We start from the raw sequence: 42,012 nt of genomic DNA, 5'->3' as shown, positions 1-42,012 counted from the left end.
GATCCGGCACGCCTCCTTCGTCGACCCGTTCGCCGGGCTGCGCCGCGGCGACCTCGACGCCCTGATCTGCTGGCTGCCGGTCGAAGAACCCGACCCGACGATGGAAATTCTGTGTCAGTCGAGCCGCGTGCAGCTGGCCGGGCTCAGCGTGTTCCTCTCAACGAGCGGGACAGCTACTCCGGTATCGGCCTCCGGGCTCAGGCCGGCGACCGGAGCCCGGCGGGGCGACGACGGAGAGCGGGGTCGAGCAATGCCGGGGGCTTGTACTCCTGGTCGAGCGCGCTGACCTCGGTGCCCGGCGGGACGATCTTGTCGATCCGGTCGAGGATGTCGTCGGACAGCTCGGCGTCGGCTCCGGCCAGAAGGTCGTCGAGGTGTTCCATGGTGCGCGGGCCGAGGAGCGCGGCGGTGACGCCCGGGTGGGCGATGGCGAACGCCATGGCCAGGTGGGTCATGGGCAGGCCGGCCTCCTCGGCGAGCGGGATGAGTTGTTCGACGACGTCGATGCGGCGCTCGTCGGTGAGGTGGCGGGAGAACCGGACGCGTTTGAGGTCGTTCTCACCGCCCTTGCGCACCCGGCCGGTCAGCAGGCCCTGGCCGAATGGACCCCACACCATGACGCCCATGCCGTACTCCTGCGCCAGCGGCAGGACCTCCCGTTCGATGCCGCGGTTCAGGATCGAGTACGGCGGCTGCTCGGTGCGGAACCGCTGCAGCCCGGCGCGTTCGGCGGCCCACCGGGCCTGGACGATCATCGAGGCGGGCGTCGTCGAGGAACCGATCACGCGCACCTTGCCGGTCCTGACGAGGTCGGTCAGAACCGAAAGGGTCTCCTCCAGGTCGGTGTCCGGGTCGGGCCGCTGGAGCTGATAGATGTCGATGTAGTCGGTGCCGAGCCGGCGCAGGGAGTTCTCGACAGCGGTGGTGATCCAGCGGCGGGAGGCACCCTGCTGGTTGACGCCCTCGCCCATGGGCATGCCGACCTTGGTGGCCAGGACCACCTCGTCGCGGCGGCCCTTGAGGGCCTTTCCGACGATGTCCTCGGAGTCGGCGTAGCGGTCGGCGGTGTCGATGAGGTTGATCCCGGCGTCTAGCGCCTTGTGGATGATCCGGACCGACTCGTCCGGGTCGTTGCCCATCTGGCTGGCGAACATCAACGTGCCGAGTGCGTAGGGGCTGACCTTGATCCCGGTCCGCCCGAGGTCGCGATACTTCATGAACGTGCTCCTTCGGTCCCCACCGGCGAGTGGGTCCCCGCTGGCCACCGCCCGTCGGCCGGTACATCCACCTTCCGCGGACCCGCGGGCATCAACCAGTACCCGCCGCAGCCAGTGGACCCGGAGTACCACGACGGGACGCGGCCGATTGCCCATACTGGGGAGATGACCGGATCCACGGATCTTGGCAGGGCCTTGCACGCCTGGCGGGATCGCACGAAACCGGCCGAGGCCGGCCTGCCGGACGACGGACGCCGGCGCGCGCCAGGCCTACGGCGTGAGGAGCTCGCCCTGCTCACCGGCTTGTCCGTCGACTACATCGTGCGGCTCGAACAGAGCAGGTCGACGAATCCGTCCCCCCAAGTACTGTCCGCGCTGGCCCGGGCGTTGCGGCTGACGACGGCGGAGCGTGAGCACCTCTTCGTGCTCGCCGGTCAGGCGGTGCCGGGCCCCGGGCAGATTTCCGACCATGTGCCGGCAGGCGTCCAGCGCCTGCTGGATCGGCTGACCGGCACACCGCTGAGCGTGTACGACGCCGCATGGAACCTCATCACGTGGAACCGGTTGTGGGCCGCGCTGTTCGGCAACCCGCCCGCGTCACGCGGCTTCGGGAGGAATGCGGTGTGGTGGTCCTTCGTGGAACCGCCCGCCGGATACCCCCAGGCGGTGAGCCGGAAGACGGGTCACCGGGCGGCTTTCGTGTCCGACCTGAGAGCGGCGTCGGCTCGCTATCCGAAGGATGCCGGACTGGCCGCACTGATCGATGAGCTCCGTGCCCGGAGCGGTGACTTCGCGGCGCTGTGGGGCTCTGGCGTGGTAGGTGTGCACGAGCCCCTGACCAAGACGGTCCGGCATGCGAGCGTCGGCGAACTCACCCTCGACTGCGACATCCTCGCGGCGCTCGGCACCGATCTGCGGATCATGGCCTTCACCGTGGCGGAGGGTAGCGAGACCGCCGAGCGGCTGCGGCTACTGGAGGTCGTCGGCGTCCAGGTCTGACGGGCGCCGTCGCGTCCGGGCTTGACGGGCGCCGGAACGGACACATGATCGGAGAGCGTCGCCACCGGCAGGTCCGCAGGTCGGGACCGATGCCTCCACACGGCCGGCAGCAAGCGAGCTCACGATAGGCGAGGCCTTCGGGGAGGATCGGACCGGATTCTGGCGCTAGAGAGACGATCTTGAAGACGATTCGGTGACGAGGGCTGTTTGCCCTGTTTGCCCTGGTTGAGCGCTCTAGCGTGCCTGCTCATGCCTGTGGATTTCCTCTCAGATGAGCAAGTAGCCCGCTATCGCCGGTTCCGGCCCGAGGTGTCGGTGGCCGAACTCGAGCAGTTCTTCCGGCTGGACGCCAAGGCGCTGGAGGCGCTGGCTGGCAAGCGCCGCCCGGCGACCAAACCGGGCAGCGTGCAGCGCGGGGTGCGGCGCAAGGATGAGGCCTACGTGCCGCCCTACGACGACGCGCGCGAGCTCGCCACCGACGCCGGCGTCGTCCACAAGACCCTCGCGGACGCCAAGACCTCACCCGACCTGGGAGCACCCCAGTGAGCAGCGACGACGACCGTCCGCCCTACCCGGAGGAGAGACCGTTGCCGCTGGCGATGCGCCGCGCAGACGGCGCGAAACCGTGGCCCGGCTACCACGACGACCTGGAGGAGTCCTCGTGAACGAAGACGGGGCCGGCCACACCGCCGGCCTCCGTCCGGACGGGCCTGCGCAGCCCCAGGCTGGTGCCCTGTCGTATTGGACTGTGTCGTAATTCAGGTGCTCGGGCGGCCCGCGAGCATGATCGCGACGGCCTGGTTTCGCTGCGGGTCAGGGGACGATCACCACGCCGCCGCGCACGCCGCCTTGGGCCAGCCGGTCGTGGGCGGCCGCCGCGTCAGCGAAGGGGTACACGCCAGCAACCCGGAGCGGGATGTCGCCGCTGGTGACGAGTTTGACCAGTTCGCCCAACCGGCGTCCCTCGGGTCGCACCTCCAGCGCGAACGTCCGGATTCCCCGCACCGGTTCCGGGCGAAGCGGGGGTGACGCGGCCACGTAGCCGCCGCCGTCGCGGATGACGTCCAGCAGCGAGGGGCCGATCACCGCCAGGTCGATGACCGCGTCGAACGTCCCCATCGGATCGCCGGAGCGCGGCAGGAAAGCCGCGCCCAGCGACTCGACGAACTCACGGTCGTCGGCTCCGGCGAGTCCCGTGGCGTGCAGGCCGCTCGCCCGGGCCAGCGCCAGGACGAACCCGCCGACCTGCCCGGCGGCGCCGGTGACGAGCACGGTCGAACCCGCCGGGAGCGCCAGCAGGTTGAGAGCCTGGGCGGCGGCGAGGCCGTTGGTCGGCAGAGTCGCCGCCTCGGTGGCGGGGACGCCGGTGGGTGCGGAGGTCAGCCAGGCGGCATCGAGCACCACGTACTCCGCGTGGGCGCCGACCGTGGTTTGCAGCCATGGCGAGAAGCCGATGACCTCGTCGCCGATCGCGAACTCCTCGGCCGACGGGCCGACAGCGTCGACGGTGCCGGCCACGTCCCAGCCGGGCGTGTACGGCAAACCGGTCGGCAGCGGGGCCGGGAACCGGCCGGAGCGGACCATCAGGTCGACCGGGTGCACAACGGACGCGGCGACCCGCACCCGCACCTGCCCCGGCCCGGGATCGGGCACCGGCACGTCGGCCACGTGCAGGACCTCCGGCCCTCCGAACTGTGAATAGCTGACTGCGCGCATCGCCGTCTCCTTCGTGGGACCTCGTGATCACACGACCGTACAAATCAAAGGAACTGTGAGAAAGTAGGTACCGTGAAGTGCCTAGGGCACCGCAGGAGGGAAAATGGCGACGACGACCGCGGCACAACGCCGCGAACAGGCCAAACGCGACTACGACGCGTTCCTGGAAGGCTGTCCGACCCGTGAGCTGCTGAGCAGGCTCACCGACAAGTGGGTCGCGCTGGTGATCCCGGCGCTCGCCGGCGGCCCGCAGCGGCACGGCGAGCTCGCCCACCGCATCGCCGGCGTCAGCCAGAAGATGCTCACCCAGACCCTGCGGACGCTGGAGCGCGACGGACTGGTCACCCGCACGGTCACCGCCTCGGTACCGGTCCGCGTCGACTACGCGCTCACCCCGCTCGGCCATGAACTGTTCCCGGTCATGATCGCGATCAAGGACTGGGCGGAGACGCACATGGACCGCGTCTTCGAAGCCCGCGTCCAATTCGATGCACGCCCCTGAAACACAGGACGCCGGCTATCTCATAGCGGCTTCCAGGCCTCGCAGGTGTACGCGCCTGATGCGATACGACTCAGAGGACCGGTCGTCACAGAAGACGCATCCGAACGAAAAGTCACGCCAACGTCAGACCTGTCCATCCCTGAAAGCGTGGAGACTCGGTTATGCGGCGATGGTCTTCTGAGACTTCGCCTTGGTGGCTGTTCGCACGGTCATGATCTGCTGCTCGTAGACGATCGGGGGTAGCCCGTCGGCGGCGCTGTGCCGGCGGCGGGTGTTGGAGAAGTCGGTGATCCAGGTGGCGATCTTCAGGCGGGCTTCGGCGTGTGTTGCGAAGCGGTGCCGGTAGACGTATCCGACCTTGAGCGGGCCAGCCGTTCCATCTGCACCCAGTTGGCCAGCGTGCCCGCATTGATGCCCGGATCCTTCGCGACCTGCGCGATCGGCTTTCTCGTCTCCCGCACGATGCGCACCGCGCCCGCCCGGAACTGTGGCCCTGGCGCAGCACTTCCTTGGAGTGTCCGGCCCGCTCGACGTGCTGCGGCTCCTTATCGTGACTGGCCGTTTGGTTGCTGCGCAAGCCCCGCCTACTGACTCTCAGGCGGGAACCGTCGGAGATGGAGCCCACTTCGATGACGTCGGGCGGGCGGCGAGCGGTGCCGGCGGGATGTTGTGCGTGACACCGAAGGTGTTGTCAGGGTCGTACAGGCGCTTGACGGCGCTCAGCCGCCGGTGGTCGGCGGCGGTGTAGGCGTCCGCGGTCCGGGTCGAGTCGTGCAGGAAGTTCAGGAACGCCCCACCGCTGGTGTGCGCGCGCAGGGCTTCGGCCAGGACCGGAGAGCCGGCGTCGGCGATCACCGACAGGCGGGTGGCGCGGTGGCCGACCGGGCCGGCGTCAGGGCCGGGGCGGCCCATGGCGCCGCCCCAGTGCCGGATCTCCACGGCCGGCCCGTCGTACGGCTCGGCGACGCGTATGATCGCCGCGATCGCCGGGTCCGGCAGTTCCTTCAGGAGTTCGACCTGGCCAGGGGCGATGCCGCCCATGGAGGCCTCGGCGTACGGCATGGTGCGGAAGTCCTCGATGAGCGCCGGGCCCGCGGCTCGCCGCAGCGGCCGCAACAGCCGCCGGCCATGGTCGGCGCTCCCCGCGTACAGCGCTTTGAGCTGCAGGACGCGGCGGCCGCGCACGAGTGGGGGCACCTGTGGGTCGTCGGGCATCGAGGTCAGTGACAGTGCGGTGCTGAGCTCGTCGGGCAGCCCGGTGATCCAGTCCCGGTAGAAGGTCACAATCTCGCCGGCGCGTTCGACCGGGAAACAGGCGGCGCCCGTGAAGACCTGGGCCACCGGGTGCAGCCGGAACTCCAGCGAGGTGACCACGCCGAAGTTGCCGCCTCCGCCGCGCAGCGCCCAGTACAGGTCGGGGTGGCTGTCGGGAGCGGCGATCACGAGCCGCCCGTCGGCCGTGACGACCTGGGCGCGCAGCACACTGTCGGCGGCGAAGCCGTACGCGCGGGAGAGCCAGCCCAGGCCGCCGCCGAGGGTGTACCCGGTCACGCCGACGTCGGCGTGCGAGCCCGACAGAGGAGCCAGTCCGAACGGCTCGGCGGCCGTCATGACCTGGCCCCATCGGGCGCCGGGGCCGACACGGGCGATGTGCCGGCGCGGATCGAGGAGTACTCCGCTCATAGGGGATGTCCTCAACAACAGGCCGCCGTCGCAGGGCGCGTGAGTGCCGTGCCCGGTCGCCTGCACGGCCAGTGCCAGGCCGGCGTCCCGAGCCGCCACGACCGCCGCCCGTACGTCCTCGGCGCTGGTCGCCTCGGCTACCAGCGCGGGTCGCTGGTCGATCGGTGTGAACAGCGGGCGCCGGTGCTCTTCGTATCCGGCTTCGCCGGGAAGATGCACAGCGCCGGCGAAGCCGGCGCGCAGACGGCGTGCGGGGGTGGGGGTGTTCCTCGATCCGGTCAGGATCATGATGACCGTTCCCTTCTGGGTGTTCGCCGCTCCTGCGATGAACTAGGCGGAGGGCTCGGGGCGGTAGGTGAGGACGACGGTGCCGCCGGCGAAGGTGGTGGAGTCGGTCAGGGCCAGGGTGGCGGCGCTGTCGACGCGAAACAGGGGCTCGCCCTGGCCCTTGATGACCGGGATGATCCACACTTTGTACTCGTCGAGCAGGCCGGCTTGGGCCAAGGCGTCGGTGAGGCGGCCGCAGCCCCAGATCAGGATGTCCTTGCCGTCCTGTTCCTTGAGCTTGGTGACGTGCGCCACGAGGTCATCACCGGGGATCACCGTCGTGGGGTTCCACGCGGAGGCGTCGACCGGCTGGGACGCGACCACGTACTTGGGAACGGAGTTGACGTGGTCCGCGTAGGGGTTGCCGGACATGTTCGGCCAGGCCTGGGCCATGCCCTCGTAGGTGATGCGGCCGAGCAGCAGGGCGTCGGCGCCGAGCGTCATGGACAACGCGTAGTGCTGGGACTGGGCGTCGGAGTAGTGCAGCGACCACTCGTGCGGGTTGTCGATGAAGCCGTCGAGGGTGGTGTAGGTGGATGCAATGATCCTGCGCATGTCTGCCTCTTTGGGTCAGGGGGTGGAACCGACTGAGACTTACGGTAAAGTAACGATCATTGATAGTCAATGATCGTTACTAAAAACTGGAGAGGACTTCCATGGGCACTACCGGCAAAGGCCCAGACCTGGGCATGCTCACAGGTCAGCTCATGCGGGCCATCCAGGAGGAGCTGTTCCACACCCTGGCTGAGCAGGGACACCCCGACGTGAGCCCGCGGCACGGAACGGTCCTGGCCTTCCTCGACCCCGGCGGCACCCGCGCGACCGATCTGTCAGCCCGGTCTGGCCAGCACAAGCAGATCGTCGGCACGATCACCGACGAACTCGCCCGCCTCGGTTACGTCACCCGCCGGCCCGACCCCGCCGACCGTCGCGCCAAGCTCATCGTCCCCACCGACCGCGCCCTGGACGAGGTCGCCAAGGCCCGCGCCATCCTCGCCGCGATCGAAGAGCGCTACGAACAGGCCCTCGGCGCCGACCGGTACACCGCCTTCAAGGACACCCTCCAACAGATCACCCGCCACCAACGTGCCTGGAACGAGGCCGCCACGGCAGCCCGGCCGGCACCCTGACGGGGACTGTACGGCGTGCGCCGTGAGGCGCTGTGATTTGAGTGGAGGTGGGAGACCTTCCTCGACCAGGCGCGAGCCGGGATCGCAACGCGGGGTGTCGTTAAGGGTGGCAGGCCAAGTACTTGGTCTTCCCCCGATGAGCGCGGGCGGCCTGGTGGTCGGCGCGGCCGCGGTGGTCGCGCGGGTAGCGGGCCCGGTCCGCGTGCGAGGGTGCCCCGGCCAGAATGAGGCGGCCCTGGCCAGCGATGACGGCGGTGCGGTGGCGTTTGCGGGGCCGATACTGGTGGAGTCGCGTATTGAACTGTCACGAGTTGTCGTCCCCCTGGGCCTTACCGGTGACGTTCCGTGCTTCCCGGAGGCGTGGCGGTTCAGTCGTGGAACCCGCGGAAGACGCCGTCCGCGGCGGCGCTCTCGGCGAACTCGCCGAAGTCCGTGTTGGCAATGGAACGGAAGGTCCGCGAAGGTATCCCTGTTCGGGGCAGGCAGAAATCGGCGATCGGCGCGACGATGGGCTGGTGGTCAGCAAAGGAGCGAACGATCTCGGCGGCTTTCTGCGTAGCCGACGCGAACGCCTGACGCCAGACGCTGCGGGTGTCGAGCCCGGCGCTACTCGTCGGCGAGTCCCGGGACTGCGCAGGGAAGAGCTGGCCGAACTCGCCGGGGTCAGTATCGGCTACTACACGCGACTGGAGCAGGGGGTCAGCGGTAGCGCTTCTGGCGCCGTCATCGACGCGCTGGCCGCGGCGTTGCAGCTCTCTCCGGCCGAGCACGAACATCTGCGGATCCTTGCTGCTCCGCGACGACCGACTCGTCCTCGTGCCCGTAGAAGCAAGCTGAGGCCCTCAGTACGTGAACTGCTCGCCGCCATGCCCGGAACACCGGCGATCGTGATCGATCACCGCGCCGACGTCCTTGCGTGGAACCGCCTCGGACACGCTCTGCTGGCCGGCCATGTCGACGTCGACGCCCCGGACATGCGGATTCGGCCGAACATCGCCCGAATGCTGTTCCTCGACCCGCACCACCGCGCGTTGTATTGCGACTGGCACGCCAAGGCACAGGTCACCGTCGCGGCCCTGCATCAGGCGGTTGCGCGGCACCCGGCCGACCCAGAGCTCGAACAGCTCGTCGGCCAACTCGCCGTCGACAGCCCGGAGTTCGCGCGAATGTGGGTGCGGCGCCCCGTCCGAACGTGCTCGTACTACCTACGAGAACTCGACCATCCTGTCGTCGGGCGAGTGACTCTGGCGAACGAGACGGTCACCCTGCCTGACGATGACCAGCAGATCGGCCTGTTCTACGCGCGTCCCGGCACATCTGACGCCGACGCGCTCACCTTGCTGGCACAGAGCCTCGAACGACGCATCGCGCCAGGAACCCTGTCCCGGAAGGAGAAAGCACGATGAGGATCGTCGTCGTCGGCGGCGCCGGTACCATCGGACGACGTTTGGTGCCCGCGCTGCGATCGCGCGGCCACGACGTTGTCGTGGCCGGACGCACCTCAGGTGACGTCCACGTCGACCTGACCTCGCACTCGACCATCGAGGCCATGTACCGCGAGGTCGGGGCGGTCGACAGCGTCGTGAGCATCGCAGCGCATGGCGCGCTCGACGAGTTCACGACGCTGACATCCGACGCATTGTTTGAAAACATGCGAGCCAAGTTCTTCGGGCAGGCAGATCTGGTTCTCACCGGCCAGCACCACTGCGCCGACGGCGCCTCCTTCACCCTGACCTCCGGTATCTTCGCCGACCAAGCATGGCCGCACGTCACTGGCGGCGGCGCCATCAGCGGCGCCCTGCACAGCTTCGGCTTGTCGGCCGCGATCGAGCTACCGCGTGGTATGCGGATCAACGTGGTCAGCCCCACGATGATCGGCGACTCCCTCGACGCCTTCGCCGAACACTTCCCCGGCATGCGTCCGGTGCCGATGGACGAACTCGTCGGCCACTACCTGCGCTGCGTCGAAGGTGACGACACCGGCCGCATCATCCGGGCGTACGGATGACCACGCGACTCGCGCTTACACGTCGTCGCCACGATCATCACGGCTGAACGCGCTGGGCTGCCGCCCGTCCGAGTGGCACCGGAGCCGCTGACGATCGGTGTCAATCAGAACAGGGTCTCGCGCATACGCAGTGGCCGCTACCCGGTGGGGCCGAGTTGGGCGAGTTCGCCTTCGATGCCGACGTCGATGGAGCCGAAGAAGTCGATGTTCTCGCTGCGCGCCGGGGAGATGTGAGCCAGCACCTCCTCGTCGACGTGGCGCCCGGACCGGCGTGTCGACTCCACCGCAGCCCGTAGTACTCGGTCGTCCACGTCACCACCGCGTCGGTGACCAGCGTGAGGCACCAGGCTTGCTCGGTGATCGGAATGTCGGTGGCGTTGCCGAGGATCTCATCCAGCATGTAGTGCGCCCCGCGCTTGGTCGCCACGATGATCTTCGTGCCGTAGGCGGTGTGCCGGTCAGTCACATGGGTGTACGTCGACAGCCCCTCGTGGGCGAAGTACCTGCTCAACGCCCTGGCGGTAACCGGCTTGCCGCGGGTGGGAAACCGCTGACCGTCGCTGGAGGACGGGGTGCCGGAGCCGAAGACCGGGGTGGGCGGCAGCTTCTGGCGGTAGCCGATCAGCGCCAGGTTCGCCGCCCGCAGCGGGCGCGGCGGCCGTTCTTCAGGTGACGTCGGAAGTCGCGCACCGCGCCGGCGACGGCGTCGGTGAGCGGGTCGCCGTCGAGTGCGTCGGCGTCGGCTTGGCCGGCGAGCCAGGCGAGGTACCCGCGTAGCCGGGAGCGGTACTTGGACTTGCTGGAGTCGGCCAGTGTGAGCGCTCGAGCGCGGTGGCGTACTTGGCGAGGATCGCTGCGTACGGGCCGGGGAGCTCGACGGCTCGCGACCGGCCTGTGTTTCCGGAAGCTGGTCCGGAGGTCTGCGGGATCTCTGAGGTTGTGTTTCCGGAAGTCACTCCCGGATTCCACTTCCGGAATTGCCGAATTCCGGAAGTGGAGCAGGATCGGTTGCGCCTTCGCCCGGGCATTTGACCTCAAGTGTGGTTGAGATTGCACGATGGCGGCCGGGGCGTCACCCCTCATCCGACCTTGAGGAATGTGTTCGTGAGCGCCGCAACGCCTCGATGCCCGATCCCTGCCGGTGGGCGGCTGTACCCGTCGGCAGCACGCCGCCGGGTCACCGAACTCGCTCCATCAACCACGATCACTGGACGGGACATTCATGAAGCTTGAGATCTACGCCGATGTGCTGTGCCCCTGGTGCTACATCGGCAAGAGACGCCTGATGGCCGCCTTGGCCCAGCAGCCCGGCCGCGACAGCATCGAGATCGTCTGGCGCGCCTACGAGCTCGCGCCGGACGAAGGCCGGACGCCCGGGCCGACCGCCGCGGAGGCCATGGCCGGCTGGTGGGGCGAGCAGGCGGCCGCCCGCATCGCCCGGATCCGGTCGCTGGGCGCGGCCGAGGGCCTGGAGCTGAACCTGCATCTGGCCCGCCCGGTGAACACCTTCGACGCGCACCGGCTGGTCAAGCTGGCCGCCGATCGCGGCCGGGCCGATCAGATGATGGAGCTGCTGCTGCACGCGTACCACACCGAGGGGGACAACGTGGCCGATGCACAGGTCCTGCGGCGCCTGGGCGGCGAGGCCGGACTGGACAGCGGGGAGGTGCGCGATGTCCTGGACGGCGACGACTACGCCGACGAGGTACGCGCCGACCGGCGCCGCGCGGCAGAGCGCGGCGTCACCGGCGTGCCCAGTCTCGTGATCGACGGCCGCCCGCCTGTCTCCGCGGTCCAGCCCGTCGCCGATCTGCAAGGGCTCCTGCGGTGGAGTTGACCCGGTTTGGCGGACACCTGACCTCTGAGGAACCCCGGTTCCCGGAAGAAGGAGTCTGCTGTGCCGAACAACTATCCGCCGGAGTTCCGCCGGCAGATGGTGGAGCTGGTGCGCGCCGGACGGTCGCCGGAGGAACTGGCTCGGGAGTTCGAGCCCTTCGCCCAGTCGATCCGTACCTGGGTGCGCCAGGCCGATCTGGATGACGGCCGCCGCGCCGACGGCTTGACCAGTGCCGAAAAAGACGAGCCGGCCCGGCTGCGCCGGGAGGTCAAGCTTCTCCGTGAGGAGAAGGAGATCCTGCGCAAGGCCGCGGCTTGTAGCCTGCCGACGCCTCCGGCGGCGTGATGCGACCTCGGGAAAGATCCCCGCAGATGATCACCGGCAGTCGAAAAGTGCCTCTGACCTGCGTACTGACACCTCATGCAGATTTCTGCTGGCGTCCTGCTGCAGGTTCGCGCCTCTCTCCGCCGGACCACAAGAGAGGCACCTTGTCGGCAGAAAAACAGCCGTTTACTTGCGCGATCAACCACCCGGAGGCCACGTACTTCTCCGTGTGACTTCTGGGGCCTCGTGAACGCGGGTGCCGCCCGCGCGCCCCGGTACGGGACGCGCGACCGGAGCTCGAGTGCTCTCTCAGCGGTTCCTGGGCGCCGACGGCGCCGACGGCGCCATCGAGTTCGAGCGCTTGGCGCGCTCCACGAGCCAGACCATGACGACGACCAGGACGTTCATCACCATGAGGATGATGATGGAGGCGCCGGGCCCGGAGCCGACGGCACGGTCGATCACCGACGGGCCGCCGCCTGCGAAGAGGCCATTCACGATGCCTGCGAGAACGTTGTTGGAGACGTGGAATGCCATCGCGGCTTCCAGCCCGCCGCTGATCAGGCCCATGAGCGCTGTGCACGCGGAGAAGACGAACAGGTAGCTGACGAGCCACGGGTCCAGGGACACGTGGACCACTGCGAAGAGCGCTCCGGAGACCATAATGCCGAACGCCATGGCGAGACGGATGCTACGGAACCAGGAGCCGGCGGCGGGGATGGCCGCTCCTCGGAAGGCTATCTCCTCACCTGCCGACTGCAGAGGGATGGCGAGAAGAGTGGCGATGAGGATGGCGACGGTGGATGCCCCGATCTTGAATTCCCCCATCCCGGTAGACCCCGGCTCGATGAGTGCCGTCACGATGATCGTAAGACCGACCAGGCCCGCAGATCCGAGGAGATAGACCCCGGCGCGGCGCCAGTCGAAGGTGCGGGTGTGACGGAACACCGCCCGCCACGGCACCTTCGCCATCTTCGAGACCAGTATCGTCGTGAGTAACGCGGTGATGGCGGTGCTGAGGCCCGTGGCGACGATCGTGAGCGGTGTGAGTGCGGGCTTGTTCGGGTCTGCCGGGCCTTCGATCAGGACGACCGGTTGGAACACGATGATCTGGACCAGGAGCAGCATCGCCGGTATCGCGATCAGGACGACCAGGGACTTCCAGCGCGCCATGCGGAAGTGGACGCCGAACGGACGTTCGGGCAGTGTTCCAGGCAGTGCGACGGCTGCGTCACCGGCGTGAAGAGGAGCGGCGGAGCCCTGCTCTTCGGGCCCCGTCACTGTTCGGCTCCCGACCGGCGCGATTCGCCGTCGCCGCCCGTGACGACTGGTGCCTGCCCCGCTGCAGCCCGGCTGATGGGTGCCGCGGGGTCGGGTCGGGGATCCGCGCTCTGGGGCCCACAGGGCTCTGGTGTGCGCACGGTGAACAACCTTTCTTGGGGAGGGATCGATTGATCCGCTCTTGAGTAGAAAATCTGCCGTAGAGGCAAACACAAACGGTCAACGGTGTGGCCGCAGGAAATACTGGGCCGCTCACTACCGTGCCCCCCGGAGCATCCGGGGATCTTTAGACAGTCGAGGTCTGCGCAGGAGCCCCTGCCGCCCTCGGCGTCAGAACCGTCCCTGTGCGTCGAGCACGGATCGCCACGACGATGACGGTGCCGATGACGAGCGGAACAGGGATGAGGACGCTCAGGTCGATCGCGCCGGCGGAGCGGTCGGTAGCCACGGTCGGGTCCACCTGGAGCGCGGCGTCGATGACGAACTGCGTAGCGTTGTACACCGCATGGAGCACGACGGCGATCTCGAGCCCGCCGGTACGCCAGGTGATCCACGCGGTGCCGACCGCGAAGACGATGTACCAGAGGTTCAGCAACCCGCTCGTGGAGAAGTGGACGCTCGCAAAGAGCACGCTCGAGATGATGATGGCGAGCACGAGCCCGAGGCGGGCATTGCGCGTCCAGCTGCCCACGACGCGGAAGATGAGACCGCGAAAACCGTACTCCTCGCCCGCGGCCTGGAACGGCGTCAGGGCGAGTGCCGTGGCGGCGAGAAGCAGGGTGTCGTGCCATGCCCAGGTCGTCTGCGGCAACGGCGTCCGGTAATACACGATCTGGAACACGACAATCACCGGAAGGAGGACCACGAGGGCGCGGCCGAAGACGTCGAAGCGGAAGTGCGACAGCACCGAGGACAGCGACCCGCCGCGCACGCCGTAGAGCCAGCGCTGGATCAGCATGCTCCACGGGATCAGGAGGGCCACGGACAACGCCCCCGCGGCGTTGACGAGCGGGGTGTACCCCTCCCTGGCCTCGGTGCCGATCGCCGAATCGATGAGGGCGGCGATGATGGCGAGCGCAAAGACGAAGATCTGCATGCCCCCGAGGAGGAGGGCGATGGCGAGGATGCCTCGCCCGATACGGCGTTTGTCGCTCACGAGCCCACGGTGGTACTCGACAGGCGTGATGGGGTCTTCCATCATGTTCTCTCTGTTCTTCATGGGTAGACGTTCTTAACGGGTGGACGCGAGGTCGGTATGGCGTGAGTCGTCAGACGCCGATGCCGTCGAGGAGCCAGTTGCATCTGAGGTGGACGACACGCTCCGAGACCAGTCCCGCTCAGCGTCGCGCGCTCGATCCACACACCCCGGGGGCGGCACTGCCGATATCCGCGAGGATGGTGACACGCCCACCTTTCGTCGTTGTGAGTACTGGCTGCAATGCCGAGGCATCTCGGCACTTTCCCAGTTGAAACCGTGTCCTTGGGACCGGGTCAAGTCTGAGACTGGAGGCGGCCTGGCGCGCCACGAGCGCCGGAACCGCCTCCAGCTCAGCGACAGACCGGACTACGCGCCGGCACCGCCGGTGGTTGGCGTGGCCAGCAGCTGCAGCTCCCACGCGAGCGCGACGCCGGTGGCGCCGCCGTGCTCGGAGAGGATCGGCCCGAGCTGGTTGGCCGTCTCCTCGCGCGCCCAGTCGCGCTGCCACTCGCTGGACACGACCAGCCAGGTGACCGGGACGACGCCCGCGCGCTCCATACGGCGCACCGCCATGTCGTGCGCCTCGGTGCTGACCCCGTCGCTGGCGTCCGTGACGACGAAGACGTCATACCCGTCGGCGAGCGCGTGAATGGCGGGCATGGCGACGCAGATCTCCGTCCACAACCCCGCGATGATCAGCTTCTTGCGCCCGGTCTCCTGCACGGCCTCGACCACACGACGGTCCTCCCAGGTGTTGGTGGAGGTGCGGTTGATCGGCTTCTGGTCAGGGAAGACGTCCTGGACGGCCTGGATCAGGTGGCCACCCCGCTCCTCGACGACGGTGGTCGGGATGGTCGGCACGCCGAACACCTTGGCGAACTTGGCCAGGCCGACGGTGTTGTTGATGACGAGCGTCGGTTCGGGCCCTGAGCCATCAGATCCGTAAGCTCGAGGAGATTCTCGGCACGCCGTTGTTCGTGCGCTCCAGCCGTCGGGTAGGGCTCACCGCTGCGGGGCGGACTCTGATCATCCCCGCGCATATGCGCATTACCGCCATCCGCGCGCATCCGCCTCGGGGAACGGTGCCGCAGCGCGCGAGGGATGATGCGGCTCAGGTCGGTCGCTGACGACCCGGTCGGACTAATCGTGCCGGGGACTACGTGCCCGGGGCTACTTGCTGTCGATGCGGCCGAGTGCCGCACCGCTCTCAGCCAGCGCTGCGGTGGCCTTCGCCCATCCGGTACCGGCCGGGTCCAGCGCGCTGCGCAGGTAGGCGGTGGTCAGTCGCTGCAGGACCGCGACGCGCTCCGGGTTCTCGTCGGTGGTCTCGGCGGCTTCCCAGCTCGGGATGCCGCCCAGGGAGTGCTCGGCGCCGAACAGGGTCAGCAGGTCGGTGGCGCCCGGGCTGTGGGTGTAGGCGTCTGTGAACCAGTCCGGGCCGCGGCTGGACATCTTCGACTGGTCGTGGTCGCCGGCCACCACGAGCGTGGGCGTGGTCAGCTCGGTGAACGATGGGTTCATGAACGGGAAGTGCTCCCGGGCGAACGGGTACAGCTCTTCGCCCCTGATCCCGGTCGCGGCCAGCAGCACGCCGGCCTGCACGCGCCGGTCCGCGTAGTCCTGGCCGGCCTTGCCCGTGCTGTCGAGGACGCGGGCGCCGAGCAGCATCTGCACGGTCTGGGCGCCCCAGGAGTGTCCGGCCGCGACCACCCGGTCCCGATCGACCCGCCCGGCAAGGCCTGGCACCGTACGTTCGATCGCCTCGAGCTGGTCCATGGCTCGCACGAGGTCGGCATGCCGCTCGGTCCAGACGTGGCCGAACCCGGGGTCGTCGAACCCGATGCCGTCGCGACGGGAGTCCAGGTGCGTCGGCTGGACGACGACGAACCCACGAGAGGCCCAGAAGGCCGTCAGGGGTGCGTAGCCGTCGAGCGACCACCCGTTGCCGTGCGAGAACAGCAGCACCGGCAGGTGCTGCCCGGTCACGGGGGCAGAGACGCGCACGTGGAGGGGGAGCGCTCGCCCTGGCGCGTCGAGACGCACCGGGGCGACCGAGACGACTGGGGCACCGGGACCGACGACGGCGTCGAGCACATGGACGATCGGGGTGTCGGCCGTTGCGGGAGTACCACTCATGGGAGATCACTCGTCCTTTGCGTTGGGAGCCCCCGCCGAGGACAATTTAAGCGGAGCGTCGCTCCGAAACAATACGGAGCAGCGTTCCGTTTCGCAAGTCTCGACGGAGGTTCCCATGACGACTCCCGGTCCCGCCGGCTCGGCACCCCGCGCGAAGCGCGTCGATGCCAGGCGCAACGAACAGACCCTGCTGGAGGTCGCCGCCGCTGTTTTCGTGACGGACGGCGTGGACGCGCCTGTGCGGCTGATCGCCGAACGTGCGGGGGTGGGCATGGGGACGATCTACCGGCACTTCCCCACGCGTCCCGCATTGGTGGCGGCGGTGTATCAGCACCAGGTGGAAGCGCTGGCGCAAGCAGGCCCTTCACTCCTGCGCGAGTCCGGCGACCCCGAGGTCGCCCTCCAGCGATGGGCGGTCGGCTTCGTCGACTTCCTCGTGACCAAGCACGGGCTCGCCGGCGCTCTCGGGTCCGACAAGGAGGGCGTGAATACCCTGCATCAGTACTTCGTCGACCGGCTCGTCCCGGTCTGCGACGCCCTGCTTGACGCCGCACTCGAACCGGAGGCCACCGGGCGAGTGTCCGGGTACATGCTCATGCGCGGCATCGGCAACCTCTGCATCGGCGGCGGCAACGACCCCCACTATGACGCCGCCCGCCTGGCCGCCCTTCTGGTGACAGGGGTGCTCGCCGGGGCACGGCACGGCCGCGGCTCGGACACCATCGCTCCGGAAGACGACTCCAACCCGCCGCGCGGCACATAGTGACCCGAACACCGATCACGGACGTCGCACTCGATCCGGCGGCTGCACCATCGGTGAGTTGTCGGTTCGCCGATCGGGGAAACGGCGGCGCCAGGGCCGGCCGTCCGCTCCAGCGTGCCAGTCGCTCCCGGTCACCGATGGCCGAGTTTCTGCAGCTGGGATTCGGTGATCGCCGTGGCGACCGCGACGATTGTCGCCGTATCGCCGATGCGCGGCGAGCCGGCAGGTTCCCCATCCTCCCGGCTCCGAACGGGCCTTGCTGCCCTTGGTCGCGAGTTTCCCGACGGGAGGAGTCAAGCGGGATCCGTGTCGTCCTCGGCCGCCTGCGCGAGGCCCGGTCGCTGGTGCGCGAGGATGCTGGCCCGGGTGAGCACGTCGATCTGTGCGGTGTTGTAGAGCGCGGTTACGGCGTCGACGAACGTCTGCTGAGTGGCGTGCTCACTCTTGGACAGGCGCCCGGCAGGGTTGTTCAGCCACGGATAGTCGATGAGGGTCTGGGCGATGAGCGGTGCAAGTCTCTCGGCGAGGCTCTGCCGGGTGGCCTCGTCCGCGTCCGGAGGAAGGGCGTCCAGCTCCGCGTTGACGGGATCGGTGTCGGTCTCCGTCATGCGCTGCAGGTCTTTCAGGGCGTCGTCGTCATACAGCCGGGTGTAGATGTGGATGAGGGAGGTGTCGGCCGCGGACAGGTGCCCAGCGGCGGACTCGAAGCCCGCCGGGGTGTCAGCCGGCACGCCATCGCGCAGAATGACGGCGATGTCGGAGCGGGCCCTGCGCAGGCGCTCCATCTCGGCGGCGAGCTGGGCGTCGACCTGGCGCAACACCTCCAGGGGAACGTCCCCGTTCGACTTCGCCACGCCGATCTCGGACAGTGGCACCCCGAGCTCCACAAGGCGGCGGATGCGCAGCAGGCAGACAAGGTGCGGTACGCCGTACTGCTTGTATCCGTTGTACCGGCGCTCCGGGTCCTCGAGCAGGCCGAGCCGGTGGTAGTGCCGGATGGTGTTCACCGTGGTGCCGGCGAGCTCGGCGAGTTCTCGGGTGCTCCAGGCCATGTCTGTCCCTTCCTGGATCACATCGGACACGGATGCATGTCGTGGCCGACGCCTGGAGGTCCACGCGATGATCTCGATGCGGGTCCACGGGATTTGACGTGATCCCACCGTCGAGTCAAGTCCACAGGAGAGTTCTCGACACTGTGTTCCTATCGGTCCTCGCGGGCACGATAGCACAGCGGATGCGGTTGCGTCCACGGAGGTGGTGTGCGAGTTTTCCCAGGTGGCAGGCGTGGCGCCGTGAAATGAGGACGGCCGTCGCGTGATCCTTCAGGTTGCTAAACCAAGATCGAAGGAGCACGGAGCGATGGCCGTGAACAACAGGGCGGACCCCGCCGCGTGGCTGGCGGAGCAGATCCAGCAGGGCGATCCGGATCTGTTGCGATCCATGGTGAAGACCATGGCCGAGACGCCTGTGTCGGCCGAGGCCGACGGGGTGTGCGGCGCCGAGTACGGCATGCGCAGCGAGGAGCGCACCAACCGACGCAACGGCTACCGAAGCCGCGAGTGGGACACCCGCGCCGGCATCGGCCTGGAGTTCCTCACCGGAGAGCTGCAGGGCTCCCATGACCCGCTTGTCACCTGGCACACCCTGCCCACCTTCGCCATGCGCGAGATGATCGAGCGGAAGGTGCCGGTCCGGCCCGCCGAGCCGGAGGCGTACCTGCACGTCTGGCAGGTGACCGCGCACATGCTCGGCATCAAGGACGAGGACGTGGCGAACCAGGTGAAGTTCATCCAGGCCCACCAGATCCCGAAGAACACCAGACCATAGGTGACCAGGCCGTCGAGCACGTGCCCCTCGGTCAGGGCGTGGTGCAGCTGTACGGCAGCGATGCTCACTGCGACGACGAAGACGAGGTCGGAGAACAGCTCGAGCATGCTGGCCGGCCGGCCCGGTTCGTGGGGGTCGCGGGCCGCCATCGGGATGAGGCGGAACCTGCTCGTCCGACGCCGGGGGTACGGGCATCGTCGCGGGGTTCTTCCTGTCGCGAGCGCGAGAGGCGTCGTGGCGGATGGCTCTGGTGCGCGCTCGTGCACGGTCAGGTGGACGTCGTCGCGCATCTCCTTCGGATCGAGCGCGACGGTCTCGGCGGGGCCGTTCGGTATGACCCCGCCCTCCTCCACGACGAAGCTGCCCTGCGACGGCGAGTCGAAGGTGAATCTCACCTCCAGCCACCCCCTGTCGAACCTGCAGGTCTTGCCGACCATCTGCATGGTCATGGAGCTTCCTTCCCCTGACGCCCGCGCTGCGGCTCGAGGCCGAGGTGTCGGCGTAGCGCCTCAGTGAACTCGTCGACCTGTACCAGCTGTTCCGGGGAGAGCGCGTCGACGAAGAGCTCGCGCACGTCACACAGGTGCGGCACCGAGCCGTGCCGGAACGACTCCGCTCCGAAGTCGGTCAGCCGCACGTCGATGCCGTGGACGTCGTCGGGGCACGGGGCTCGGCGTACGAGCCCGCGCTTCTCCATCCGCCCCAGGTGGTGTGACAGGCGGCTGCGTTGCCAGCCGATCAGTTGGGCCAGCTCGGAGGAACGCATCGTCCTCCGATCCACCTCGCTCAGTGCGAGCAGCACCCGATAGTCGGCGGAGGACAAGGACGACTCGCTCTGGAGCCGTCCCTCCAGGAGGGTGCGCAATGTTTCGGCGGTCTCGATGTAATTGCGCCAGATGCGCAGCTCCTCGCGCGTGGGCATCGCGCGGCGCTTTTTCTGCGCCATGGCACCTCCCGGAATTGACACGTCAACTCTGCACGTTACAGGATTGACACGTCAATCCCAATCACGGTGAGACCCGGATCCCGCAAGGAGCGAACCCATGACCGACAGCACCGCCGTCCAGTTCGGTATCGACAGCTTCGGTGACCTACCTCGCGACGATCGGGGAAATGTCGTCTCCCATGCTCAGGCGATCCGCGCCGTCGTGGACGAGGCGGTCCTCGCCGACCAGGTCGGCGTGGATGTCATCGCCCTCGGCGAGCACCACCGCCCCGAGTACTCGATCTCCACTCCCGAGACGGTGCTGGCCGGCATCGCCACCAGGACCGAGCGCATCCACCTCGCCTCGGGTGTGACAGTCCTGTCCTCCGACGACCCGGTGCGCGTCTTCCAGCGTTTCGCCACGGTCGACGCGCTCTCGAACGGGCGCGCCGAGGTGATCCTGGGCCGCGGGTCGTTCACCGAGTCGTTCCCGCTGTTCGGGTATGACCTGGCTGACTACGAGATCCTCTTCGAGGAGAAGATCGACCTGTTCCACAAGCTGCTGGACGAGGGACCGGTCACGTGGGAGGGCACCACGCGCGCCGCGCTCAAGGACGCCGACGTGTTCCCCAAGACGGAGTCCGGGCGGCTGACGACCTGGGTCGGCGTGGGCGGGTCGCCCCAGTCCGTCATCCGGACCGCGCGGTACGGGTTCCGGCTCATGCTCGCGATCATCGGCGGCGCGCCCGACCGGTTCGCCCCGTACGTCGACCTGTACCGGCGCGCCACGGAACAGCTGGAGACCACCGCCTACCCGGTCGGGATGCACTCGCCCGGCTTCGTTGCCCAGACCGACGAGGAGGCCAAGCGACTTTTCTGGCCTGGCTACAAGGAGATACGCGACCGCATCGGCGCCCTGCGCGGCTGGCCCCCTGTGCGGCGTGAGGAGTTCGAGGCCGACGTCGAGCACGGCTCCCTCTACGTCGGTTCGCCCGAGACCGTCGCGCGCAGGATGGCCCGTGCCATCCGCACGCTCGACGTCGGGCGCTTCGACCTGATCTACTCCGCCGCCGGCTCCGTCTCGGCCGGCGACCGTCTGCGCGCCGTCGAACTGTACGGCACCAAGGTGATCCCGATGGTGCGCGAGCTGCTCGCCGAGGAGCCCAGCACGCTGGAGGTGGCCCGATGACGGTGCGCACGGCCGTACGCACCATCGGCGTCCTCGGGGCCGGCAAGGTGGGCACGGTGCTGGCCCGCCTCGCTCTCGCCGCCGGGTATCGAGTACTCGTCGCGGGGTCGGGGGACCCCGCGAAGATCGCCCTCACCATCGACGTCCTGACGCCCGGCGCCACCGCCGTCTGGTCCGCCGAAGCCGTACGGGACGCCGACGTCGTGATTCTCGCCCTCCCGCTCAGCAAGTATCGCGCGCTCCCGGCCGACGAGCTGCGCCACAAGCTCGTCATCGACACCATGAACCACTGGTGGGAGGTCGACGGGCCCCGCGAGCGGTTCCTCGCGCCCGGCGTCTCCTCCAGCGAGGAGGTGCAGCGTTTCCTCGACGGTGCACGCGTCGTCAAGGCCTTCAACCACATGGGGTACCACGACCTGGAGGACGAGGGCCGGCCCGCCGGGGCACCGGGCCGCAAGGCGATCGCGGTCGCCGGTGACAGCGAGGCAGACGTCACCGAGGTCGCGGCGCTCGTCGATGACCTGGGCTTCGACCCCGTGCCTATCGGACCTCTCGCCGAGGGCGTCCGACTCGAGCCGGGCACCGCCGCCTTCGGCGCCAACGTCCAGGCCGCCGAGCTCCGACTTCTGACCCAGGCAGCCGTGCACAACCCGATCGTGGAGTGATCCAAGTGAGCAGTCCGGAAGCGGCCTCGGAAGTGATGCGGTCCATGACACAGGCCGGAAGCACCACCGGGGTCGAGGTGCTCTCGGCCCGCGACGTGCCCCTGGGCGGACCGCGGGCCTTGCAGGTGCGGCGCACGATTCCCCCGCGGGCTCGGACACTGATCGGCGCCTGGTGCTTCGCCGACCACTACGGACCGGTCGAGGTGCCGGCGGGCGGCATGGACCTACCGCCGCATCCCCACACGGGGCTGCAGACGGTGAGCTGGCTCTTCGGCGGCACCATCGAGCACCGCGACAGCCTCGGCACCCACTCGCTCATCCGTCCGGGAGAGCTCAATCTCATGACCGGTGGCCACGGCATCGCCCACTCCGAGGTCTCCACCGCGGACACCACGGTCCTCCACGGCGTCCAGTTGTGGGTGGCCCTGCCCGACGCGGACCGGGAAGCCGGGCGTGACTTTTCAGCACCACGTGCCGGAGCCCGCACGGATCGACGGGGCCGAGCTGCGGGTCTTCCTCGGCTCAGTGGCAGGCGAGACCTCTCCGGTGCGGACGTTCACCCCCCCTGCTGGGTACGCAGCTCGACCTCGAGCCGCACGCCACGATGCCCGCCAACTCGGTCTCTCCTTCTTGCCGGGCCTCGTACCGTTTGGCCTCGGGAACGTTCATAACTTCGACTGCCATGTGCCCTCCATTTGTCTACTTCGGGGTCGATGTCATCAGAGCCGCAGGGTGAGCTTGTGGCGTGCGGTTCAGAGGCTTCTGCCAGATCAGGGCGGCCACCACACCGGTGAGGATGACGGCGGTGAGCGCGAACGGGATCGGGATGAGAGGGTCGATGAGGACGAGGACCCCTCCGACCGGCACGATGATGTTGATGTGGCTCCCGGCGCTGCGACGCATCACGAGCAGCCAGATCCCGAGGATGAAGACGGCGATCGGAATGGTGTAGGCGAAGGACGCGACCACCGGGTCGAGCTCACTGTGGCCGGTGATGACATCGACCTCGGCTTCGATTCCGGCGGAGAGCGCGCCGGCCGCGGCGAAGATGAAGTAGTGACCGTAGCCGTAACCGAGCGAGAGACCCAGACCGCTGATGGCGGTGTGGTGCGGTGCCCAGAAGTACACCCACCACAACGCGGCCGTGACGACGAGCGTGAGCACGGCCACCCTGATCAGCGGCCCGGGTGTGTCGCCCTCATGAAGCGCCTTGATGATCGCGTTGGCCGAGGCCAGCAGACTCTCGCCCAGCAGGATGAGGGTGAACAGGCCGAACCGTTCGCTCAGGTGGTGCGGATGCCACGGGGTTCTGGCCCGTCGTTCCGCGGCGACCGGCACGGCGAGCTCGGCCCCAATCAGGACGATCACGGCGACCCAGAACGCGGTGGCGGGCAGGAGCAGAGAGGCCAGCCAGAGCATCTGAACGGCGGCGATCCCGATGGCGTAGGTGGTGGTGGACCGGCGGGTGTCCCCGGCTGAGCGTGACGCGCGCATCCATTGCGCGACGAGCGCGATGCGCATCACGACGTATGCCAGCATCAGTACGACATAGTCCTGGTCCTCGAACGCCGCCTGTATGCCGGAGGCGAGCACGAGCACGCCGCCCATCTGAGCGATGGTCAACAGTCGGTAGAGCCAGTCGTCGGTGTCGAACGAGGTGGCGAACCAGGTGAAGTTCATCCACGCCCACCAGATCCCGAAGAACACGACGGCGTAGTTGACGATGCCGTCCAACACATGCGCTTCGGTGAGCCGGTGGTGCAGCTGGACGGAAGCGATGCTGACCGCGACGACGAAGACCAGGTCGAAGAACAGCTCCAGTGACGACGCGGTCCGGCCGGCCTCGTCCGGGTCGCGTGGCCACATCGGTACAAGCCGGTAGCGAGACGTGGGTGCGTTCATATGGGCTCACCTAGGTCGACTCGTCGGGCCCCCAGTAGAGACCCTGTTGCCAGAACAGGGTCAACCGCCGGTGTTGCGAGGGTCCGGGGTGACGTCTCATCGCCCGGCTCCTACGGCCCACGCCTCATCCACGACGGCTTCACGCATGCGCAGGAAGTCTCCGCTTCGCCCGGCGAGAGAATCAGCCAGGAGCGAGGCCTGATTCAGGGCTGACGCCATACCGATGCCGTGAACAGGGTTGTAGGTCGCCACGGCATCACCGATATCGACGAGGCCGGCCGGAAAACGGTCGAGACCTGCCAGAGGTCTTCCTCGATCGCGTAGACAGCGACAGCGACAAGCCCCTGGCCGTCGGCGCCCGGCGTGAACCGGTCGAGTGCGCACGATATCTTCGGAGTCCGCCATCGGCTCGCTGTTCGTGAACAGGCTGTGGTGTCCGGGCGGGGCCAGGACGGCGCCACGCGCGACGGCGTCGTCGGTGAATCCGGGGAACCAGTCCTCGAGCTTCTCCAGCGCTGCGGGCTGAAGGAAGTGACCGTGCCTGCCCTGCGGAACGGAGGTGTGCCCGACCGCCCCCGGGGCGAGCACATCCTCGAGAAGCACCAGCCGTCGCGCGTGGTCAGCCGGTGTTCGCGCCGCCGGCAGCCCGGCGAAGCTCACACCGATGACGCAGGCGGTTTCGATCGTCATGTCCGGCTCGAACCGGCCTGAACGGTCAGCGGTCCGGTGCGCCGAGTGGTGAGCCAGACGATCACCACGGTGACAAGGACGACGGCGCTCGGGATGAGCGTGGCGGCGGTCGCGGCTCCGGCGTCACGGTCGATCACGACGCTGTTCACGTCGGACCGCATGGCGATGGAGAAGACGAAGCCCAGCGTGTTCCACAGCGCGTGCAGGACGACCGCGATCTCCAGGCCGCCGGTACGCCAGGTGACGAGGCCTGTGCCGATGGCCAGCACGACGTACCAGAGATTCAGCCACGCGTCGCTCGCCGCGTGGCTCGCCACGAAGGCCACCGCCATCACGATCAGGCCGACGACGAGACCCGATCGGCTGCCCGGGTCCGGCTTCCGGCGACCCGGAAGATGAGCCCGCGAAACCCGTACTCCTCGCCCGCGGCCTGCAACGGGGTGAGCAGCAGGGTGGTGGCCAGCAGCCACAGCACATCGGTGTCCGACCACACGCTGCGCGGTTCGGGTGCCAGGTAGTCGCTCACGACCAGGGTCGCGACCCAGACCGGAAGGATGAGCAGCGATGCGCGGCCGAACACGTCGAAGCGGAAGCGCGAGAACACCGGGTGGAGCGACGCCCCCGGTACGCCGTGGAACCGGCGCTGAATGACCATGCTCCACGGGAGAAGCAGCGCCAAGGAGAACATCCCGACCGCGTGCGTCAGCGGAGTGTAGGAGCCGTCGCCGCCACGGTCGTCCAGAGCGGCAGCGCCCACGGACAACACGACGCCGAAAACCAGCATGCCGCCGACCAGGAGCACGATCGCGAGGATGCCGCGACCGACGCGGCGACGCTCCCCGCGAGGACGCGGTGGTATTCGACGTTCCCCATGTGTTGTCCCCTTTCGAATTGTGGGGACCATGAGAAACCGTGTGCCGGCGACACAGCCAAGATCCGTGAACCCCGGCTGCCCACCGCAGGATGACGGGCCGGGCGGTGGATCCGCCCGGCCCGTCACCGCAGCTTGTTCAGCTGGGCCGGCAGGTGGTGTCGCGGGCCGGCATCTTGCCCTCGACCAGCCAGTCCGTGGTGATGTGGAGGGCGCAGGCGTTGGTGTGGACGAGGAGGACGCCGTGGCCGCTCTCGTCGGCGGTCACCAGCTTGGCGCGCGAGGCGAACTTGTCGCGCAGCAGCTTTCCGCCCACCCACGGGGTCACCGGGTCGTGGCGGTTCTGCAGGATCAGGATGTTGGCCGGGCCCTTGGCGTCGACCTTCACCGGAGGCTCGTACGACTCGTGCTTCCAATAGGCACAGGGCGTGATGTTGGCGGTCGCGGCGCCGAACAGCGGGTACCGCTTGCGGTCCTCGGCGACGGCCCGGCGGTAGGTCGCCACGTCCTCGGGCCAGTTGACGTCGTTGCAGGTGGTCGCGAGGAACGTCGTGAGGGCGTTGTCGATGGGGTTCGCCGGTGCCGCTTGCCTGGTCGCCGGGGCTTCGGCCGGGTTGAGGTACGTCTGCAAGGTGCGCGCTGTCCGCCCGTACGACAACTCGCTGTAGAGGCCGGCGAAGGTGAGGTACCGGACGACGGCGCCGTCAGCACCGTCCGGCGCGGGGGTCTTGTCGAGCCGCTCGGTGATCCGCAGGAAGGTCCGGCGGACCTGCTGCGGCGTACGACCCAGGCCGTACGAGTCGTGCCGGGTCGCCACCCAACGGGCGAAATCGGGGAACGTCTGCTCGAAGCCGAGCCCGAACCGACGCATGCCCGCCGGGTTGAGGTGGGTGTCGCCGACGTTGCTGTCGAAGACGATCCGGTCGGTGGTCTTCGGGAACAAGGAGACGTACGTCGCGCCGAGGGCCGTGCCGTAGGACGCTCCGTAGTAACTGGCCTTCCTCTCACCGAGCGCCGCCCGGACCCGATCCAGGTCGCGAGCCGTGTTCGCCGTGGTGATGTGCCGCAGCCGGCCGTCCTTGTCGGTGGCGGCGCACTTGTCGGCCACCTGCTTCGCGATCGCGGCCTGCCGGGTCACCGCGGCGTCGTCGGCCGCGTACGGCGGAACGTTGGCCCAGTACGGATCCTCGAGCGTGAAGCCGCAGCTCATCTTCGTCGAATGCCCGACCCCCCGGGTGTCCATGCCGATCAGGTCGTACGCATCCGATACGGTGGTCGGCAGGCCCCGGCTGACCAGGAAGGCGCCCTGGTCGATCCCGATGCCGCCCGGGCCGCCCGGGTTGAGCAGCAGGATGCCGCGCCGCTTGGCCGGGTTGGTGCTGGCGATCTTCGAGATCATGATCTCGATCTGCTCGCCGTCCGGGTCGCGGTAGTCCAGGGGTACGGGGATCTTCGCGCACTGCACCGCGACCGGCGCCGGCATCACGACTTCGGCCGGGCACGCTTCCCACGTCAGCTCGGGTGCGGCTTGCCGGGCCACAGCAGCCGGCCCGGCCACGGCAAATGTGCCGAGCAAGGCGATCACCCCGATCAGCACAGCGCCACGTTTTCGGTACATGTACCACCTCCTGCGTCGTCCGCCGGCATTCGGTGTCATGCGACACCATGTCGCGGGAACACAGTCAAGGTCTTGACCCTGTTCGGGGAACATGGTTTCTGCTGGGCCGCAGTCGCGACCTGTCCTGTCGGCCCGATGAAAGGAACCGAAGTGAAACCCACCGTCGTTCTGGTGCACGGCGCGTTCGCCGAGTCCGCAAGCTGGGGCGGCGTCATCCAGCGCCTGCTCGACGACCGCTACCCGGTCATCGCCGCACCCAGTCCGTCGCCCAGCCTGTCCGGGGACGCCGCCGTCGTCTCCAGCGTCCCGAGCACGATCGACAGGCCGGTCGTGCTCGTCGGCCACTCGTACGGCGGGGCGGTCATCTCCAACGCCGCCGTCGAACTCGCCGGCGCGTCGCACGCCATTCCCGTGTCGGAGCCGGTCGCGGTCGCCGAGATCGTCCTCGATGCCACCCGATCGATCGGCTGAACCGTGGAGAAAAAGATCACCAACTTGTGGCCCCGGCTACGCGTGGCCGACTGGACCGAGACCCGCGACACCCTGCACATGTGGACCCAGATCGTCGGCAAGATCCGGATGGCGTACACGCCGCCGGCCAACCACTGGTGGCACGTCACGCTCTATCCCACGGCCCGCGGCCTGACCACCTCGGCCGTGCCGTACGACAAGGGCGTCTTCGACATCGAGTTCGACTTCGTCGACGAGCGGCTGCGCGTGCGCACCAGCGACGGCGGCTCGCGCGATGTGGTTCTCGAACCGAAGCCCGTCGCGACGTTCTACGGCGAGACGCTCGAGGCGCTGGCCGCGCTCGGCCTGAAGCCCAGCATCCACCCCGTGCCCAACGAGGTCGAGCTCGCGATCCCCTTCGCCGAGAACGACCGGAACTGCTCGTACGACGGGGAAGCCGCACGACTGTTCTGGCGGCAGCTGCTGCAGGCCGAGCGGGTGATGAGCCGCTTCCGCTCCGGGTTCGTGGGAAAGGCCAGCCCGGTGCACTTCTTCTGGGGCGCGATGGATCTGGCATACACCCGCTTCTCCGGTCGGGTCGCCCCGCAACACCCGGGCGGCGTGCCCAACTGCCCGCCGTGGGTCATGCACGAGGGCTACTCGCACGAGCTGGCCAGCTTCGGTTTCTGGCCGGGCGGTGGTGAGGAAGGCGCCTTCTATGCGTACGCGTATCCGGAACCGCCGGGCTACCGGGAGCGCACGGAGGCGTACTTCGACAAGACCCTGCAGGAGTGTGTGCTTCCGTACGAGAAGGTGGCCGAGTCAGCCGATCCCGACGCGACACTCCTCGACTTCCTCCGCGCAACCTACGGTGCCGCCGCCGACCTGGCCGCCTGGGACCGCTCGGCCGTGGAGGAGTGACCGTCGCGTCCCCTGGACGGGGGCTCAGGGGACGCGACGCCGGCCGCCGAGCCTTGCCCGCCGCCGTCAGCTGCCGGGCTGGGCCGGAGCGCTGCCGTTGTCGACGAATGTGCAGACGGTGCGCAGGGGCGCGTCGGGTGTCCGGCTGGTGCGGGTGGGCTTCGGGGCCGAGGTCGTCGTGGCTTCGGCCGGGGAGGTGACCGACAGCGACGACGAGGGCGCTGCTGTTGCTCCCGCCGCGTCGGTCGTCTCGCCGGTACCGCAGGCGTGCTGGGCGAGGACAACTCCGGCCAACAGGACGGCGCTGACGACAGTGCGAGAGCGGGACGTGACAGTCTTCTCGAATCGAGACGGGATCGGTCGGCTGAGCCGCAGGATTTGCTTCCCGCTGCGGTGAGTGGTCGATGCTTGTCCAGCGGCCCGGCGGCGCTGAGGCCTCAGAGGAAATCCTGTGCAGACCGCACGGTCAAGCCCGGCCTCTCGTGGCTCGATCCGCATTCATTGCGATCCCGGCTTGACCCGGTGGCGGGAACATGGTTTTGGCCTGCGGAGACGAAAGGGAGTCCGCACTGTGCCCAGAACGAAGATTGACCAGCTCTTCGCGCGGCGAGCCCGGGTATTCCGCCGCTCCGGTCTCTCTGGTCTCGTACTTTCGATCTGCGCGATTTCGGCCATGGGCTGCACGCCGGCAGAGAATGAGCAACCCACGCCGGTCGCCAGTTCGTCGGCGGCTGACCTGACGAAATTCTATTCTCAGAAGCTGGACTGGTCGGGCTGCGCCGAGTTCGCCACCAGCAAACGGGAAGCGGAGATTCTCGCGGACCCCAAGGCCCGGTGCGCACGGTTGTCGGTTCCGCTGGACTACGACGACCCGAAGGGCGCCACCGCGTCCGTCGCGGTCCTGCGCGTCAAGGCGCGGGGGGAGTCGAAGGGCTCGGTGGTCTTCAACCCGGGCGGCCCGGGCGGCTCGGGCGTGTTGGGCGGGCTGGCCGTGAGCCGGGGGCTGGCCAAGAGCCGCATCTCCGAAGCCTTCGACATCGTCGGCTTCGACCCGCGCGGTGTCGGTGCCACCAAGCCGGCTGCCGACTGCTATTCGGAGAAAGGCACGACGCGGGGGGACAAGGTGTTCCCCACGTTGACCTTGACCGTCGATCTGACGGAGAAGGACACCCGCGCGGTGTTCGACCGCTGCGCCGAGGGATCCGGGGGCGCGAAGGGGCTCGCTTCGATGGGCACCCGCACGACCGCTCGCGACATGGACGTTCTGCGAGCCGTTCTGGGCGACGAGAAGCTGACCCTGCTCGGCCAGAGCTACGGCACCCGGCTCGGCTCGGTCTACGCCGAGCAGTTCCCGCAGCGGGTACGGGCGATGATCCTCGACGGCGCGTTCGACCCGGGGCTGGGCACGATCGAGCGGCGACTCGCCGCCTACGGCGGGTTCCAGCGAGCGTTCGAGGTGATGGCGGCCACCTGCGCCAAGGACGCCTCGTGTCCGCTGGGGACCGACCCGAAGGCCTGGACCTCGAGATTCCAGGCGCTCATGCAGCCGCTGCAGGACAAGCCCGTGCCCGCGCTGGGCCAGGAACTCGACTTCGACGGGGCCGTCGGCGGTGTGATGGCGGGACTGTACAGCCCGACGCTGTGGCCCACCGTCGTGCGCGGCCTGAACGAGGTGCGGCAGGGGCGCGGCGACAGTCTGATGCGTCTGGTGCAGGACCTCGGCGGCGGTGCGGCCGACAACGCGGTGAACGGCAACGTGACCGAGGCCCTCTTCGCGATCAACTGCATGGACGAGCGGCGCCTCACCCCGCAGGACGTCGCCCAGTTGCGCGCCCGGGCGTTCGAGGTCGCCCCCTTCATGAGCCCGGGCGGCGACGTCGGGCGGGGCGCCCGGGACGGATGCGAGTTCTGGTCGGCGCCGCCGACTCTCGGCATTCCGTACGCCCAGAACATTCAAGGCCTTCCGAAGACGCTCGTCATCTCGATCACCGGTGACCCCACGACCCCGCACGCAGGCGGCGTCAAACTCGCCGAGACCCTCGGCAGCGCTTTGCTGACCGTGAAGGGTGAGGGGCACACGGTTGTCTCCAGCGGGGCCAACACGTGTGTCGACAAGATCGCCGCCGACTATCTGATCGATCTCAAGCTGCCGGAGCCGATGCCGGAATGTTCGGTCTGAGCCGGCGGAAAGGCGGTGTTGTGTTGATGACGAACTCAGGGTGGGCGGCATGCGACCGATGATTCTCGTTCGCGGCGCGTGGCACGGCAGTTGGTGCTGGGCGTCGGTCACGCCCCACCTGGCCGCTCGTGGCATACCGTCGGTCGGGGCGGACTCCGCAACCGCCCTTGACCCGGTGCCACCTTGCGCGTCGGTACGTACGCGCAGGGATCGGTCATGCTTGACTGTGTCCCTGGAACATGGTTTTTGATGACCGGGTGTTCGACGAATGGCGGCGACGCCGAGCCATCCAGCGCCTCAAACTCGGGGACGGGCGCGCGCTGAAGCGATTCCGTTGGTGGCAGACTCTGTCCCGGTCCCTGTTCTATCTTCCCGCGGACGCCGGCGCGGGCCGGCCGGCGGAATACGCGGTCGACGTGAACCACATGAAGAGCAACGAGAACCTCGACACCGAAGCACACCTGTATCGCGACGGCCGGCACTTCGAGCGGGCGAGGCTCCCTGCCGTCTTCCCGATCGAAGGCGGCGCGATCGAGGTGGAGACCTCGCCCTTCGGCCTCCGGCGGTGCCACTTCGTCGCCGACGACGGGACCGAGCAGCAACTCGTGCCGGATCCGCGCTCGGCCGAGGGGCGCCGCGCCCGGCTCGACCGCGAGCGCCCGTTGCTCAGCCGCTGGATCGGCGTGATCTCCCTCGTCCTGATCATCGTGCCGCTGATCCTCGGCCTTCCGCAGAGCGTCGAGTCGATCTCCCGGTTCCCGCCGCTGGCCGAGCGGTTCGGTGTCTTCGAGTCGCCGATCGACGCGCCGGCCTGGCTCAACATCGCGCTCGTGATCAGCGCGACGGTGGGCAGCACCGAGCGTGCCCTGCGCCTGCGGTACAACCGGTGGCTGGACGCGGTGGATGACGTCGAGCTGGGCCTCGTTGTGGAGTTCCCGCAACGCGTCGATGAACGTCTGCCGCGTGACGGACTTCCCCTTCGACACGTGGGCCATCGCGTCGTTGTCCATCCAGGGATAGTTACGAAGGGTACGGACCAGGGACGGTGCGTACTTCTCGGCGAGGTTCTGCCGCGTCGCCTCGTCGGCGTCGGCGGGCAGCGCGTCGAAGTCGGCGCTGACGGCATCGTCGTTGTCGTTCTCCACCGCTTGCCGTACGTCGGCCAGGGCCTGGTCGTCGAAGACCTGCGTGTATATGTGGATGAGCGAGCGGTCGGCCTCGGACAGGCGGCCGGCGACGGGCTCGAAGCCCGGCGGCGTGTCGGGCGGCGCGTTCTCGCTCAGAATGGCCGCGATGCCCTGCCGGCCTTCTCCAGCCGTTCGATGGCGGCCGCGTGGTCGACGTCGACCTGGTGCAGCGCCTCGGGGGAGCCCGTGCTCAGCTCTTTGATCCGGGACAGGGGCACGCCCAGCTCGGCCAGCCGGCGGATGCGCAGCAAGCGTACGAGATCTAGTGTTTCGTACTGCTTGTAGCCGTTGTAGCGGCGATCGGGCTCCTCGAGCAGGCCCAGACGATGGTAGTGCCGGATCGTGTTCACCGTGGTGCCCGCGAGTGTCGCGAGCTCGCTCGTGCTCCAAGCCACGTCGATCTCCTCGGTCACTCGCCTGCTGACAGGCCCGCCCACGAAAGGTCGCGGCAGGAAGATGATCGCGACAATGCCGCGACCGATCCGGCGTTTGTCGGCTGCCGGCACCCGGTGCTACTCGACTCCAGCGAGGGCTCCACCAGGGTACTTGGGACACGGCTGTGCGATGACGTTGACCGTGTGGCCGGCACACGGTTTCTGACGGGGGAACACCGCCGGCATCGGCGCAGTCCCGCTGGCCGGAGTCGTCGCGCCGAAGCCCACCGGCTCCGGCCGGTCGACAAATGAGGCGGCCCGGTTCGAAGGAGACTCGTGATGCGGTTCGGCATTTTCACCGTGGGTGACGTCACTCCGGACCCCACGACGGGCCGGACCCCGACCGAGCACGAGCGCATCCAGGCCATGGTGACCATCGCGCTGAAGGCCGAGGAGGTGGGCCTCGATGTGTTCGCCACCGGCGAACATCACAACGTGCCCTTCGCGCCGTCCTCGCCGACCACGATGCTCGGCCGGATCGCCGCCCGGACCGAGAAACTGCTGTTGAGCACGGCCACCACGCTGATCACCACCAACGATCCGGTGAAGATCGCCAAGGACTACGCGATGCTGCAGCACCTGTCCGGCGGCCGCGTCGACCTCATGATGGGCTGCGGCAACACCGGGCCGGTCCACCCCTGGTTCGGCAAGGACATCCGGGCCGGCATCCCCTGGCGATCGAGAATTACGCGCTCCTGCGCCGGCGGTGGCGGGAGGACACCGTCGGCTGGTCCGACAAGTTCCGTACGCCGCTGCAGTCGTTCACCTCGACGCCGCGCCCCCTCGACGGTGTTCCGCCGTTCGTCCGGCACAGCTCCATCCGCAGCCCGGAGATCACCGGGCAGGCCGCCTTCTACGGTGACGGCTTTTTGCCAACAACACTCTCTGGCCCACCTCACACACCCAGCGCATGGCCGGGCTCTACCGCGAGCGGTTCGCCCACGGGGAGTCGCAGCGGGCAGACCGTCATCCTCCTGCGCCCCGGTGATGCCGGCGAGCACCTCATCCCACTTTTCCGGCACCCAGTCGACGACGGAGAAGGTTGGTCGCACCAGGTCGCCGACGTCTCCTCCCGCGCTTCGGACACCGATGACGATGTTGTGCAGCGCGGCAGCGACTAACCGGCCAGATCCGGTGCGGCGGGCCTGGAGTCCGGGGAGCCGGCAGGATCAGCCGGGATCCGGTCGCGACAGCGACCGGCGAGTAGTCGGACCTGCCGAAGCGATCCGTCCGGGTGCAGAAACTCCACGATCATGTGATCTTTCCCCGTTGTGCTGCAGAAGCCTCCCAGTGCCACCTGTGTTTCAGGAATACATTCAAGGCGAGAGCGCCCGACGGGCGCGGCGGGCCGGCCGCTTGACCCGGTTCCTGGAACAGGGTGTCGCATACGGGGAGACCTTCATGGAAGGAGCCGGTATGACACTGGAAGCTGCGATCCGTTCCAACGACGTGGCGGCGGTGGTGGAACTGCTCGAGTCGGGCGCGGACCCGCACCGCCGCGGCGCCGGTGGCCTCACACCACTGATGGTCGCCTCCGGGCTCGGTCGATCACGCCTGGTGAAGCGGCTGCTGGAGGCCGGCGCGGATGTGTCGACGGTCGAGCCGCGCATGGGCGCCACGGCGTTGCACAAGGCGGCGCAGGCCGGTGACGACGGCGTCATCGGCCTGCTCCTCGACCATGGCGCCTTCGTCGACCAGCAGTCGCCCCGGCTCGGTCACACGCCGCTGATGGACGCGGTGCAGTACAAGCACGAGGCGGCGGTCCGGCTGCTGCTGGCCCGCGGAGCCCGTACCTCTGTGCGCAACCACTGGCAGGAGACGGCGCTCGACCTGGCGTTGCGCGACGGCTCCGAGGTCATCGCCGGTCTCCTGCACGCGCGGACGGCGGCCGACACCGACCGGATCCGGTCGCTGGCGCTGACGGCGGCGGTACAGGTCGGCGACCTCACCGCGGTGAGACGGCTCATCGGGGCCGGTGCGGCCCTCGACGAGCGACTGCCGGCCGTCGGCGATCATGACGACGACTACACGCCGCTCGGGATCGCCGCTCGCGACGGGCACACCGGCATCGTCCGCGTGCTGCGCGAGGCCGGTGCGGATCCGCGCCGGCTCAACGGGCTGATGGGCGCGACGCCGGGCCATGAGGCCGCCTTCGCCGGGCACGCCGACGTCATCCGGGCGCTGACGACGCGCGGCCCCAGCGGTACGCCGACGCTCGAGATCGACGCCCAGGGTGCCTACAACGGCTTTACCGCCTTGCACGACGCGGTGTGGCACGGGCACCGGGAGGCAGCACAAGCCCTGGTCGAGGCGGGCGCCCGCCTCGACCTCACCTCGCACACCGGTCACACACCCCGGCAACTTGCGCTCCACCACGGGTACGACGATCTCGCGGCGTATCTGGCCGAGGCCGAGAGCAAAGCCGTTCGGCCATCGCCCTTTGCCTTCGCCGAGGCCGCGCTCGACGATTTGCGCGAGCGGCTTTTCCGTACGCGATGGCCTGATCCCGAACCGGTGGAGGACTGGAGCCAGGGCGTGCCGCTGCGCAGGCTGCGGGCACTGTGCGACTACTGGCGGGACGGCTACGACTGGCGGGCCTGCGAGGCCCGGCTGAACGCGCTCAACCCGTCGACGACGCGCATCGACGGACTCGACATCCACTTCCTGCACCTGCGGTCGCCCGAACCGGAGGCGATGCCGCTCGTGATGACCCACGGCTGGCCCGGCTCGGTCATCGAGTTCCTGAAGGTGGCACCGATGCTGGCCGACCCGCGGGCCCACGGCGGCGACCCCCGGGACGCGTTCCACGTGGTCCTGCCCTCGATGCCCGGTTTCGGACTGTCCGGCAAGCCGACCGAGACCGGGTGGGGACCCGAGCGGATCGCGTGCGCCTGGGCCGAGCTGATGCGGCGGCTGGGCTACGACAGCTTCGGCGCGCAGGGCGGCGACTGGGGGCACGCGGTCACCACCGCGCTGGGCGGCATCGGCGAGCCCGCCGTCCGGGCCATCCACTCCAACATGTTCCCCACCTACGGCACCGAGGAAGCCACGAACGAGCAGGAGGAGCGTGCCCTGCAACGATGGCGTGACTTTCAGGCCCACGAGTCGGGCTATCAGCACGAGCAGATCCAGAGCCCTCAGACGATCGGGTACGCGCTCACCGACTCACCGGTGGGGCAGGCGGCCTGGATCTACGAGAAATACGAGCAGTGGACGGACCACGACGGCGATCCGGAAAACCTGCTCAGTCGCGACGAGATGCTGGACAACATCACGTTGTACTGGCTGACCGGCACCGCCGCCTCCTCGGCTCGCATCTACTGGGAGAGCTTCCGCACCTACCGCGACCCGAAGGTCGAGGTGCCGGTCGGCGTCAGCCTCTTCCCCCGCGACATCTATCTCGCCGCACGTCGCTGGGTGGAGCAGCGTTACCCGAACCTCGTGCACTACAACGAGCTGCCCAAGGGCGGACACTTCGCCGCCTGGGAACAACCCGAACTGCTGGCTGCGGAGGTGCGCGCCACCTTCCGCCACGTACGCCAGAGATCCGCAGCGAAAAGCACCGGCGCTTCGTGAACCCGACGCCAACATCGCTTCCCTCGACAACGCCCGTCCCTTCGGTACACACATCGGGATGGCCTGGTGGAAGCCGCTTTCGGCCGACCGGCGAGGAGATCATGTTCCGGCTTGGTGCTCCCGGCCGCGGGGTCGTGGTTGCGCGCGGTGCGCCCGGCGTTCACCACCGGACTGGTGGTCCCCAGCCTCGTGTTCGCCGTCCTGCGCGCAGCGGGCGATCCCTGGCTCTTCGCCTGTTACGTGCTCCTCTCGGCATGCACGGCCGTCATGGGATTGATCACTCGGGACCTCGAGGCCGTGATGGCGTTCCACGTGGCGAACACTTGGTGACGACGACTGTCAACGTGCTCGTGGCCGATGGCGGCCCTTGGTCGTCGACCGCACCGAGGGCGCCGGCGGTGGCCCTTCACTGATCGTTCTGGCCGTCATGAATCTGGCCGTGCTCGCCTTCGTCTGGCTCCGCGAGCGGTCGCGCCGCACTGGTCCGGAGCGAGGGGTGTAGCTCGTTCATCGCTTGGGCAGCACGGCCGCCGCGAGTATCACGTTGTCGACGATGGTCGCGGCGAAGCTGCGGGCGATCGCGTCGGCGGCGGCATCGGCTGCCCAGATGCCGTGCTCGAGTTGCTTGGCTCGGGCGATGGTCGCGGTGGTCCGCGGGATCTCGGGATGGAACTGCGGCAGCATCCCGCTTCCGGACAGCAGTGCCACGAGCGCGGCGAGGCGGGGCTCCGGCTCCGCCTCGCCGACCAGCACGCCCCGTACGCCGCGGAGCAGGCTCCTCCGGCGCCCGGATTCGCCGTCTGTCAACATCTCCCTTATGGGCGCTTCGGTCTCGACACAGGTTGATCGGTGGATGTCGTTGCGCTTGATGAGACGTTCGAGCAAGGGGCGGCGCAGGGCCGGTCCGATCACGGCGAGCGTCGCCTGGACGCCTCGCGGCCTTGAGGCGAGGTAGTCCCACGTGGATCGCAGGAGGCCGTCCGTCGGTGGCCGCTCGGCGACGGCTTCCACCCGGGTCGACCCGCTCCATCCGGGTACGGTTCGCACGTGCCGGCCGATGCTGAGATCCGCAAGCATCGCTCCGGCGAGAACGTAGGGAAGCGTTTCCTCCCCGGCGACGACTCCGGTGCCCTCCGGCCCGGAGAACGGCTGGAACAGGAGTAACAGAAGGTCTTCGGCCAGGGTCGGCGGGCCGAGCCGCTGTGTCATCGTGTGATCCTTTCGACGGGGAATGCGGCGCGAGTCCGGGAAACGTGATGCGGTCGACAGGGGAGGGTGAAGCCGGAGGTCAAGCCACCACGAACGAGACGACACCCCAGACCAGGGTGGTGGTCAACGTCGTCCAAAAGACGATCGCGATCGCCTGCCACAGCAGCACCCAGGAGCGCGAGGTCCCCGAGGCGATGAGCATGGCCGCGGTGAACTGGGTCGGCACGACCAGCGGTCCGAGCAGGCTCGCTCCGGGCACACCGAAGCGCACGAGGTAACGGCGGAAGCGCCGGCGCCCCTTGGACTCGGGGCGCTCCTCGCGGCTGCTCGGCCGGTGTCCGTGAGCGACCGCGGCGGCGCGGGCCCGCGAGCTGATCAGCACGACGACGAGTACGCAGAGGAAGTTGCCCGCGGCTGCGGCAACCGCGGCCACCACGGGATGGATCCCACCGACCACTCCGATCGGCGATGCGCCCTCGCCTTCGATGAACGGGATCGCGCCGGCCAGCATGACGATGAACGGCTGGACCAGTTCGGGCACCTCGGCCACGAGGTCGCGGAAGTTCTGAACGAGCGTTTCGACGGGATTCACAGCGGGCTCCTCGAGCGGGGAGATGCGTCACCACCGAGTAGAGACCGTGTGCTCAGCACAGAGTCAAACGCCCTGTTCGTGGCATCCCCGAGGATCGGGTGCGTTCCCCGCCGGGGTCCGCCTCGGGCCACCGGCTCGGTGCTGTTGAGCGAGGCGGCTAAATGTTCGCGCCGGTAGAAATCCCTAGTGCCTGTGGGGGAGGGCCGTCCAGGTAAGATTCAGCTCCTTGAGCCGGCGGCGGGAGCGTCAGATCGCTGCACAGCGTCTCGTCGGTTCTGACCGCTCTGCGCGCGGCCTCCAGCGCGGCGGGACAGTTACCCAGACGCACGCCTGCATTTCAGCAGGCTACTCGTGAGTAAAAAAGTGCCTGGGCCGCCATCCGGCGATGCGTGAACCGGGTACGGTGACCCCGTTCGCCGGCCGACGGCTGGACTATGTGGTAACCACACCGTTTTCACTGGATGGATGCCGACCTTGCCGTTGCGTCACGCACCAGAACCACGATGAGGAGCACCGATATGACTGGTCTGATGAAGGCTGTTGTGCTCGCCCGTTTCGGAGGGGCTGATGCTTTCGAGCTGCGCGACGTCTCGGTACCGCACGTCGAACCCCGCCAGGTGCGGGTGCGCGTCCATGCGACCGCCCTCAACCCGCTCGACTATCAGATCCGTCGCGGAGACTACGCGGATCATGTGCCGCTCCCGGCGATCATCGGATACGACATCTCCGGAGTGATCGAGGAAGTCGGATCCCACGTGACCGAGTTCCGTGCCGGCGATGCGGTGTACTACACGCCCCGGATCTTCGGCGGTCCCGGCTCCTACGCCGAGCAGCATGTCGCCGACGTCGGCCTCGTTGCCCGCAAGCCGGAGAACCTCAGTCACCTGGAGGCGGCGAGCCTGACTCTCGTCGGCGGAACGGTCTGGGAGGCGCTGGTGACGCGAGCTCAGCTCACCGTGGGGGAGACGATCCTCATCCATGGGGGCACGGGCGGTGTCGGCACGATCGCGATCCAGATCGCGAAGGCGATCGGCGCACGAGTGATCACCACCGCGAAAGCCGGCGACCATGAGTTCGTGTGCTCTCTCGGAGCGGATGCGGCGATCGACTACACCTCCGCGGACTACGTCGATGCCGTGGCCGAGCTGACGCGAGGCAAGGGGGTCGATGTCGTCTTCGACACGATCGGTGGCGACACGCTCACACGAAGCCCGCTGACGCTCGCCGACTCCGGACGCGTCGTCAGCATCGTCGACATCGCGCAGCCGCAGAACCTCATCGAGGCGTGGGGCAGGAACGCCGCCTATCACTTCGTCTTCACACGACAGAACCGAGGAAAGCTGGACGCGCTCACCACGCTGGTCGAGCGCAGTCTCGTGAAGCCGGTCATCGGCGCGACTCTTCCGCTCGCCCGAATGGGCGAGGCTCACGAACTCCTGGAGAACAGGCGGTCGTACGCACTGCGCGGCAAAGTCGCGATCGATGTGGCGGGCGAAACTCTTGCGCTTCCCCCTCGCATCTCGTAGCGGAACGCTCCACGCCCTCGGGCGCGTACACCATCGGTTGATCAGCAGGAGCGGGTGCGTCCGGCGGACCGGGCCCGCCCCACCCGGGCCGTGGCGAGCAACAGGCCACCGGTCAGCACGGCGTCCACCCCGGCGGAGCTGGGCCGGAACCGCGGGACGTCGAGACCTCGGATGCGCAGCTCGGCCGACAGGTCGTGCCGGAGCAGCCGGTCGTTGCCGGTGGTCTTGCCCCACATGACGACCGGCTGTGGCCGTCCCGCGCGAAGCAGCGTTCGGCGAGATCGGTCAGACGTTCGATCAGGAGCGGGTCGATCGCTCTGTCCGGGATCGAGAACTCCTCGTGGCGCAGCGGGCCGGTGCGGAAAAGTCCGGCCTCCACGTGACGCTGGGCCCGGATCAACGGTCCGTGACGGCCTCCACCCGGGTCGATCCGCCCCAGCCGGGGGTGGTTCGCACGTGTCCACCGAGGCCGAGATCGGCGAGCACCGCACCCCCGAGAACGTAGAAGAGCGTGTTCTCGCCGGCGAGGACACCGGTGCCCCGCATCCCCGCGTTCGGCTGGGACAGGAGCAACAGGAGGTCTTCGCCCAGGGTGGCGATCCCGAGCTGAGCCATGGTGTCTTCCTTTCGATTCGGGATGCGACGCAGGTGCTCAGGCCGGAGAGTTGAGCCCCCGTTCGCGGCGCAGTTGCTCCTGCGCGAGGATGCCGGCCCGGCCCAGCACATCGACCTGGGCGGCGTTGTAGAGCCCGACGACGGCGTCGATGAACGTCTGGCGCGTGACGTGCTCGCTCTTCGACAGATGCCGGGCGGGATCGCGCAGCCAGGGATGGTCGACCAGATGCTGCGCCAGCCGCGCGGCGAGCTTCTCGGCGAGGTTCTGGCGGGTCGCCTCGTCGGCGTCGGGCGGCAGGGTGTCGATGTCGTGGCTGATGGGATCCGTATCGGCGTCCACCATGCGCCGCAGGTCCTTCATCGTGTCATCGTCGTAGAACTGGCTGAAGACGTGGATGAGCGAGGTGTCGGACACGGTCAGCCGCGGCGCGACCGACTCGAAGCCGGCGGGCGCGTCGGCCGGCGCCCCGTCGCGCAGAATGATCGCGATGTCGGAGCGGGCTCGGCGCAGACGCTCGACCTCGGCCGCCAGGTCGGCGTCGACCTGGCGCAGCACTTCCGGAGCGGGGGCGCCGCCCGAGGTGATCGCGCCGATCCGGGAAAGGGGTACACCCAGCTCTACGAGACGCCGGATGCGCAGGAGGACGACGAGATGCTGTACCCCGTACTGCTTGTATCCGTTCGCCCGGCGTTCGGGCTCGTCGAGCAGGCCGAGCCGGTGGTAGTGCCGAATCGTGTTCACCGTGGTGCCGGCGAGTTCCGCGAGCTCACGGGTGCTCCAGGCCACGTCGGTTCCTTCCTGGGTCTGACCCGGCGGTCGGCTGTCAGGTGCTGGCTCGCAGTTGACACCGTGTTCCCACCACAGGGTCAATGCGCCAACGACTCGGATCTTGAAAGCTTCCTTAAGAGCGCCTAACAGCATGAGTCCCCCTGTGCTTTGATCTCTCGCTGTAGCGACGGTGAGAGGAGCAGCGGGTGGCGCGGCTGAAGCCGTGGGAGGTCAGCGACGAGTTGTGGACGGTCATCGAGCCGCTGCTGCCGAAACACCGGCGCCGAGCCCGCTGGCCAGGACGCAAACGGCTCGATGACCGCCTGGCCCTGCAGGGCGTCTTGTTCGTGCTGCACACCGGCATCGCCTGGGAGCACCTGCCGCAAGAACTGGGCTACGGCTCGCTGACATCCCGCTGCAGATTTGCACTGCGCCGCGAGGTCAAGCTTCTCCGTGAGGAGAAGGAGACCCTGCGCAGCGCCGCGGCTTGTAGTGTCCCGTCTCATTCAATCTGAGGCACCGGAAGCCCCTGACCTGCGGTGCCTCAGATTGAATGAGATAACTCATCCGGTCTTGTCTCATTCAATCTGAGGCACATCGACTAATCCGATTTGTGCTCATATTTTAGAACACATTATCGAGTATTGCTCTACTGGTCGCACTGAAACCGTCTCATTCAACTTGAGGCATCCTGCAGTTTTTCTCATCTACTTGAGGCAGTCGACGTCCTGAGCAGGCACGATCGGTCCGATCACCAGGAGCAAACTGGAGATTTACCTCATGATCGATGAAACGGAAAAGTTGCCTTTCGAGCTTCACGCGGCAGACGTAGCGTGGCGGCATGACGAAGGAAGCGCATCGTCCCTTCGTAGACGTCGGGCGGCGTATAAGCGCAGAGTTCGTGGCGGCGTGCCAAGACTGTCGGTGGGCCCAGGTCGTTGATGAGGATCTGCATGAGGAGGTAACCGGTCGCCTGCTGGAGTGGCAAGTGGTCCACCCGGAGCAGGGGTGCGATCACCTGAGCGACCGCGACTTCGGGACATTCGCCTTTGATGAGTTCGGTCCTTTGGACATCCGTCCCGCGCACGGCACGAGCTGGGCACCACAGGGCTGTCCGGACCGGCTGCTGGCCACTTACCACCGCACTCATGGGACCACCTACTTCCACGGCTGCTACTCCGTCGGCGACGACACGTTGTGGGGCGTCAACCGGCGCCGCAAAGGCATCGCTCCCACCTGGGCCGCGTTGCGGTCAATCCGTGCCGCTCGGACGGCGCTCCGATCTACGTGATCCTGGACAACCTGTCAGCGCACAAGAACTGGCGCATCCGCACCTGGGCCAGGCGCCACAAGGTCGAGTTGTGCTTCACCCCGACCTACGCCTCCTGGGCCAACCCGATCGAGGCGCCCTTCGGGCCACTGCGGCAGTTCACCATCGCCAACTCCGACCATCCCAACCACACGGTGCAGACCCGAGCCCTGCACGCCTACCTGCGCTGGCGCAACGCCAACGCCCGCCACCCCACCCTCCTGGCCGCCCAACGCCGCGAACGTGCCCGCGTCCGCAGCGAAAAGGGCATCCGCTTCGGCGGACGCCCCCTTCCACTCGCCGCGTGATCGCTCAACCCGGCAAACGTTTCCGGTCACAGCACTAGTGTCCTGCGTCTAAAGTTCGTCAGCTAAGTCTAGAATGGGCTGCATGGCGCGGATGGGACGGCCCAAGACTCCGGTGACGCTTTCCGCTGA

General features: G+C 68.3%; 46 protein-coding genes and 6 pseudogenes. 24 read left to right on the top strand and 28 right to left on the bottom strand.

The window, feature by feature from the left end:
- Nucleotides 1-197: 197 nt before the first annotated feature.
- Nucleotides 198-1,217 carry an aldo/keto reductase gene (locus AB0G15_RS38155; RefSeq protein ID WP_362849910.1) on the bottom strand — a complete coding sequence of 340 codons (1,020 nt, stop codon included), beginning with the start codon at nt 1,215-1,217 and terminating at the stop codon, nt 198-200.
- Nucleotides 1,218-1,382: 165 nt separating this feature from the next.
- Here AB0G15_RS38155 and AB0G15_RS38150 point away from each other — a divergent pair, with 165 nt between their 5' ends.
- From AB0G15_RS38150 to AB0G15_RS38140, 3 genes are all read left to right on the top strand, one after another.
- On the top strand, nt 1,383-2,216 hold the full coding sequence (locus tag AB0G15_RS38150) for a helix-turn-helix transcriptional regulator (RefSeq protein WP_362849926.1): 834 nt from the start codon (nt 1,383-1,385) through the stop codon (nt 2,214-2,216).
- Nucleotides 2,217-2,465: 249 nt separating this feature from the next.
- Nucleotides 2,466-2,762, top strand: a complete 297-nt coding sequence (locus tag AB0G15_RS38145) for a hypothetical protein (protein ID WP_362849907.1) — start codon at nt 2,466-2,468, stop codon at nt 2,760-2,762.
- Complete coding sequence (locus tag AB0G15_RS38140) at nt 2,759-2,881, top strand: hypothetical protein (RefSeq protein WP_362849904.1); 123 nt, start codon at nt 2,759-2,761, stop codon at nt 2,879-2,881. The genes AB0G15_RS38145 and AB0G15_RS38140 overlap by 4 nt, the downstream gene beginning before the upstream one ends.
- A gap of 148 nt (nt 2,882-3,029) precedes the next feature.
- Here AB0G15_RS38140 and AB0G15_RS38135 read toward each other — a convergent pair whose 3' ends face one another.
- Complete coding sequence (locus AB0G15_RS38135; RefSeq protein WP_362849901.1) at nt 3,030-3,932, bottom strand: NADP-dependent oxidoreductase; 903 nt, start codon at nt 3,930-3,932, stop codon at nt 3,030-3,032.
- 103 nt (nt 3,933-4,035) lie between these two features.
- Here AB0G15_RS38135 and AB0G15_RS38130 point away from each other — a divergent pair, with 103 nt between their 5' ends.
- The gene (locus tag AB0G15_RS38130; protein WP_362849898.1) at nt 4,036-4,434 is read left to right on the top strand and encodes a helix-turn-helix domain-containing protein; all 399 of its coding nucleotides are present in this window, start codon (nt 4,036-4,038) and stop codon (nt 4,432-4,434) included.
- Nucleotides 4,435-4,593: 159 nt separating this feature from the next.
- Here the strand turns inward: AB0G15_RS38130 and AB0G15_RS38125 are convergent, their stop codons facing one another.
- The 4 genes and pseudogenes from AB0G15_RS38125 to AB0G15_RS38110 form a co-directional block, all read right to left on the bottom strand.
- Entirely contained in the window at nt 4,594-4,743 is a 150-nt protein-coding gene (locus AB0G15_RS38125) for a hypothetical protein (RefSeq protein WP_362849923.1), read from the bottom strand.
- A pseudogene (locus tag AB0G15_RS38120) lies at nt 4,740-4,913 on the bottom strand (hypothetical protein); the annotation flags it as partial. The pseudogene AB0G15_RS38120 and the gene AB0G15_RS38125, both read right to left, overlap by 4 nt.
- A gap of 115 nt (nt 4,914-5,028) precedes the next feature.
- Entirely contained in the window at nt 5,029-6,405 is a 1,377-nt protein-coding gene (locus AB0G15_RS38115) for an FAD-binding oxidoreductase (protein ID WP_362849895.1), read from the bottom strand.
- A 42-nt stretch (nt 6,406-6,447) separates the two neighbouring features.
- Nucleotides 6,448-6,999, bottom strand: coding sequence for a dihydrofolate reductase family protein (locus AB0G15_RS38110; protein ID WP_362849893.1), 552 nt, complete (start codon nt 6,997-6,999; stop codon nt 6,448-6,450).
- A 101-nt stretch (nt 7,000-7,100) separates the two neighbouring features.
- Here AB0G15_RS38110 and AB0G15_RS38105 point away from each other — a divergent pair, with 101 nt between their 5' ends.
- The 3 genes from AB0G15_RS38105 (at nt 7,101) to AB0G15_RS38095 (ending at nt 9,582) form a co-directional block, all read left to right on the top strand.
- Entirely contained in the window at nt 7,101-7,574 is a 474-nt protein-coding gene (locus AB0G15_RS38105; RefSeq protein WP_362849891.1) for a MarR family winged helix-turn-helix transcriptional regulator, read from the top strand.
- A gap of 374 nt (nt 7,575-7,948) precedes the next feature.
- Nucleotides 7,949-8,980, top strand: coding sequence for a helix-turn-helix transcriptional regulator (locus tag AB0G15_RS38100; protein WP_362849888.1), 1,032 nt, complete (start codon nt 7,949-7,951; stop codon nt 8,978-8,980).
- The gene (locus tag AB0G15_RS38095; RefSeq protein WP_362849886.1) at nt 8,977-9,582 is read left to right on the top strand and encodes a short chain dehydrogenase; all 606 of its coding nucleotides are present in this window, start codon (nt 8,977-8,979) and stop codon (nt 9,580-9,582) included. The genes AB0G15_RS38100 and AB0G15_RS38095 overlap by 4 nt, the downstream gene beginning before the upstream one ends.
- A 137-nt stretch (nt 9,583-9,719) precedes the next feature.
- Here the strand turns inward: AB0G15_RS38095 and AB0G15_RS38090 are convergent, their stop codons facing one another.
- Both AB0G15_RS38090 and AB0G15_RS38085 read right to left on the bottom strand, forming a co-directional pair.
- Nucleotides 9,720-9,866, bottom strand: coding sequence for a hypothetical protein (locus tag AB0G15_RS38090; protein WP_362849885.1), 147 nt, complete (start codon nt 9,864-9,866; stop codon nt 9,720-9,722).
- Between the two features lie 77 nt (nt 9,867-9,943).
- Nucleotides 9,944-10,228 (bottom strand): annotated as a pseudogene (locus tag AB0G15_RS38085) (Tn3 family transposase); the annotation flags it as partial.
- 576 nt (nt 10,229-10,804) lie between these two features.
- On the opposite strand from AB0G15_RS38085, the gene AB0G15_RS38080 reads away from it, so the two are divergent.
- Together AB0G15_RS38080 and AB0G15_RS38075 are read left to right on the top strand one after the other, a co-directional pair.
- Nucleotides 10,805-11,419 carry a DsbA family oxidoreductase gene (locus AB0G15_RS38080; RefSeq protein ID WP_362849882.1) on the top strand — a complete coding sequence of 205 codons (615 nt, stop codon included), beginning with the start codon at nt 10,805-10,807 and terminating at the stop codon, nt 11,417-11,419.
- Nucleotides 11,420-11,479: 60 nt separating this feature from the next.
- The gene (locus AB0G15_RS38075) at nt 11,480-11,764 is read left to right on the top strand and encodes a transposase (RefSeq protein ID WP_362849879.1); all 285 of its coding nucleotides are present in this window, start codon (nt 11,480-11,482) and stop codon (nt 11,762-11,764) included.
- A gap of 288 nt (nt 11,765-12,052) precedes the next feature.
- On the opposite strand, the gene AB0G15_RS38070 is transcribed toward AB0G15_RS38075, so the two are convergent.
- From AB0G15_RS38070 to AB0G15_RS38060, 3 genes are all read right to left on the bottom strand, one after another.
- On the bottom strand, nt 12,053-13,024 hold the full coding sequence (locus AB0G15_RS38070; RefSeq protein WP_362849876.1) for a type II CAAX endopeptidase family protein: 972 nt from the start codon (nt 13,022-13,024) through the stop codon (nt 12,053-12,055).
- 286 nt (nt 13,025-13,310) lie between these two features.
- Nucleotides 13,311-14,243 carry a type II CAAX endopeptidase family protein gene (locus AB0G15_RS38065; protein WP_362849873.1) on the bottom strand — a complete coding sequence of 311 codons (933 nt, stop codon included), beginning with the start codon at nt 14,241-14,243 and terminating at the stop codon, nt 13,311-13,313.
- A gap of 345 nt (nt 14,244-14,588) precedes the next feature.
- Nucleotides 14,589-15,128 (bottom strand): hydrolase, encoded by a 540-nt coding sequence (locus AB0G15_RS38060; protein ID WP_362849921.1) that lies wholly within the window; start codon nt 15,126-15,128, stop codon nt 14,589-14,591.
- 20 nt (nt 15,129-15,148) lie between these two features.
- Here AB0G15_RS38060 and AB0G15_RS38055 point away from each other — a divergent pair, with 20 nt between their 5' ends.
- Entirely contained in the window at nt 15,149-15,349 is a 201-nt protein-coding gene (locus tag AB0G15_RS38055; protein ID WP_362849919.1) for a LysR family transcriptional regulator, read from the top strand.
- Between the two features lie 43 nt (nt 15,350-15,392).
- Here AB0G15_RS38055 and AB0G15_RS38050 read toward each other — a convergent pair whose 3' ends face one another.
- Nucleotides 15,393-16,358: a chlorophyllase gene (locus AB0G15_RS38050; RefSeq protein WP_362849870.1), complete on the bottom strand. Its 966-nt coding sequence runs from the start codon at nt 16,356-16,358 to the stop codon at nt 15,393-15,395.
- 115 nt (nt 16,359-16,473) lie between these two features.
- Here AB0G15_RS38050 and AB0G15_RS38045 point away from each other — a divergent pair, with 115 nt between their 5' ends.
- The gene (locus AB0G15_RS38045) at nt 16,474-17,121 is read left to right on the top strand and encodes a TetR/AcrR family transcriptional regulator (protein ID WP_362849867.1); all 648 of its coding nucleotides are present in this window, start codon (nt 16,474-16,476) and stop codon (nt 17,119-17,121) included.
- A 293-nt stretch (nt 17,122-17,414) separates the two neighbouring features.
- Here AB0G15_RS38045 and AB0G15_RS38040 read toward each other — a convergent pair whose 3' ends face one another.
- Nucleotides 17,415-18,173, bottom strand: a complete 759-nt coding sequence (locus AB0G15_RS38040; protein WP_362849864.1) for a MerR family transcriptional regulator — start codon at nt 18,171-18,173, stop codon at nt 17,415-17,417.
- Between the two features lie 307 nt (nt 18,174-18,480).
- Here AB0G15_RS38040 and AB0G15_RS38035 point away from each other — a divergent pair, with 307 nt between their 5' ends.
- Nucleotides 18,481-18,948, top strand: a complete 468-nt coding sequence (locus AB0G15_RS38035) for a transposase (RefSeq protein WP_362849861.1) — start codon at nt 18,481-18,483, stop codon at nt 18,946-18,948.
- On the opposite strand, the pseudogene AB0G15_RS38030 reads toward AB0G15_RS38035, so the two are convergent.
- Both AB0G15_RS38030 and AB0G15_RS38025 read right to left on the bottom strand, forming a co-directional pair.
- A pseudogene (locus AB0G15_RS38030) lies at nt 18,948-19,055 on the bottom strand (low temperature requirement protein A); the annotation flags it as partial. The gene AB0G15_RS38035 and the pseudogene AB0G15_RS38030 sit on opposite strands and share 1 nt — an antisense overlap.
- A 338-nt stretch (nt 19,056-19,393) precedes the next feature.
- Complete coding sequence (locus AB0G15_RS38025; RefSeq protein ID WP_362849858.1) at nt 19,394-19,894, bottom strand: MarR family transcriptional regulator; 501 nt, start codon at nt 19,892-19,894, stop codon at nt 19,394-19,396.
- Between the two features lie 97 nt (nt 19,895-19,991).
- On the opposite strand from AB0G15_RS38025, the gene AB0G15_RS38020 reads away from it, so the two are divergent.
- The 3 genes from AB0G15_RS38020 to AB0G15_RS38010 are packed head-to-tail and all read left to right on the top strand — an operon-like array spanning nt 19,992 to nt 22,398.
- Nucleotides 19,992-21,062, top strand: a complete 1,071-nt coding sequence (locus AB0G15_RS38020; RefSeq protein WP_362849855.1) for an LLM class flavin-dependent oxidoreductase — start codon at nt 19,992-19,994, stop codon at nt 21,060-21,062.
- Nucleotides 21,059-21,727 (top strand): NAD(P)-binding domain-containing protein, encoded by a 669-nt coding sequence (locus tag AB0G15_RS38015; protein WP_362849852.1) that lies wholly within the window; start codon nt 21,059-21,061, stop codon nt 21,725-21,727. The genes AB0G15_RS38020 and AB0G15_RS38015 overlap by 4 nt, the downstream gene beginning before the upstream one ends.
- A gap of 35 nt (nt 21,728-21,762) precedes the next feature.
- Nucleotides 21,763-22,398 (top strand): pirin family protein, encoded by a 636-nt coding sequence (locus AB0G15_RS38010; protein ID WP_362849916.1) that lies wholly within the window; start codon nt 21,763-21,765, stop codon nt 22,396-22,398.
- A 28-nt stretch (nt 22,399-22,426) separates the two neighbouring features.
- Here the strand turns inward: AB0G15_RS38010 and AB0G15_RS38005 are convergent, their stop codons facing one another.
- From AB0G15_RS38005 to AB0G15_RS37985, 5 genes are all read right to left on the bottom strand, one after another.
- The gene (locus AB0G15_RS38005; RefSeq protein WP_362849850.1) at nt 22,427-23,629 is read right to left on the bottom strand and encodes a low temperature requirement protein A; all 1,203 of its coding nucleotides are present in this window, start codon (nt 23,627-23,629) and stop codon (nt 22,427-22,429) included.
- Between the two features lie 96 nt (nt 23,630-23,725).
- Nucleotides 23,726-24,319: a hypothetical protein gene (locus tag AB0G15_RS38000; protein ID WP_362849847.1), complete on the bottom strand. Its 594-nt coding sequence runs from the start codon at nt 24,317-24,319 to the stop codon at nt 23,726-23,728.
- Nucleotides 24,316-24,645, bottom strand: coding sequence for a CPBP family intramembrane glutamic endopeptidase (locus AB0G15_RS37995; RefSeq protein WP_362849844.1), 330 nt, complete (start codon nt 24,643-24,645; stop codon nt 24,316-24,318). The genes AB0G15_RS38000 and AB0G15_RS37995 overlap by 4 nt, the downstream gene beginning before the upstream one ends.
- 11 nt (nt 24,646-24,656) lie before the next feature.
- A complete protein-coding gene (locus AB0G15_RS37990) occupies nt 24,657-25,121 on the bottom strand; it encodes a hypothetical protein (protein WP_362849841.1) in 465 nt (154 codons plus the stop codon).
- Between the two features lie 208 nt (nt 25,122-25,329).
- Nucleotides 25,330-26,808 (bottom strand): alpha/beta hydrolase, encoded by a 1,479-nt coding sequence (locus AB0G15_RS37985; protein WP_362849838.1) that lies wholly within the window; start codon nt 26,806-26,808, stop codon nt 25,330-25,332.
- A 150-nt stretch (nt 26,809-26,958) separates the two neighbouring features.
- Here AB0G15_RS37985 and AB0G15_RS37980 point away from each other — a divergent pair, with 150 nt between their 5' ends.
- Together AB0G15_RS37980 and AB0G15_RS37975 are read left to right on the top strand one after the other, a co-directional pair.
- Nucleotides 26,959-27,279, top strand: coding sequence for an alpha/beta fold hydrolase (locus tag AB0G15_RS37980; RefSeq protein WP_362849835.1), 321 nt, complete (start codon nt 26,959-26,961; stop codon nt 27,277-27,279).
- 3 nt (nt 27,280-27,282) lie between these two features.
- Complete coding sequence (locus AB0G15_RS37975) at nt 27,283-28,179, top strand: DUF5996 family protein (protein ID WP_362849832.1); 897 nt, start codon at nt 27,283-27,285, stop codon at nt 28,177-28,179.
- A gap of 66 nt (nt 28,180-28,245) precedes the next feature.
- On the opposite strand, the gene AB0G15_RS37970 is transcribed toward AB0G15_RS37975, so the two are convergent.
- Entirely contained in the window at nt 28,246-28,473 is a 228-nt protein-coding gene (locus tag AB0G15_RS37970; protein WP_362849829.1) for a hypothetical protein, read from the bottom strand.
- Nucleotides 28,474-28,750: 277 nt separating this feature from the next.
- Here AB0G15_RS37970 and AB0G15_RS37965 point away from each other — a divergent pair, with 277 nt between their 5' ends.
- Nucleotides 28,751-30,358, top strand: a complete 1,608-nt coding sequence (locus tag AB0G15_RS37965) for an alpha/beta hydrolase (protein ID WP_362849826.1) — start codon at nt 28,751-28,753, stop codon at nt 30,356-30,358.
- Nucleotides 30,359-30,465: 107 nt separating this feature from the next.
- On the opposite strand, the gene AB0G15_RS37960 is transcribed toward AB0G15_RS37965, so the two are convergent.
- Nucleotides 30,466-31,503 carry a hypothetical protein gene (locus AB0G15_RS37960; protein ID WP_362849823.1) on the bottom strand — a complete coding sequence of 346 codons (1,038 nt, stop codon included), beginning with the start codon at nt 31,501-31,503 and terminating at the stop codon, nt 30,466-30,468.
- A gap of 134 nt (nt 31,504-31,637) precedes the next feature.
- Nucleotides 31,638-31,895: a MerR family transcriptional regulator gene (locus AB0G15_RS37955; protein ID WP_362849913.1), complete on the bottom strand. Its 258-nt coding sequence runs from the start codon at nt 31,893-31,895 to the stop codon at nt 31,638-31,640.
- A gap of 363 nt (nt 31,896-32,258) precedes the next feature.
- On the opposite strand from AB0G15_RS37955, the pseudogene AB0G15_RS37950 reads away from it, so the two are divergent.
- The 3 genes and pseudogenes from AB0G15_RS37950 to AB0G15_RS37940 all read left to right on the top strand — a co-directional run.
- Nucleotides 32,259-32,922: pseudogene (locus AB0G15_RS37950) on the top strand (LLM class flavin-dependent oxidoreductase); the annotation flags it as partial.
- 473 nt (nt 32,923-33,395) lie between these two features.
- Nucleotides 33,396-35,555 carry an alpha/beta fold hydrolase gene (locus tag AB0G15_RS37945; protein ID WP_362849820.1) on the top strand — a complete coding sequence of 720 codons (2,160 nt, stop codon included), beginning with the start codon at nt 33,396-33,398 and terminating at the stop codon, nt 35,553-35,555.
- A 111-nt stretch (nt 35,556-35,666) separates the two neighbouring features.
- A complete protein-coding gene (locus AB0G15_RS37940; RefSeq protein WP_362849817.1) occupies nt 35,667-35,885 on the top strand; it encodes a CPBP family glutamic-type intramembrane protease in 219 nt (72 codons plus the stop codon).
- 177 nt (nt 35,886-36,062) lie between these two features.
- On the opposite strand, the gene AB0G15_RS37935 is transcribed toward AB0G15_RS37940, so the two are convergent.
- Both AB0G15_RS37935 and AB0G15_RS37930 read right to left on the bottom strand, forming a co-directional pair.
- Nucleotides 36,063-36,764, bottom strand: coding sequence for a GPP34 family phosphoprotein (locus AB0G15_RS37935; RefSeq protein WP_362849814.1), 702 nt, complete (start codon nt 36,762-36,764; stop codon nt 36,063-36,065).
- 79 nt (nt 36,765-36,843) lie between these two features.
- Entirely contained in the window at nt 36,844-37,356 is a 513-nt protein-coding gene (locus AB0G15_RS37930) for a hypothetical protein (protein ID WP_362849811.1), read from the bottom strand.
- A gap of 518 nt (nt 37,357-37,874) precedes the next feature.
- Between AB0G15_RS37930 and AB0G15_RS37925 the strand changes: the two genes are divergently transcribed.
- A complete protein-coding gene (locus AB0G15_RS37925) occupies nt 37,875-38,882 on the top strand; it encodes a zinc-dependent alcohol dehydrogenase family protein (protein WP_362849808.1) in 1,008 nt (335 codons plus the stop codon).
- Between the two features lie 41 nt (nt 38,883-38,923).
- On the opposite strand, the gene AB0G15_RS37920 is transcribed toward AB0G15_RS37925, so the two are convergent.
- The 3 genes from AB0G15_RS37920 to AB0G15_RS37910 all read right to left on the bottom strand — a co-directional run bounded on the left by AB0G15_RS37920 (nt 38,924) and on the right by AB0G15_RS37910 (nt 40,284).
- Entirely contained in the window at nt 38,924-39,118 is a 195-nt protein-coding gene (locus tag AB0G15_RS37920) for a hypothetical protein (protein ID WP_362849805.1), read from the bottom strand.
- A 160-nt stretch (nt 39,119-39,278) separates the two neighbouring features.
- On the bottom strand, nt 39,279-39,497 hold the full coding sequence (locus AB0G15_RS37915; protein WP_362849802.1) for a hypothetical protein: 219 nt from the start codon (nt 39,495-39,497) through the stop codon (nt 39,279-39,281).
- A 37-nt stretch (nt 39,498-39,534) separates the two neighbouring features.
- A complete protein-coding gene (locus AB0G15_RS37910; protein WP_362849799.1) occupies nt 39,535-40,284 on the bottom strand; it encodes a MerR family transcriptional regulator in 750 nt (249 codons plus the stop codon).
- A gap of 188 nt (nt 40,285-40,472) precedes the next feature.
- Here AB0G15_RS37910 and AB0G15_RS37905 point away from each other — a divergent pair.
- Both AB0G15_RS37905 and AB0G15_RS37900 read left to right on the top strand, forming a co-directional pair.
- Nucleotides 40,473-40,670, top strand: a pseudogene (locus tag AB0G15_RS37905) (transposase); the annotation flags it as partial.
- Nucleotides 40,671-41,278: 608 nt separating this feature from the next.
- Nucleotides 41,279-41,883 (top strand): annotated as a pseudogene (locus AB0G15_RS37900) (transposase); the annotation flags it as partial.
- Between the last annotated feature and the right edge of the window lie 129 nt (nt 41,884-42,012).

This window comes from Streptosporangium sp. NPDC023825, from assembly GCF_040639575.1.
Classification (GTDB): Bacteria; Actinomycetota; Actinomycetes; order Streptosporangiales; family Streptosporangiaceae; genus Streptosporangium.
This window is presented reverse-complemented; position numbering and strand designations above follow the sequence as displayed.

What these genes read in the sequence shown, in the direction of transcription:
- AB0G15_RS38010 (WP_362849916.1), top strand. Translation starts at nt 21,763, where the DNA reads ATGCGGTCCATGACACAGGCCGGAAGCACCACCGGGGTCGAGGTGCTC.
- AB0G15_RS37985 (WP_362849838.1), bottom strand. Translation starts at nt 26,808, where the DNA reads ATGTACCGAAAACGTGGCGCTGTGCTGATCGGGGTGATCGCCTTGCTC.
- AB0G15_RS38045 (WP_362849867.1), top strand. Translation starts at nt 16,474, where the DNA reads ATGACGACTCCCGGTCCCGCCGGCTCGGCACCCCGCGCGAAGCGCGTC.
- AB0G15_RS38155 (WP_362849910.1), bottom strand. Translation starts at nt 1,217, where the DNA reads ATGAAGTATCGCGACCTCGGGCGGACCGGGATCAAGGTCAGCCCCTAC.
- AB0G15_RS38110 (WP_362849893.1), bottom strand. Translation starts at nt 6,999, where the DNA reads ATGCGCAGGATCATTGCATCCACCTACACCACCCTCGACGGCTTCATC.
- AB0G15_RS37935 (WP_362849814.1), bottom strand. Translation starts at nt 36,764, where the DNA reads ATGACACAGCGGCTCGGCCCGCCGACCCTGGCCGAAGACCTTCTGTTA.
- AB0G15_RS38065 (WP_362849873.1), bottom strand. Translation starts at nt 14,243, where the DNA reads ATGAAGAACAGAGAGAACATGATGGAAGACCCCATCACGCCTGTCGAG.
- AB0G15_RS38005 (WP_362849850.1), bottom strand. Translation starts at nt 23,629, where the DNA reads ATGAACGCACCCACGTCTCGCTACCGGCTTGTACCGATGTGGCCACGC.
- AB0G15_RS38015 (WP_362849852.1), top strand. Translation starts at nt 21,059, where the DNA reads ATGACGGTGCGCACGGCCGTACGCACCATCGGCGTCCTCGGGGCCGGC.
- AB0G15_RS38025 (WP_362849858.1), bottom strand. Translation starts at nt 19,894, where the DNA reads ATGGCGCAGAAAAAGCGCCGCGCGATGCCCACGCGCGAGGAGCTGCGC.
- AB0G15_RS38020 (WP_362849855.1), top strand. Translation starts at nt 19,992, where the DNA reads ATGACCGACAGCACCGCCGTCCAGTTCGGTATCGACAGCTTCGGTGAC.
- AB0G15_RS38040 (WP_362849864.1), bottom strand. Translation starts at nt 18,173, where the DNA reads ATGGCCTGGAGCACCCGAGAACTCGCCGAGCTCGCCGGCACCACGGTG.
- AB0G15_RS38135 (WP_362849901.1), bottom strand. Translation starts at nt 3,932, where the DNA reads ATGCGCGCAGTCAGCTATTCACAGTTCGGAGGGCCGGAGGTCCTGCAC.
- AB0G15_RS38105 (WP_362849891.1), top strand. Translation starts at nt 7,101, where the DNA reads ATGGGCACTACCGGCAAAGGCCCAGACCTGGGCATGCTCACAGGTCAG.
- AB0G15_RS38080 (WP_362849882.1), top strand. Translation starts at nt 10,805, where the DNA reads ATGAAGCTTGAGATCTACGCCGATGTGCTGTGCCCCTGGTGCTACATC.
- AB0G15_RS37920 (WP_362849805.1), bottom strand. Translation starts at nt 39,118, where the DNA reads ATGTGGGGCAAGACCACCGGCAACGACCGGCTGCTCCGGCACGACCTG.
- AB0G15_RS38145 (WP_362849907.1), top strand. Translation starts at nt 2,466, where the DNA reads ATGCCTGTGGATTTCCTCTCAGATGAGCAAGTAGCCCGCTATCGCCGG.
- AB0G15_RS38130 (WP_362849898.1), top strand. Translation starts at nt 4,036, where the DNA reads ATGGCGACGACGACCGCGGCACAACGCCGCGAACAGGCCAAACGCGAC.
- AB0G15_RS37925 (WP_362849808.1), top strand. Translation starts at nt 37,875, where the DNA reads ATGACTGGTCTGATGAAGGCTGTTGTGCTCGCCCGTTTCGGAGGGGCT.
- AB0G15_RS38150 (WP_362849926.1), top strand. Translation starts at nt 1,383, where the DNA reads ATGACCGGATCCACGGATCTTGGCAGGGCCTTGCACGCCTGGCGGGAT.
- AB0G15_RS38035 (WP_362849861.1), top strand. Translation starts at nt 18,481, where the DNA reads ATGGCCGTGAACAACAGGGCGGACCCCGCCGCGTGGCTGGCGGAGCAG.
- AB0G15_RS38050 (WP_362849870.1), bottom strand. Translation starts at nt 16,358, where the DNA reads ATGAGTGGTACTCCCGCAACGGCCGACACCCCGATCGTCCATGTGCTC.
- AB0G15_RS37945 (WP_362849820.1), top strand. Translation starts at nt 33,396, where the DNA reads ATGACACTGGAAGCTGCGATCCGTTCCAACGACGTGGCGGCGGTGGTG.
- AB0G15_RS38095 (WP_362849886.1), top strand. Translation starts at nt 8,977, where the DNA reads ATGAGGATCGTCGTCGTCGGCGGCGCCGGTACCATCGGACGACGTTTG.
- AB0G15_RS37915 (WP_362849802.1), bottom strand. Translation starts at nt 39,497, where the DNA reads ATGGCTCAGCTCGGGATCGCCACCCTGGGCGAAGACCTCCTGTTGCTC.
- AB0G15_RS38115 (WP_362849895.1), bottom strand. Translation starts at nt 6,405, where the DNA reads ATGATCCTGACCGGATCGAGGAACACCCCCACCCCCGCACGCCGTCTG.
- AB0G15_RS38000 (WP_362849847.1), bottom strand. Translation starts at nt 24,319, where the DNA reads ATGACGATCGAAACCGCCTGCGTCATCGGTGTGAGCTTCGCCGGGCTG.